Annotated in this window: 55 protein-coding genes and 4 tRNA genes (2 of these 59 running past the window's edge); 31 read left to right on the top strand and 28 right to left on the bottom strand. The window is 72.2% G+C overall.

Annotation, left to right across the window (positions count from 1 at the left end; translation table 11 throughout):
* A protein-coding gene (locus DEI86_RS09815) for an SDR family oxidoreductase (protein WP_375342175.1) crosses the window boundary here: on the bottom strand, positions 1–195 show its 5' portion. 33 nt of this gene lie to the left of the window's left edge; 195 of the gene's 228 nt are visible here — the first part of the coding sequence; the start codon lies at positions 193–195; its stop codon lies off the left edge, out of view.
* 672 nt (positions 196–867) lie between these two features.
* Positions 868–957 (bottom strand) — tRNA-Ser (locus DEI86_RS09810).
* Between the two features lie 143 nt (positions 958–1,100).
* On the opposite strand from DEI86_RS09810, the gene DEI86_RS09805 reads away from it, so the two are divergent.
* Positions 1,101–2,078: an SGNH/GDSL hydrolase family protein gene (locus DEI86_RS09805; RefSeq protein ID WP_111049409.1), complete on the top strand. Its 978-nt coding sequence runs from the start codon at positions 1,101–1,103 to the stop codon at positions 2,076–2,078.
* A 9-nt stretch (positions 2,079–2,087) separates the two neighbouring features.
* Positions 2,088–3,449: a DNA repair protein RadA gene (gene radA, locus DEI86_RS09800; protein ID WP_111049408.1), complete on the top strand. Its 1,362-nt coding sequence runs from the start codon at positions 2,088–2,090 to the stop codon at positions 3,447–3,449.
* Between the two features lie 106 nt (positions 3,450–3,555).
* On the opposite strand, the gene DEI86_RS09795 is transcribed toward radA, so the two are convergent.
* Entirely contained in the window at positions 3,556–4,167 is a 612-nt protein-coding gene (locus DEI86_RS09795) for a hypothetical protein (protein WP_146244898.1), read from the bottom strand.
* 135 nt (positions 4,168–4,302) lie between these two features.
* On the opposite strand from DEI86_RS09795, the gene DEI86_RS09790 reads away from it, so the two are divergent.
* Entirely contained in the window at positions 4,303–4,983 is a 681-nt protein-coding gene (locus DEI86_RS09790) for a response regulator transcription factor (RefSeq protein WP_111049406.1), read from the top strand.
* Positions 4,983–6,380 (top strand): sensor histidine kinase KdpD, encoded by a 1,398-nt coding sequence (locus DEI86_RS09785; protein ID WP_111049405.1) that lies wholly within the window; start codon positions 4,983–4,985, stop codon positions 6,378–6,380. Before DEI86_RS09790 ends, DEI86_RS09785 begins: the two co-directional genes overlap by 1 nt.
* A gap of 176 nt (positions 6,381–6,556) precedes the next feature.
* Here DEI86_RS09785 and DEI86_RS09780 read toward each other — a convergent pair whose 3' ends face one another.
* The 3 genes from DEI86_RS09780 to DEI86_RS09765 form a co-directional block, all read right to left on the bottom strand.
* Entirely contained in the window at positions 6,557–6,937 is a 381-nt protein-coding gene (locus DEI86_RS09780) for a dehydrogenase (protein WP_111049404.1), read from the bottom strand.
* Positions 6,937–7,704 carry a hypothetical protein gene (locus DEI86_RS16300; RefSeq protein WP_146244897.1) on the bottom strand — a complete coding sequence of 256 codons (768 nt, stop codon included), beginning with the start codon at positions 7,702–7,704 and terminating at the stop codon, positions 6,937–6,939. The genes DEI86_RS09780 and DEI86_RS16300 overlap by 1 nt, the downstream gene beginning before the upstream one ends.
* Before the next feature lie 63 nt (positions 7,705–7,767).
* Entirely contained in the window at positions 7,768–8,307 is a 540-nt protein-coding gene (locus DEI86_RS09765) for an amino-acid N-acetyltransferase (protein WP_111010307.1), read from the bottom strand.
* Between the two features lie 138 nt (positions 8,308–8,445).
* On the opposite strand from DEI86_RS09765, the gene DEI86_RS09760 reads away from it, so the two are divergent.
* The gene (locus tag DEI86_RS09760; protein WP_146244896.1) at positions 8,446–8,808 is read left to right on the top strand and encodes a hypothetical protein; all 363 of its coding nucleotides are present in this window, start codon (positions 8,446–8,448) and stop codon (positions 8,806–8,808) included.
* A gap of 105 nt (positions 8,809–8,913) precedes the next feature.
* Here DEI86_RS09760 and DEI86_RS09755 read toward each other — a convergent pair whose 3' ends face one another.
* Positions 8,914–11,412: an ATP-dependent Clp protease ATP-binding subunit gene (locus DEI86_RS09755; protein WP_111010393.1), complete on the bottom strand. Its 2,499-nt coding sequence runs from the start codon at positions 11,410–11,412 to the stop codon at positions 8,914–8,916.
* A 219-nt stretch (positions 11,413–11,631) separates the two neighbouring features.
* Here DEI86_RS09755 and DEI86_RS09750 point away from each other — a divergent pair, with 219 nt between their 5' ends.
* A complete protein-coding gene (locus DEI86_RS09750) occupies positions 11,632–12,579 on the top strand; it encodes an NAD(+)/NADH kinase (protein ID WP_111011999.1) in 948 nt (315 codons plus the stop codon).
* 195 nt (positions 12,580–12,774) lie between these two features.
* Here the strand turns inward: DEI86_RS09750 and DEI86_RS09745 are convergent, their stop codons facing one another.
* The 14 genes from DEI86_RS09745 to tilS form a co-directional block, all read right to left on the bottom strand.
* On the bottom strand, positions 12,775–13,821 hold the full coding sequence (locus tag DEI86_RS09745) for a sigma-70 family RNA polymerase sigma factor (RefSeq protein WP_111011998.1): 1,047 nt from the start codon (positions 13,819–13,821) through the stop codon (positions 12,775–12,777).
* Positions 13,822–14,264: 443 nt separating this feature from the next.
* A complete protein-coding gene (locus tag DEI86_RS16870; RefSeq protein WP_258369821.1) occupies positions 14,265–14,396 on the bottom strand; it encodes a hypothetical protein in 132 nt (43 codons plus the stop codon).
* Between the two features lie 81 nt (positions 14,397–14,477).
* Entirely contained in the window at positions 14,478–14,744 is a 267-nt protein-coding gene (locus DEI86_RS09740) for a hypothetical protein (RefSeq protein WP_146242812.1), read from the bottom strand.
* A 209-nt stretch (positions 14,745–14,953) separates the two neighbouring features.
* Complete coding sequence (gene lysS, locus DEI86_RS09735) at positions 14,954–16,513, bottom strand: lysine--tRNA ligase (RefSeq protein WP_111049400.1); 1,560 nt, start codon at positions 16,511–16,513, stop codon at positions 14,954–14,956.
* 111 nt (positions 16,514–16,624) lie between these two features.
* Positions 16,625–17,323 carry a Rossmann-like and DUF2520 domain-containing protein gene (locus DEI86_RS09730; RefSeq protein ID WP_111010313.1) on the bottom strand — a complete coding sequence of 233 codons (699 nt, stop codon included), beginning with the start codon at positions 17,321–17,323 and terminating at the stop codon, positions 16,625–16,627.
* Positions 17,320–19,032 carry a PH domain-containing protein gene (locus DEI86_RS09725; protein ID WP_111049399.1) on the bottom strand — a complete coding sequence of 571 codons (1,713 nt, stop codon included), beginning with the start codon at positions 19,030–19,032 and terminating at the stop codon, positions 17,320–17,322. Before DEI86_RS09725 ends, DEI86_RS09730 begins: the two co-directional genes overlap by 4 nt.
* Positions 19,029–19,535, bottom strand: coding sequence for a PH domain-containing protein (locus tag DEI86_RS09720; RefSeq protein WP_111049398.1), 507 nt, complete (start codon positions 19,533–19,535; stop codon positions 19,029–19,031). The genes DEI86_RS09725 and DEI86_RS09720 overlap by 4 nt, the downstream gene beginning before the upstream one ends.
* A 38-nt stretch (positions 19,536–19,573) precedes the next feature.
* Positions 19,574–20,050 carry a DUF3180 domain-containing protein gene (locus DEI86_RS09715; RefSeq protein ID WP_111010315.1) on the bottom strand — a complete coding sequence of 159 codons (477 nt, stop codon included), beginning with the start codon at positions 20,048–20,050 and terminating at the stop codon, positions 19,574–19,576.
* Positions 20,047–20,586 carry a 2-amino-4-hydroxy-6-hydroxymethyldihydropteridine diphosphokinase gene (folK, locus tag DEI86_RS16865; RefSeq protein ID WP_111010316.1) on the bottom strand — a complete coding sequence of 180 codons (540 nt, stop codon included), beginning with the start codon at positions 20,584–20,586 and terminating at the stop codon, positions 20,047–20,049. Before folK ends, DEI86_RS09715 begins: the two co-directional genes overlap by 4 nt.
* Entirely contained in the window at positions 20,583–20,960 is a 378-nt protein-coding gene (folB, locus tag DEI86_RS16860; protein WP_111010317.1) for a dihydroneopterin aldolase, read from the bottom strand. The genes folK and folB overlap by 4 nt, the downstream gene beginning before the upstream one ends.
* On the bottom strand, positions 20,957–21,931 hold the full coding sequence (folP, locus tag DEI86_RS09700) for a dihydropteroate synthase (protein WP_111049397.1): 975 nt from the start codon (positions 21,929–21,931) through the stop codon (positions 20,957–20,959). Before folP ends, folB begins: the two co-directional genes overlap by 4 nt.
* Positions 21,932–21,940: 9 nt before the next feature.
* Positions 21,941–23,938, bottom strand: coding sequence for an ATP-dependent zinc metalloprotease FtsH (gene ftsH, locus DEI86_RS09695; protein WP_111010319.1), 1,998 nt, complete (start codon positions 23,936–23,938; stop codon positions 21,941–21,943).
* Between the two features lie 126 nt (positions 23,939–24,064).
* Complete coding sequence (gene hpt, locus DEI86_RS09690) at positions 24,065–24,616, bottom strand: hypoxanthine phosphoribosyltransferase (RefSeq protein WP_111049396.1); 552 nt, start codon at positions 24,614–24,616, stop codon at positions 24,065–24,067.
* 34 nt (positions 24,617–24,650) lie between these two features.
* On the bottom strand, positions 24,651–25,775 hold the full coding sequence (tilS, locus tag DEI86_RS09685; RefSeq protein ID WP_111049433.1) for a tRNA lysidine(34) synthetase TilS: 1,125 nt from the start codon (positions 25,773–25,775) through the stop codon (positions 24,651–24,653).
* A gap of 63 nt (positions 25,776–25,838) precedes the next feature.
* On the opposite strand from tilS, the gene DEI86_RS09680 reads away from it, so the two are divergent.
* Positions 25,839–26,327 (top strand): inorganic diphosphatase, encoded by a 489-nt coding sequence (locus DEI86_RS09680; RefSeq protein ID WP_111010321.1) that lies wholly within the window; start codon positions 25,839–25,841, stop codon positions 26,325–26,327.
* 168 nt (positions 26,328–26,495) lie between these two features.
* Here DEI86_RS09680 and DEI86_RS09675 read toward each other — a convergent pair whose 3' ends face one another.
* Positions 26,496–28,007 (bottom strand): NlpC/P60 family protein, encoded by a 1,512-nt coding sequence (locus tag DEI86_RS09675; protein ID WP_111049395.1) that lies wholly within the window; start codon positions 28,005–28,007, stop codon positions 26,496–26,498.
* Positions 28,008–28,038: 31 nt separating this feature from the next.
* A complete protein-coding gene (locus DEI86_RS09670; protein WP_146244895.1) occupies positions 28,039–29,406 on the bottom strand; it encodes a M23 family metallopeptidase in 1,368 nt (455 codons plus the stop codon).
* 292 nt (positions 29,407–29,698) lie between these two features.
* Here DEI86_RS09670 and DEI86_RS09665 point away from each other — a divergent pair.
* From DEI86_RS09665 to DEI86_RS09650, 4 genes are all read left to right on the top strand, one after another.
* Positions 29,699–29,771, top strand: a tRNA-Glu gene (locus DEI86_RS09665).
* Positions 29,772–29,814: 43 nt separating this feature from the next.
* Positions 29,815–29,891, top strand: a tRNA-Asp gene (locus DEI86_RS09660).
* Between the two features lie 60 nt (positions 29,892–29,951).
* Positions 29,952–30,027 (top strand) — tRNA-Phe (locus DEI86_RS09655).
* Between the two features lie 230 nt (positions 30,028–30,257).
* Positions 30,258–31,535, top strand: coding sequence for an MFS transporter (locus tag DEI86_RS09650; protein WP_111049393.1), 1,278 nt, complete (start codon positions 30,258–30,260; stop codon positions 31,533–31,535).
* A gap of 28 nt (positions 31,536–31,563) precedes the next feature.
* On the opposite strand, the gene ddaH is transcribed toward DEI86_RS09650, so the two are convergent.
* On the bottom strand, positions 31,564–32,433 hold the full coding sequence (ddaH, locus tag DEI86_RS09645) for a dimethylargininase (protein WP_181439746.1): 870 nt from the start codon (positions 32,431–32,433) through the stop codon (positions 31,564–31,566).
* A 254-nt stretch (positions 32,434–32,687) separates the two neighbouring features.
* On the opposite strand from ddaH, the gene DEI86_RS09640 reads away from it, so the two are divergent.
* From DEI86_RS09640 to DEI86_RS09625, 4 genes are all read left to right on the top strand, one after another.
* Complete coding sequence (locus DEI86_RS09640) at positions 32,688–33,125, top strand: Lrp/AsnC family transcriptional regulator (RefSeq protein WP_111010397.1); 438 nt, start codon at positions 32,688–32,690, stop codon at positions 33,123–33,125.
* A 2-nt stretch (positions 33,126–33,127) separates the two neighbouring features.
* Positions 33,128–33,553: a hypothetical protein gene (locus tag DEI86_RS09635; protein ID WP_220038506.1), complete on the top strand. Its 426-nt coding sequence runs from the start codon at positions 33,128–33,130 to the stop codon at positions 33,551–33,553.
* A 64-nt stretch (positions 33,554–33,617) separates the two neighbouring features.
* Complete coding sequence (locus tag DEI86_RS09630; protein WP_111010325.1) at positions 33,618–34,478, top strand: nitroreductase family protein; 861 nt, start codon at positions 33,618–33,620, stop codon at positions 34,476–34,478.
* Entirely contained in the window at positions 34,475–35,272 is a 798-nt protein-coding gene (locus DEI86_RS09625) for a YqjF family protein (protein WP_111049392.1), read from the top strand. The genes DEI86_RS09630 and DEI86_RS09625 overlap by 4 nt, the downstream gene beginning before the upstream one ends.
* Before the next feature lie 62 nt (positions 35,273–35,334).
* Here DEI86_RS09625 and DEI86_RS09620 read toward each other — a convergent pair whose 3' ends face one another.
* Positions 35,335–38,886, bottom strand: coding sequence for a proline dehydrogenase family protein (locus DEI86_RS09620; RefSeq protein WP_111049391.1), 3,552 nt, complete (start codon positions 38,884–38,886; stop codon positions 35,335–35,337).
* A gap of 146 nt (positions 38,887–39,032) precedes the next feature.
* Positions 39,033–40,004 carry a DNA-3-methyladenine glycosylase family protein gene (locus DEI86_RS09615; protein ID WP_375334604.1) on the bottom strand — a complete coding sequence of 324 codons (972 nt, stop codon included), beginning with the start codon at positions 40,002–40,004 and terminating at the stop codon, positions 39,033–39,035.
* Positions 40,005–40,127: 123 nt separating this feature from the next.
* Between DEI86_RS09615 and DEI86_RS09610 the strand changes: the two genes are divergently transcribed.
* The 8 genes from DEI86_RS09610 to DEI86_RS09575 all read left to right on the top strand — a co-directional run bounded on the left by DEI86_RS09610 (position 40,128) and on the right by DEI86_RS09575 (position 46,579).
* A complete protein-coding gene (locus tag DEI86_RS09610; RefSeq protein WP_111049390.1) occupies positions 40,128–41,156 on the top strand; it encodes a 6-phosphofructokinase in 1,029 nt (342 codons plus the stop codon).
* 57 nt (positions 41,157–41,213) lie between these two features.
* Positions 41,214–41,465 (top strand): type II toxin-antitoxin system Phd/YefM family antitoxin, encoded by a 252-nt coding sequence (locus DEI86_RS09605; RefSeq protein ID WP_111049389.1) that lies wholly within the window; start codon positions 41,214–41,216, stop codon positions 41,463–41,465.
* Positions 41,462–41,722 (top strand): Txe/YoeB family addiction module toxin, encoded by a 261-nt coding sequence (locus tag DEI86_RS09600; RefSeq protein ID WP_111049388.1) that lies wholly within the window; start codon positions 41,462–41,464, stop codon positions 41,720–41,722. The genes DEI86_RS09605 and DEI86_RS09600 overlap by 4 nt, the downstream gene beginning before the upstream one ends.
* Before the next feature lie 38 nt (positions 41,723–41,760).
* Positions 41,761–42,744, top strand: a complete 984-nt coding sequence (locus DEI86_RS09595) for an aldo/keto reductase (RefSeq protein WP_111049431.1) — start codon at positions 41,761–41,763, stop codon at positions 42,742–42,744.
* Between the two features lie 30 nt (positions 42,745–42,774).
* Positions 42,775–43,764: an acryloyl-CoA reductase gene (locus DEI86_RS09590; RefSeq protein ID WP_111049387.1), complete on the top strand. Its 990-nt coding sequence runs from the start codon at positions 42,775–42,777 to the stop codon at positions 43,762–43,764.
* A gap of 110 nt (positions 43,765–43,874) precedes the next feature.
* Positions 43,875–44,597 carry a GntR family transcriptional regulator gene (locus DEI86_RS09585; protein WP_111049386.1) on the top strand — a complete coding sequence of 241 codons (723 nt, stop codon included), beginning with the start codon at positions 43,875–43,877 and terminating at the stop codon, positions 44,595–44,597.
* A gap of 5 nt (positions 44,598–44,602) precedes the next feature.
* Positions 44,603–45,406 (top strand): ABC transporter ATP-binding protein, encoded by an 804-nt coding sequence (locus DEI86_RS09580; protein WP_258376502.1) that lies wholly within the window; start codon positions 44,603–44,605, stop codon positions 45,404–45,406.
* 69 nt (positions 45,407–45,475) lie between these two features.
* The gene (locus tag DEI86_RS09575; protein ID WP_111049384.1) at positions 45,476–46,579 is read left to right on the top strand and encodes a M20 family metallopeptidase; all 1,104 of its coding nucleotides are present in this window, start codon (positions 45,476–45,478) and stop codon (positions 46,577–46,579) included.
* On the opposite strand, the gene DEI86_RS09570 is transcribed toward DEI86_RS09575, so the two are convergent.
* Positions 46,568–47,578, bottom strand: a complete 1,011-nt coding sequence (locus DEI86_RS09570) for a LacI family DNA-binding transcriptional regulator (RefSeq protein WP_111011984.1) — start codon at positions 47,576–47,578, stop codon at positions 46,568–46,570. The two genes, DEI86_RS09575 and DEI86_RS09570, sit on opposite strands and share 12 nt — an antisense overlap.
* 241 nt (positions 47,579–47,819) lie before the next feature.
* Here DEI86_RS09570 and DEI86_RS09565 point away from each other — a divergent pair, with 241 nt between their 5' ends.
* From DEI86_RS09565 to DEI86_RS09535, 8 genes are all read left to right on the top strand, one after another.
* Positions 47,820–48,875: a substrate-binding domain-containing protein gene (locus tag DEI86_RS09565; RefSeq protein ID WP_111049383.1), complete on the top strand. Its 1,056-nt coding sequence runs from the start codon at positions 47,820–47,822 to the stop codon at positions 48,873–48,875.
* Positions 48,876–48,877: 2 nt separating this feature from the next.
* On the top strand, positions 48,878–49,639 hold the full coding sequence (locus DEI86_RS09560; protein ID WP_111011982.1) for an ATP-binding cassette domain-containing protein: 762 nt from the start codon (positions 48,878–48,880) through the stop codon (positions 49,637–49,639).
* Positions 49,636–50,646: an ABC transporter permease gene (locus tag DEI86_RS09555; RefSeq protein WP_220037225.1), complete on the top strand. Its 1,011-nt coding sequence runs from the start codon at positions 49,636–49,638 to the stop codon at positions 50,644–50,646. Before DEI86_RS09560 ends, DEI86_RS09555 begins: the two co-directional genes overlap by 4 nt.
* Positions 50,643–51,725 carry a phosphotriesterase gene (locus DEI86_RS09550; protein ID WP_111049382.1) on the top strand — a complete coding sequence of 361 codons (1,083 nt, stop codon included), beginning with the start codon at positions 50,643–50,645 and terminating at the stop codon, positions 51,723–51,725. The genes DEI86_RS09555 and DEI86_RS09550 overlap by 4 nt, the downstream gene beginning before the upstream one ends.
* 11 nt (positions 51,726–51,736) lie before the next feature.
* The gene (locus DEI86_RS09545; protein ID WP_111011980.1) at positions 51,737–52,486 is read left to right on the top strand and encodes a glutamine amidotransferase; all 750 of its coding nucleotides are present in this window, start codon (positions 51,737–51,739) and stop codon (positions 52,484–52,486) included.
* Between the two features lie 98 nt (positions 52,487–52,584).
* On the top strand, positions 52,585–53,136 hold the full coding sequence (locus DEI86_RS16540; RefSeq protein WP_181435078.1) for a TenA family protein: 552 nt from the start codon (positions 52,585–52,587) through the stop codon (positions 53,134–53,136).
* Positions 53,129–54,307: a M28 family metallopeptidase gene (locus DEI86_RS09540; protein WP_181439745.1), complete on the top strand. Its 1,179-nt coding sequence runs from the start codon at positions 53,129–53,131 to the stop codon at positions 54,305–54,307. Before DEI86_RS16540 ends, DEI86_RS09540 begins: the two co-directional genes overlap by 8 nt.
* Positions 54,304–54,660, top strand: coding sequence for a hypothetical protein (locus tag DEI86_RS09535; RefSeq protein ID WP_111011978.1), 357 nt, complete (start codon positions 54,304–54,306; stop codon positions 54,658–54,660). The genes DEI86_RS09540 and DEI86_RS09535 overlap by 4 nt, the downstream gene beginning before the upstream one ends.
* A gap of 48 nt (positions 54,661–54,708) precedes the next feature.
* On the opposite strand, the gene DEI86_RS09530 is transcribed toward DEI86_RS09535, so the two are convergent.
* Positions 54,709–55,445, bottom strand: the 3' portion of a protein-coding gene (locus DEI86_RS09530; RefSeq protein WP_111010335.1) for a carbohydrate ABC transporter permease. Its footprint extends 88 nt past the window's final position; the window shows 737 of its 825 coding nt (coding positions 89–825); its start codon lies off the right edge, out of view; the stop codon is at positions 54,709–54,711.

Here is a 55,445-nt window from a genome sequence, read left to right as displayed (position 1 = left end):
GCTGGCGCCGGTGGTGAAGCTCGCGGCGTCCGAGGCGAGGTAGAGGGTTGCTCCGCTGACCTCGTCGGCTTCGCCGACGCGTTCCGTCGGGTGGGCCTCGCGGATGGACGCCATGACGTCGTCGTCGCTGGAGGCAGCAAAGTCCTCGATCATGGGTGTCTCGATCGTGCCGGGTGCAACGCTGTTGACGCGGATGCCCTGCTGCGCGTTCTCGAGGGCCGCGGTGCGGGTGAGGCCGAGCAGGCAGGTCGGCCGGACGAGTGCGCCACCTAAGCACCCCAGCAGGCGGGTCGGACCGGACGAGTGTGCCTCCTAATCACCCCAGCAGGCGGGCCGGACCGCACGAGTGCACCACCGCGGCGCAACACGCTCAGTGCGACGATCGGGCTCGTCCGCATGGCCGCTTCCGGCAGCGACGAGGCTCCTGAGTGAGGTCGTACCACCGCGCGGCACGTGCTCGCGCCGAGGCTCTAGATCTGACGGTCAGCGATTACCTCCAGAGCGTTCTCGCCCGTGACGTGGGCATGCCGATGTTCGACCCGCTGAGCATTCAGAGGGTCAGCAAGCCCGTTGCGACCGGAACTGACACTCCTCGGTCCTAGCCCAGGCTTCTTGCCGAGAAGGGCCCGAGGTGCTTTGACGACCAAAACGTGCTCGGTCTCGCGAAGGATGTCGGCAGCGCCTCCGGTTGGAACCGCTAGAGCGCCCGATGAGCCGACCTATGCACGGACGACACGAGCAAGGCGGGCGCGCGGAGCGGCGATCCGAGATGCCGTCAGTCGCAGTAGACCTCCGAAGCATGCACCACTAGTGCACCACGTCACCGCATGGGACAAAGAAAACCCCCGCGTGAACGGGGGTTTTCTGTGGCGGTACCGGTGGGATTTGAACCCACGGTGGAGTTGCCCCCACACATGTTTTCGAGACATGCTCCTTAGGCCGCTCGGACACGGTACCGCCGACGATCCTACCGCATGCCGGGAGGCCCGAGGAACGCAGGAGCGTCGGCTCGCCGTCCCCAGCGGCACCCGATGCACGGCTGTCCACCGCCCCCGGACGCGGTGACCTGGCGCTGAGGCCGACTGCGTATCGTCCCGGGTATGAAGACGCGCTCTCTCGTGGCACTCGTGTCCTCCGTCGGCGGTGGCCTCGCGGTCGCCGGTGCGGCTGCGCTCGGAGCCAGGGCGGGCGTCCGGGGGCAGCGCGCCGCGGCACAGCGAGTCGTCGACATGCTGCCGGTGCACGCGGACTGGTGGCGGGAGCGCATCCACCACGAGGGGCAGCTCACCTACGTGGCGATCGGCGACTCCGCGGCCCAGGGCGTCGGCGCGACGGTCCCGAGCCGGGGCTACGTGGGGTTGCTCGCGCGGCGGGTCCGGCGGCGGTCGCGGTCCACCCTGCGCGTCGTCAACCTCAGCGTCTCCGGCGCCACGACCTGGGGTGCCCGGCACGAGCAGCTCCCGGTCCTCGGCACGTACACGCCGGACATCTGCACGGTCGTCATCGGGGCGAACGACATCCTGGACTTCCATCCCGACAAGTTCGAGCGGAACCTCCGCCGCATCTACGCCGCGGTGCCCTCGCACGCGATCGTCGCCGACCTGCCGTGCATGTTCTTCCGAGAGCGCGAGCGCAAGGTCCAGGTCGCGAACGAGATCGTGCACCGCGTGGCCGCCGAGTTCGGCCTCACCGTCGCGCCCCTGCACGAGATCACGAAGCGCGTCGGCCTCCGCCGGACCTTCCGCAACACGTACGGCGACCTCTTCCACCCGAATGACAACGGCTACCGCATCTGGGCGAGCGCGCTCGAGCCGGCGATCGACGCCCGTGTCGACACCCTCATGGCGATCCGCCGCTACCTCTCCGCTCGCGAGGTCGAGGAGCTCGGCCCGCGTGCGGCGGCGGTCGCTGCGGCCCGGGCGGACCAGGACGCCGAGACCGCCGACGAGCACAGCCCGGACCTCCAGCACCTGCGGCAGCACCGATCGCACGGCAGCCACGTCGCCGGGAACCCGGACGCGCCGACCGAGCGCCACGACGCCGCGAGCCACCGCGGCGATGTCAGCGGCGCCGCCTAGCCTCGACGCATGGCCAGGGCCCAAACCGCGTACCGCTGCACCGAGTGCGGGTGGACCAGCATCAAGTGGGTCGGCCGCTGCGGTGAGTGCCAGTCCTGGGGCACCGTCGAAGACGCGACCGCCGTCCAGGCGAGCACCCGTGGCACCGCGGCGATCGCGGTCACCGGGGGCCGGGTCGCCAAGCCGATCACCCAGGCCCTGGGCGAGCGCGTCACGCACTGGCGCACGGGCATCGGCGAGTTCGACCGCGTGCTCGGCGGCGGCATCGTGCCCGGCGCCGCGATCCTGCTCAGCGGCGAGCCAGGGGTCGGCAAGTCGACGCTCCTGCTCGAGGTCGCCTCCCGTGCGGCCGCGGCCGGCAAGCGTGTCCTCTACGTCTCGGCCGAGGAATCCGTGGACCAGGTCCGGATGCGCGCCGAACGCACAGGGGCGATGCACGACGAGCTCTACCTGGCGAGCGAGGTCGACCTCGCCGTGATCCTGGGGCAGATCGACCAGGTGCAGCCCGACCTGGTGATCGCCGACTCCGTACAGACGATCTCGTCGAGTGCGGTCGACGGCATCGCAGGCGGAGTGTCACAGGTGCGCGAGGTCGCATCGACCCTCATCCGGGTCGCGAAGGACCGCGCGCTCCCCATCCTCATCGTCGGGCACGTCACCAAGGACGGCACGATCGCCGGTCCCCGGCTGCTCGAGCACCTGGTCGACGTCGTCTGCCACTTCGAGGGCGACCGCCAGACCGCACTCCGCTTCATCCGCGCGCTCAAGAACCGCTTCGGCCCGACCGACGAGGTCGGCTGCTTCGACATGACCGGCGACGGCATCCACGAGGTCCCGGACCCGAGCGGGCTGTTCATGTCCCGGGCCGGCGCCCCGGTCAGCGGCACCTGCATCACGATCGCCCTGGAGGGCCGGCGCGCGCTTCCGGTCGAGGTCCAGGCGCTCGTCGTCCCGAGTTCCGCGCCGCAGCCCCGGCGGGTGGTCAACGGCGTCGACTCGTCACGCGTCGCGATGCTCCTGGCGGTCCTCGAGCGCCGGGCCGGCATCAAGCTGTCGGACAGCGACGTCTACGTGTCGACCGTCGGCGGCATGCGGCTGACCGAACCGGGCGCAGACCTGGCGATCGCCCTGGCACTGGCGAGCGCGGCTCGGGACCGCCCGTACCCGCACACGCTCGCCGCCGCGGGCGAGATCAGCTTGGCGGGCGAGATCCGACCGACCACCGGCGAGAAGCAACGGGTGTCCGAGGCCCGGCGGCTCGGGTTCACGACGGTGCTCGGCGCCGACTCCGAGCACCTGCGTGAGGCGTTACGCGTCGCCTTCGCGATGACCAAGTCGGTGCGCGAGCGCGAGCTCGACGCGGCGTTCTGAGGCGGACGCAAGCCGCGCCTCCCGATCGCACAGGACTGGTGACGGGGACGCGGCGGACCCGGGTGCGGCCAGCAGGTCGCACTCGGGTCCGGGTCCGCGCCGCGGGTCAGACGATCGCGCCGATGGACGTCGCCTCCGTCGCCGCGAGGTACTTGTCGATGCTCGTCTTGACGGTCTGCGCGTAGTGCTGCATGGCGCTGCCGTACGTGCCCTTGAGGGCCTTCGCCTCGATGGCAGCGAGACCTGCCTGGCGCTCGGACGTCGAGTCGCCCTTCAGCGCCCGGCGGTCCTGCTCGAGCCCGGCCGGCTCCGACGCCCACGCCGTCTCGGCCTCCTTCGCGATGGTCTCGACGGCGCCGCCGTAGCCGCCGCCGATCGCCTTCGTCTCGATCGCGTGCACGGCCTCGCGGCGGTCGTGCCCCTTCTTGCCCTTCAGGGCCGTGATGTCGCTCCGCAGCGCGCTCGGCACCGAGCCGGTCTCGAGCCGGACGGCGTGGGCACGGAGCGTGCGCATCGGGAACGCGAGCGCGACCCGCGTCGTGGACGACGACGACGACGAGGACGGCGTGGACGACGAGGACGGCGTGGACGACGAGGCCGACGACGACGCGGTCGGCGTCGCAGCGTCCGCGGCGGTGGCGCCGACGCCGAACGTCAGCGCGACGACGGCGCCGGCGGTGGCTGCTCCGATGAGGAAGCGGGATGCGGTGATCTTCATGGTCTGCTCCTTCGCGGCCGACGGTTCCGCGGCCTGCCGATCATCCTGCGAGCGCTCCGACACGACGACGTTCGGACTGTGTACGGGTTGTGTAAGGCGTCCTCGATCGACGGAGGGACCGGGTTGGATGGTGTCATGAGCGACAGCCGCGGCCTGGTCGTCGTCGTGGAGGACGAGCCGACGATCGCCGACGTGGAGCGCATCTACCTCGCGGATGCCGGCTTCGGCGTCCACATCGCTCGCGACGGCCGCGCGGGCCTCGAGGCCATCCGGTCACTCCATCCGGTCGCGGCCCTCATCGACATCGGACTCCCGGGCATCGACGGGATCGAGGTGTGCGCGCAGCTCCGTGCGGTCGGCGACTGGACGCCCGTGGTGTTCGTCACGGCTCGGGACGCCGAGGTGGACCGCGTCCTCGGGTTGGAGCTCGGGGCGGACGACTACGTCACGAAGCCGTTCTCCGCGCGGGAGCTGGCAGCGCGGGTCAAGGGCCTCGTCCGCCGGAGTCAGCAGTCGCTGCAGTCCGAGCTGCTCGTCGTCGGGGAGCTCCGCCTCGACCAGCGCTCGCGGACCGTCCGACTGGCCGATCGCGCGGTCGACCTGACCGCCACGGAGTTCGACCTCCTCGCCTACCTGATGGGGAGCCCGGGCCAGGTGTTCTCGCGGTCGCAGCTCCTCGCGGCGGTGTGGGGCGTCGCCGATTACCGCGGGAGCCGCACCGTCGACGTGCACGTCGCACAGCTCCGGGCGAAGCTCGGCGACGCCGTCCCGCTGCGCACCGTCCGCGGCGTCGGCTACGCGTTCGGGCCGGCGTGATGGCGCGCCGGGCCAGCCTCGCCTCGCGCATCGTCCTCACGACGGTGACCGTCGCGCTCCTGGCGACGTTCGCGACGGTCGGGGTCGCGTACCAGCTCGTCCGCCAGGTCACGTTGCAGCAGTCGCGCGAGCAGCTGCGGGCCACGACCCTCGTCGTCGCGTCGACGCCCCCGCGGGAGCGCCGCACGCTCGTGCGCAACCTCGACCGCACCCATGCCCGGAGCATCCGCCTGCTCCTGGTGCACGCAGACGGGACGACGGTGCCGAAGCGGACCGGACCGGTCCCCGCGGCCGCGATCCGGCGGGTGCAGATCGAGGGCGTCCTGTCGGAGCGGGTGCACGCGTCCGGACACGTCTTCCTGCTGCAGGGCGAACGACTGTCGGCCGGGGACACCGTGATCGCGACGCAGGACGTCTCACTCGTCCGGTCCGCGACGCGGCGTCTGCTCGACCGTCTGCTCGTCGCCGCGCTGTCCGGGGTCGCCGTGGCGGTCGCCGTCGGGATCGTCGTGGCGCGGCTCGTGGTCCGTCCCCTCCGTCGAGCCGCCGCCGTCGCGCGACGACTCGCCGGTGGGGAGCGCGGGATGGCCGCGGGTGCGGCGACGTACGAGACCATCACGGAGGTCGCGGACATCGACGACGCCCTCGCCACCCTCGACGCCGCCCTCGCCACCTCGGAGGGGCGCCAGCACGAGTTCCTGTTGTCCGTGTCCCACGAGATCCGGACGCCGCTCACCGCGATCCGCGGGTACGCGGACGCGCTGGCGGACGGACTCGTCCCGGAACAGGGGGTCGCGGCCGTCGGGCGGACCCTGGTGACCGAGACCGCCCGGCTCGACGCCTTCACCCGCGATCTGCTCGAGCTCGCGCGGCTGGAGGCCGACGACTTCCCCCTCCGACCGGAACCGGTCGACGTCGCGGCGATCGCGACGCAGGCGCTGACCGCGTGGGACGCGCGCGCGGACGGCCTCGGCGTGCGACTCGCCCTGGAGGCCCACCATCCGTTGCCGACGTGCGTCTCGGATCCGATGCGGGTGCGGCAGCTGCTCGACGGGCTCCTCGAGAACGCCCTCCGTGCCGCCCCGGCCGGTTCGGCGGTGACCGTGCGGATCGCGCCCGGCGACGATCCGGCGCGGCCGTCGACCACGATCACCGTCGAGGACGGCGGGCCGGGCCTCTCGGACGCCGACCTGTCGGAGGCGTTCCAGCGGGGGCTCCTCGCCGATCGGTACCGCCGGCAGCGCGTGGTCGGCACCGGCCTCGGACTGTCGATCGCCCATCGGCTGGTCGGGCGGCTCGGCGGGTCGCTCCGCGCCGGGCACGCGCCGGGCGGAGGGGCCGCGTTCACGCTCACCCTCCCGGCGAGCGGCGGCAAGCGCGCGGACTCAAGCAACTGACCCGCGGCCGCGCTGAACCGGTGCGTGTTCACGCGACCGACCTGCGGCCGCGTGGAACCGGTGCGGACGCAAGTCACCGACCTGCGGCCGCGTGGAACCGGTGCGGACGCACGTCACCGATCTGCGGCCGCGTGGAACCGGTGCGAACCACGCGACCCGGCCCCGGCCCTCCCGGCCTACGCGCGCAGCGCCGCCAACAGGTCGGCGGGCTCGGCCTGCATCGTGTTCGGCCCCGCGATGTCGAAGAACACCTGCTCGAGCACGTCCAGGTGCGCGGCGATGAACTCCTCGAGCCGGGCGGCGTCGTACACCATGACCTGCCGGACCTTCTCGTCCGGCACCATCGCGGTGTAGGCATCGACGGACGAGAACAGCAGCAGGATGCGCTTGTCGGTGCCCTCGCGGCCGAACACCCGGACCTGCTGGTCCTTCGGCCGCACGGTGACGAGCTTCGGCACGATGACGATGTCGTGCCGCAGGGCGAACGCGACCGCGGCGACGTCCTGCGCGGCGAGCGCTGCCTCGAGCGGCTCGCTCCGGAACCGTTGCTCGGCCATCACTGGAGCACGAACTGGGCCGAGGTGGCGCTCGTGATGTTCCCCACGGCGACGCTGAGGTGGTAGCTGGCGCCGCCCGCGGTCACCGACGGCCGGCTCGAGTCGCAGGTCGACGTGGAGGACCGGGTTCGGTCCCACGTGATCGCCGGCGTCGTCAGGGTCTGGCCGCCCTTGATGGTGATGTCCTGGTCGGTGCCGCCGGTCTGGCAGTCCTTGCTCGACCAGTACGTCTCGGTGCCGCTCGTGATCGTGAGGACCTGCTGGCTCGAGCCGAGGTCCATGTGGCAGCTCGTCGACGCGGTGTTCGTGATGGACATCGAGATCTTCGGTTCCTCCGTGGGGCCGTACTGCGTCTTGTCGGTCAGGGCCTTGAGCGTGATCTGCGACTTGCGGCAGGTGGCGCCGTTCTTCGCCGACCCGGCTGCGGGTGCGGACGTCGCGCCGGCGGTGGCCCCGGCCTCGGGGGTGGCGATCGCGGTCGCGGCCGCGGTGGCTGCGGCGCTCGCTCGTGCCGATGCGTTCGCCGCGGCGTCGGCAGCGGCGGCGCGCGCAGCGGCACGCTCGGCGGCGCTCGACGACCGGTGCGCGGACGCGGTCCGGGAGGCGCTGGCCGAGGGAGCGGGAGCGGCCTCCGATCCGCCGCCGTGGCCGAAGACGATGAGGAGCACGACGACGATGACGAGGAGCAGCGCACCGCCGACGATGGCGCGCCGCCGCCAGTACACAGCGGCGGGCTGACCGCCGACGGGGTTGCGGAACGACGACATGCGGACAGGGTAGGTCCGCACGGCGGGGTTCCTGCGGAGCGACGCCGGACCGGCGCGAGCGGCTCAGAGGATCTTGAGCATCCGGGTGTTGCCGAGCGTGTTCGGCTTGACCCGGGCGAGGTCGAGGAACTCCGCGACGCCCTCGTCCGACGACCGCACGAGCTCCGCGTAGACCTCGGGCGACACGACGGACTCCCCGATCTCCAGGTAGCCGTGCTTCGTGAAGAACTCGACCTCGAACGTCAGGCAGAAGATCCGGCCGATGCCGAGCTGGCGGGCGTCGTGTTCGAGCCCGTCGAGGAGCCGGTGCCCGACGCGCTTGTGCAGCCAGGCGGGGTCGAGCGCGAGCGTGCGCACCTCGGCGATGTCGTCCCAGAACACCGCGAGCGCGCCACAGCCGATCGGCACCCCGTCGGGCCCCTCGGCGATCCGGAACTGCTGGATCGAGCCGTACAGGGTGACGTTGTCCTTGCCGAGCAGGATCCGCCGCGCCACGTAGGGCTCGATGAGCCGCTGGATGTGTGGCACGTCCGAGGCGAGCGCCGGACGGACGAGGATCCCGTGCTCGTCGCGCGCGAGTGCCGCCGGCTCCTGGTCGTCCATCCGCTCCACCCTAGCCGGGGTGCCGCGCACACGACGGCCGGGAGGCGCGGGACCGGTCCGCACCGTCCCTCCCGGCCGGTGGGCGGAAGCTGGATCCGACCTGACGGCGCACCAGGCACCCGGCGTAGCGTGCGCGCCATGACTGACTCCAACGACGCAGCACAGCACCCGGCGGTCCCCCTCGGCAGCGAGGGGCGCCACGCAGCGGAGCCCTCGGGCGACGCCGCAGCAATCGACCACGACCACACGCACGACTCGGGCGGGCACACGAACATCGGTGCCCTGGGCGACGACTCGGTGGGGCACATCTTCGACCAGACGAACGGCCTGGCGGACGGCCTCTCCGGCGACAGCGAGGAGAACGAGGACCTGCAGGGCAGCCGGAGCAGCACGGGTGACGGCCGCACCGCGTTCGACGACACCGAGGGTGGCGGCAACGTGACGGACGGCGGCGGCTACACGGCCGGCGACGCCCGCGACGGCGAGGTCACCCACCCCTAGCCCGGAGCGTCCCCTGCGGGACGAGCCCCGAAACGACGCGATCCCCTCCCCACCACCGTTTCCGGTGGTGCGGAGGGGATCGCGTCGTGTGTGGGGAGGAGGCCCTTACGCCTCGAGCTCCCCGGCCGGCTCGGCAGCCCCGGCGAGCACTTCCTCGCGCCCCGGCTGACGCCCGGTCTCGAACTGGAAGGCACCGTCGGCGAAGTCGACCTTGACGTGGTCGCCCGCCGTGAGCTCACCCTGCAGGATGTGCTCGGACAGCTGGTCCTCGACCTCGTGCTGCATCGCGCGACGCAGGGGCCGGGCACCGAGGGCGGGGTCGAACCCGACCTTGATGAGCTGCTCCTTGGCGGCGAGCGACAGCTCGACGGTCATGTCGCGGTCGAGCAGGCGGTCGGACAGGCGCTTGACGAACAGGTCGACGATCTGCAGCAGCTCGTCCTGCGACAGCTGCGGGAACACGATCGTGTCGTCGACGCGGTTCAGGAACTCGGGCTTGAAGTGCTTCTTCAGCTCCTCGTTGACCTTGGCGCGCATCCGGTCGTAGCCGACGGAGGAGTTGCCCTCGACCTGGAACCCGACGGGACCACCCGCGATGCCCTGCGAACCGAGGTTCGTCGTCATGATGATGACGGTGTTCTTGAAGTCGACCACGCGACCCTGACCATCGGTCAGGCGGCCTTCCTCGAGCACCTGCAGGAGCGAGTTGAAGATGTCCGGGTGGGCCTTCTCGATCTCGTCGAACAGGACCACGGAGAACGGCTTGCGGCGCACCTTCTCGGTGAGCTGGCCGCCCTCCTCGAACCCGACGAACCCGGGAGGGGCACCGAACAGCCGCGAGACCGTGTGCTTCTCACCGAACTCCGACATGTCGAGGGAGATCAGCGCGCCCTCGTCGTCGAACAGGAACTCGGCGAGCGCCTTGGCCAGCTCGGTCTTCCCGACGCCGGTGGGGCCGGCGAAGATGAACGAGCCGGAGGGCCGGTTCGGGTCCTTGAGGCCGGCGCGGGTCCGGCGGATCGTCTTCGACAGGGCGGAGATCGCCTCCTCCTGCCCGATCACGCGCTCGTGCAGGGCCTTCTCCATGAAGACGAGGCGCGAGGTCTCCTCTTCGGTGAGCTTGAACACCGGGATGCCCGTGGCCTGCGCCAGGACCTCGGCGATGATGCCCTCGTCGACGGTGCCGGACGCGGCGACGTCACCCGCACGCCACTGCTTCTCGAGGCGGAGCCGCTCGCCGAGCAGCTTCTTCTCCTCGTCGCGGAGCGATGCGGCCTTCTCGAAGTCCTGCTCCTCGATGGCGGCTTCCTTCTGCCCGCGGACCGTCGAGATCTTCTCGTCGAAGTCGCGGAGCTCCGGCGGCGCCGACAGGATCGACAGGCGGAGGCGTGCACCGGCCTCGTCGATCAGGTCGATGGCCTTGTCCGGCAGGAACCGGTCCTGCACGTAGCGGTCGGCCAGGTTCGCCGCGGCGACGATCGCGCCGTCGGTGATCGACACCTTGTGGAACGCCTCGTACTTGTCGCGGAGGCCCTTGAGGATGTTGATCGCGTGCGGGAGGGACGGCTCGTTCACCTGGACCGGCTGGAACCGGCGCTCGAGCGCGGCGTCCTTCTCGAAGTGCTTGCGGTACTCGTCGAGCGTGGTGGCTCCGATGGTCTGGAGCTCACCACGGGCGAGCAGCGGCTTGAGGATCGAGGCGGCGTCGATCGCGCCCTCGGCCGCACCGGCACCGACGAGCGTGTGGATCTCGTCGATGAAGACGATGATGTCGCCGCGGGTGCGGATCTCCTTCGTGACCTTCTTGAGGCGCTCCTCGAAGTCACCGCGGTAGCGGGACCCGGCGATGAGCGACCCGAGGTCGAGCGAGTAGAGCTGCTTGTCCTTGAGCGTCTCGGGCACCTCGCCCTTGACGATCGCCTGGGCGAGGCCCTCGACGACGGCGGTCTTGCCGACGCCCGGCTCGCCGATGAGGACGGGGTTGTTCTTGGAACGGCGGGAGAGGATCTGCATGACCCGCTCCATCTCCTTCTCGCGCCCGATCACCGGGTCGAGCTTGGCGTCACGCGCGGCCTGGGTGAGGTTGCGACCGAACTGGTCGAGCACCTGCGAACCCTGCTGTGCACCCTGCTGGTTCTCGCCGCCCACGGCGACGGCCTCCTTGCCCTGGTACCCGGACAGGAGCTGGATGACCTGCTGGCGGACCCGGTTGAGGTCGGCGCCGAGCTTCACGAGGACCTGGGCGGCGACGCCCTCGCCCTCGCGGATGAGCCCGAGCAGGATGTGCTCCGTGCCGATGTAGTTGTGGCCGAGCTGCAGCGCCTCGCGCAGGGACAGCTCGAGCACCTTCTTGGCGCGCGGGGTGAACGGGATGTGCCCCGTCGGCTGCTGCTGGCCCTGGCCGATGATGTCCTGGACCTGCTCGCGGACCGCGTCGAGGGAGATCCCGAGCGACTCGAGTGCCTTGGCGGCGACGCCCTCACCCTCGTGGATGAGACCGAGGAGGATGTGCTCGGTGCCGATGTAGTTGTGGTTGAGCATCTTCGCCTCTTCCTGGGCGAGGACGACAACACGACGGGCTCGGTCGGTGAATCTCTCGAACATGTGCTCTCCCTTGGCTCCGAGGGGGTGGAGCCGACAGATGTGCCGGTCCCTGGTGGGCCCGGCGACGTACATCGAGACTAACCAGCGCGCCTCCGCGGGGCTGCCCCTGTTCGCCGTGGGCGTGACCCACGTGCGCGGTCCGTCCGGACGGCCCGCGAGGCGGTGCTCGCCTTGCCTGCCCCTGGCCGCGGTCAGGTGGTCACCGCTACCCTCCGGACCATGGAGGCACCACTCGTCGGGATCGTGATGCACCCCTCGAAGGACGTCCGGGCGTCGGTCGAGACCCTGCAGCGCTGGCACGCGTCGGGGCGGGGCCAGCTCGTCGCGCGCCGGATCGACGCCGCGCGGCTCGGCCCGGGGATCGAGGTGCTCGACGACGTCGAGTTCTGCGAGCGGGTCGACCTCGTCGTGTCCCTCGGGGGCGACGGCACGATGCTCGGGTCGATGCGCCTCGTGGCCGCACGTCCGGTGCCGGTCCTCGGGGTGAACTACGGCAACGTCGGGTTCCTCGTCGAGATCGAACCCGAGGAGCTCGCCGCGGCGCTCGAACGGATGTCCGCCGGTGACTACTCGCTCGAGCCGCACCACGCGCTCGAGGCCGTGCTGACGTGGTCGGGTGCCCGCACGAACTACCTCGCGTTCAACGACCTGACGATCGTCCGGCGCCCCGGCGCCGGGCAGGTCTCGGCCGACCTGACGATCGGGGGCCTCACGTACGGGTACTACCGCGCCGACGCCGTCGTCGCCTCGACCCCCGCCGGCTCCACCGCCTACAACTACGCCGCCGGGGGCCCGGTGCTCTCCCCCGCCCTGTCCGGCTCGGTCGTGACGCCCGTCGCCCCGATGGCCGGGATCGACCGCTCGGTGGTCCTCGCGGCGAAGGAGCGCTACCGGTTCGACATCGCCGAGGGCACGCGCAGCGCCGCGCTCGAGGTCGACGGGCTCGTCGTCGGCGAGGTCGCCACCGGTGCGCAACTCGAGGTCCGGCTGCGCAAGAACGCCGGCACGGTGATCCGCCTCGACGCCGAGCGCCACGGGCGGACCGGCCGGGTCAAGCTGAGCCTGCTCGACCTCCCGGTGCGACCGGACCAGCTCATCGAGCTCATCCCCTCCGAGGTCCGGCAGCGGCTGCGGCAGCACGACCGGCCGGAGCCCGAGGAGGGCTGAGGCCGCGACTCCAGGCCGGGAGGCCCGGTGCAGGACCACCGGAGCGGCCCGCGCGACCGTCGGGACCGACGACGACGGCCCGCCCGAGTCGTGTGACTCGGGCGGGCCGTTCCCATCACCCCGCCGGATCGCCTTCCCACAGGACGACCCGACTCCCCGCACCGACCCCGTCCGGCTCGGCCGTGGTCCTGGACCTCAGTCGGTCAGGTAGAGCTGCATGTCCTGGCTGACCGCCTTGGCGAACAGGCGGAGCTTGGCGCGGGACTCGACGCGGCTGACCGCCTGGCGCGTGGTGTGGACGACCTTCGAGATCTCGTCGAGGGTCATCGGGTGGTCGTCGTCGAGGCCGTAGCGCATGCGGATGACGCGCGCCTCGTCCGTCGGCAGCTCGGCGACGATCGACCGGATGTCCCGGTGGAGCAGCGTGCTCTCGGTCATCTCGTTCGGGCTCGCGGCGTCCTCGTCCTCGATGAAGTCCCCGAGCTCGGAGTCGTCCGAGTCACCGACCACCGTGTGGATCGACACGGGCTCGTGCGAGCGGCCCTTGAGGTCGAGGAGTTCCTCGACGTCCATGCTCAGCTCCTCGGCGACCTCTTCGGGGCTCGGCGCCCGGCCGAGGTCGACGGTGAGGTCGCGCTCGGTGCGCGAGATCTTGTTGATGAGCTCCACGGTGTGCACCGGGATGCGGATGGTGCGGGCCTTGTCGGCGAGACCGCGCGAGATCGCCTGGCGGATCCACCAGGTCGCGTAGGTCGAGAACTTGTAGCCCTGCGTGAAGTCGAACTTCTCCACCGCACGGACCAGGCCGAGGTTGCCCTCCTGGATCACGTCCATGAACGGCAGACCGCGCTGCGAGTAGCGCTTGGCGATGCTCACGACGAGGCGGAGGTTCGAGGTGATCATCCGCTCCTTGGCGCGCTGGCCGTCACGGACGAGCCAGCGGAGTTCACGCTGCAGCTGCTTCGGCACGTCGGGCGTGTTCGCGAGCTTCTCCTCGGCGAACAGGCCGACCTCGATGCGGCGGGCGATGTCCGCTTCCTCCTCGGCGGAGAGCAGCGGCAGGCGGCCGATGTGGCGGAGGTAGTCGCCGACCTGGTCGACCGAGGCGCCGCGGACACCGGCGAGACGCTCGTCGGCCTCGATCGCGGTGTCGACGCTGTCGAGCTCGCGCGGTCCCGCCTCGACCTTCGTGGTGGTCTTGGAACGCCGGGTGGTGCTCGGAGCTTCGGTTGCGATGGTCATGGCTGACTCTCCTTCGCGGTGACGGTTGACGGGGGCCGAACCGGCTGGGCCGGGCCGGATCACGTCGGACGGTGTCGTTCGGCGCTGGTCCTGCTGCCCCTCCATCGGGGCGTGCAACGAGTAAAGCGGCCCGGAGGTGTACCCCACAAATCGTTTCCTGCTTTTCCCAGGGATCTCCGTGCTTCGTCATCGCGGACCCCCGGGTGGGGGTACGGGACCACTCCGCCGACCGGCCCTCCGATCCCGGAGATGCTGGGGGACGAGCCCGGAAATCCACGGATCCCCGCCCGCATTCGAACCGATTCCGGGCCTGTACCCCGCCCTGTCACCCGGCGGCCGACACGTTCCGGGGTACGCGTGCGGATGGGGCCCCCGCGGCACGTCCGTACCCCTTTTCGGCAACGATCCCGTAACACGCTCGTCACCCGGGGGTCGATCGGCGGTCACCAGCTCGGTTCGAGCCAGTCCGTGCGTCGCTGGGCCCCCTCCGCTTCGGCGTCGAGGTCGAACTCGTCGTACTCGCTCTCGATGTCCCCGACGAACGAGCGGGCGACGGCATGCAGCAGATCGGTCATGCCGGCGATGCTGACCAGCCCCGACGACGGCGGGGTGAACGGCTCGTGTCGCGGCGCTGACCGCCGGACGTCCGGGAGCGACTACTCCGCGGACTGCGGCGAGGCGGGGACGGCCGCGGGGCGGTTCGGCGCCTGCACGTCACGCGGCCCCGCGGTACCCGCGCCGGGTCCACCGGCGGCACGCTCCGCGGCGAAACGGGCGCGTTCCTCCCGTTCGAGCTTGGCGTAGGTCGCGCGCTCGGTGCGGTCGGCCCGGATGATCGCCCGCATGACGAACCAGAACACCAGGCCGACGACGACGGTCGGCGTCAGCGAGAAGATGATCCCGGTCACGACTCCATGAGGCACGCGACCATGGTACGTCCCGGTGCTCGGGGTGCCGTGCGGGGGACCTGAGCGCACGGCCAGCGAGCGGAGCGCGTCCGCCGTGTGGCACGCCGACGACGAGTGCGCATGCGCCCGCACGTTGCGTTGTCGTCCGTGTGCGCAGGAGTGCGTCGACTGCCGTGCTCGCAGGCTCGCCCGGGGCTGGCGTCGCGCAACGCTGGCGCGTTGCCCTAAGCCCCAGCGCCCTTGACGAGCGGGAACAGGATCGTCTCGCGGATCCCGAGGCCCGTGATCGCCATGAGCAGGCGGTCGATGCCCATCCCCATCCCGCCCGACGGCGGCATGCCGTGCTCGAGGGCGCGCAGGAACTCCTCGTCGACGCGCATGGCCTCGACGTCGCCGCCCGCGGCGAGCTTCGCCTGCTCGACGAACCGCTCGCGTTGCACGACCGGGTCGACGAGCTCGGAGTACGCCGTGGCGAGCTCGAACCCGCGGACGTAGAGGTCCCACTTCTCGACGACGCCCGGGCGCGACCGGTGCTCCCGCGTCAGCGGGGACGTGTCCACCGGGAAGTTCATGACGAACGTCGGGCGCTCGAGCGAGTCGATGACGAAGTGCTCCCAGAGCTCCTCGACGTACTTGCCGTGGGTGGCGTGCGCGACCTCGACGCCCTCGGTCTCGGCGAGCGCCTGCAGCTCGGCGAGCGGGGTGTCGGGCGTGATCTCGCGACCGGCCGCGGCGGAGAGCGAGCCGTACATGTCGACGCGGTCCCACTCGCCGCCGAGGTCGTACTCGGTGCCGTCCGCGAGCGTCACGACGAGCCCGCCGGTGACGGCGAGCGCGGCGTTCTGCACGAGCTCCTGCGTCAGGTCGGCCATCTGCTCGTAGTTCCCGTAGGCCTGGTACGCCTCGAGCATCGCGAACTCGGGCGAGTGCGTGGAGTCGGCGCCCTCGTTCCGGAAGTTCCGGTTGATCTCGAACACACGCTCGATGCCGCCGACGACCGCGCGCTTGAGGAACAGCTCGGGCGCGATCCGGAGGTACAGCTCGGTGTCGAACGCGTTCGAGTGCGTCACGAACGGGCGGGCCGACGCGCCACCGTGCTGGGTCTGCAGCATCGGCGTCTCGACCTCGAGGTAGTCGTGGGCGGCGAACGTCGCGCGGAGGGACTGCATCACGCCGGCACGTGCGCGCACGGTGGTGCGCGCCTGCTCGCGGACGATGAGGTCGAGGTAGCGGGCGCGGACCCGGGTCTCCTCGCTCAGCTCGGTGTGCAGGTTCGGCAGCGGCAGGATCGCCTTCGCCGCGATCGCCCAGTCGTCGACCATGACGCTCAGCTCGCCGCGGCGGGACGAGATCACGCGGCCGTGCACGAACACGTGGTCACCGAGGTCGACGAACTCCTTCCAGCGCGCGAGCGACTCGTCCCCGACCTCGGCGAGCGACACCATCGCCTGGATGCGGGAGCCGTCGCCGGACTGGAGGGTCGCGAAGCACAGCTTGCCGGTGTTCCGCGAGTGCACCACGCGGCCGGCGAGCCCGACGACGTCGTCGGTCTCCTCGCCGCTCGGCAGGTCGGCGTGCTCGGCGCGGACCGCGGGGATCGTCGTCGTGATCCCGAGCTCGACCGGGTAGGCCTCGATGCCCGCCGCCAGCAACCGCTCCCGCTTGTCGAGGCGCACCTGACGCTGCTCGCTCGTCTCGGCCGCGGCGGCTGCCTCGGCGTCGACGCGGGCGGTCTCGAGGGCGACGGCCTCGGGGTCGGTGGTGTCAGCGGGTTCGTCGGTCATCGCGCGCGCAGCTCCGGGGGTCGTGGGGGATGCGTCGATGCTACCGGCCCACCACGGCGCAGCCGGCCGGGAGGCGCTTGCCGGGAGGCGCTTGCCGGGGACCGCGCACCGCTACAGCGCCTGCTGCCCGTCCGCCTGCGCGAGCGCGTTCTCGACGGCGGACCGGACGAGCGCGCCGAGCACGCGTCCCGGGTGGTCGACGCCGATCGCCGCCAGCGTCCCGGCGGCCTGGTCGACGATCGCGCTCGAGAAGTCCACCGCGGCCCGGACCGCGTCGGCGTAGGCGGCGCGGTCGGCCTCACGGACGACGACCGGCTCGGCACCCATCTCGACCACGAGCGCCTGCGCGATCGGCAACACCGGCGCGGGCGAGGTCACCGCGCAGTAGGCATCCCGGAGGCGGGCGAGGTCGACGCTCGTGCCCGTGAACGCCATCGCGGGGTGGATCGCCAGCGGGATGACGCCCTGGGCGGTCGCGGGCGCGAGGACCCCGACCCCGTGGTCCGGGCTCGTGTGCACGACGAGCTGTCCCGCCTGCCAGATGCCGGCGTCGGCCAGACCCTGCACGAGCCCCGGCAGCTGGTCGTCCGGCACGGCGAGCAGGACGAGTTCGCTCCGCTCGACGAGTTCCGGGGTCCCGAGCACGGGCGCCCCGGGCAGGAGCGCCTCGGCCCGGTCGAGTCCCGCGTCGGACACCGCGGTGATGCCGACGACCGCGTGCCCCGCGTTCGCGAGCGCGGCGCCGAGCACCGGGCCCACCCGGCCCGCACCGACGACGCCGACCCCGAGTCGTCCGGCCCGCTCGCTCATCGTGGTCCTCCGTCCGGCCGTGGCACCTGCTCCCACCCCGCGGGTGCGGCGACCGACGCGGGGTCGCCGCCTCGGGCCTCCCGGTCGTCACGCCACCGGTGCGAGGTGTCGGCGGCGGCCGCGCGGACGGCCTCGGCCTCGGTGCCGGAGAACAGCCGCATCGCGTCGGGCACGGCGAGCGCGCCGATGCGCGCGACGACCGGACCGTGCACGGTGTGCACGTGGACCTCGGCGAGCCCGAGCGCGCGCTCGAGGGGGCCCTGTGCCACCCGGATGCTCTGCACGCGCGGCAGGGGCACGACGACGAGCGACCGCCAGACCGCGCCGAGGCGGAGCAGCACCGCCCCCGGGACGCTCCGGTAGCCGTTGCGACGCCAGGACAGCGGTCGGAGCCAGGCGCCGCGACCGGGGGACCGGGTAAACCCGCCGGCGTCGCCCGACCCCGTCAGGCTGCCCTGCACGACGTCGACCGCGGCGGCCGAGCCCTCCTGCAGGCTGGCGAAGGAGGCGGCGGGCCCGGCGACCGCGGTGCCGACGAGCTCCGGCAGGATGATCTCGAGCACCGCACGGACGTCCGCGGCGTCACCGACGGGCAGCACGACCGAGGACGTCTGCTGGTTCTGACGGGAGCCGCCGGCGTGCGAGGCGCGGTTGACGCGGACGTCCCACCAGCCGAACGGACGCCACAGCAGCGGCTGCGTGACCGCGACGGCGTGGATGCGCCCGGGCGGCAGGGTCTCGTTCGAGGTCGACACGAGGCCGTAGCCGATGCGGATCCCGTCCGGGGTCGCCGCGATCGAGTACTGCAGCGACTTCGTGAAGCGGCGGACCGTGACCCCGACGGCGCCGATCATCGCCGGGAACAACGTCACGAGCAGGAAGTACTGGCCCGTCACGGCGACGCTCACGATGATGCCGACCGCGGCGAGGGCGAGCACGACGGTCGTGTTCGACAGGAGCACGGAGCCGATGAGCCGCCCGGTGTGCACGCGCACGACGCGCGTGGCGCGCACCGCGGCGGGGTCGAGTTCCGGGGCCAGGAACTCCGTCATCCGCTCGTCGACGAACCGTCCCGGCGGCCGGGAGGCCCGGGACCCGCCCGGCACGTCGGCGCGGGCACCGCTCGCCAGCAGCAGGATGCGCTGCCGCAGGTCGTCGGCCGGCCGCGAGCCGAGGTACGCCAGCTGCACGTTCGCGTCGTTGCCCGCCTGCGAGATCTCGAGCCGGGCCGTGCCGACGAGCCGGGCCACGAACGGGCGGACGACGTTGACGGCCTGGATGCGGTCGAGGCGGGCCTTGCGGTGGTTCCGGAACAGCACGCCCGAGCGGACCTCGACGACCTCGCCGGTCACGCGGAAGGTGTGCATGCGCCAGGACAGCGTGAACAGGCCGATGAGCACGAGGATGAACACGAGCACCCCGAGGAGCGCGACGCCCACGTAGTCGTGGCGGACGACGTAGTCGATCGGGTCGCCCTGCTCGCCGCCCCGAGCACCACCCGGGATCACGAGGTCGAGCAGCCGCTCGCGGAGGGTGTTGACCACCCACCCGAGGATCACGAGCAACGCGATCCCTCCGCGGAGCAGCGGCGTCAGCGGGTGCAGGCGGTGCCACGTCCCGTCGGTCAGGTCGGCGGCCGCGGCGGCGTCGCCCTGCCGGTGGGGCTGCGGGAGCGGCGGCAGCGGCGCGCCGGACGGCCGGGAGGTCACAGCCCGACCCGTCGGCTCTCGGCCATCGCGACGAGTTCGTCGCGCAGGCGGTCCGCGTCGGCCTGGGGGAGCCCGGGCAGCCGGACGTTCGTGCTCGCCGCCGCCGTCACGAACCGGAGGTCGCTCAGACCGAGGGCACGACCGAGCGGCCCGCGGCTGATGTCGACGAGCTGCATGCGGCCGTACGGGACGGCGATGAACCGCTGGAACATGAGTCCGCGCCGCACCACGAGGTCGTCGTCGCGGAGGGCGTACCCGATCGACCGGATCCGCCGGGGCGTGAAGGCAGCGACGAGGGCGGTGACCACCGCGGCGGCGAGCCCGATGAGCGTCCACACGAGCGCGGTCGTCGGTGAGGACCCCCGGAACGCCACGCCGATGAGGAAGCACCCGGCGGTGATGACCACCCCGACGACGAGGACGGTGACGAGTTCGGTCCAGACCAGGCGCGGCGACACCCGGCTCCAGGGGATCCCCGGCAGGTCGAGACGTTCCCTCGGCATCGGTCCCCCTGTCGTCGGCGTCGCTGCTGCCGGGTCGGTCAGATCGCGGTCGTCCCACCCGGGTCGGAGTCGTCGTCGTCCCGGGGCGGCACCGTGCACATGTGCTCCGCGACGAGCGCACACACCATGAGCACCAGACCACCGAACACCGCGACGACGCTGGGCAGGATGGAGCCTAGCGCGGGGACGACGGCCCGCGTGAGGACGAACGCGAGCCCGCCGCCCGTGAACGCGCCGAACAGCACGCCGCAGATGCTCGAGGCCTTGGCGAGGACCACCACCCGCGTCGCGTAGAAGGCGTCGACGGGGCGGGTCGCGGTGCCACGGGCGTGCCGACGGACCGGGATCGCCATGAGCACGAGCGCGATGCCGATGAAGCCCAGGGTCAGCCCGAGCGCCGACGAGAGCACGATGACGGGCCGCTGCCGGGACGCCAGGGCGGCGTCGAGGGCGAACCCGGCGACACCGGCGACGATCGCGACGCTGATCAGGGTGGAGGCGCGGGTGTGTCTCACTGGGGTGCTCCCGGGAGCTCGGACGGACGGGACGCGAACAGTCGGGGTTCCTCGACGCGGACGGTGTCGTCGCCGACCGCGGCGAGCAGCGCGGCGACCGGACCGGCGCCGGGGAGGACCGCGTCGGGGTCGGCGTCGAGCCAGGGCGCGAGCACGAACGCCCGCTCGGCGGCCCGGGGATGCGGGAGCGTCAGGTCGGCGGCGTCGAGCACGACGTCGTCGACGGCCACGATGTCGAGGTCGAGCGTCCGGTCCCCCCACCGCTCGACGCGGACCCGGCCGTGGGCGTCCTCGATGTCGTGCAGCGCGGCGAGGAGTGCGTGCGGCTCGAGATCGGTGTCGACCACGACCACCCCGTTGCGGTACCGGGGCTTCGTCTCGTCGGGCCCGGAGAGGGTCATCGCGACGGACTCGACCTCGTGCGATGCGGCCACCGGGCGCACCCCCGGCACCGCGAGGATCGCCGCAGCGGCCTCGCGCAGGGTCGACCCCCGGTCGCCGAGGTTGGCGCCGAGGGCGATGACGGCGCGCCTCACGGGTCGACCCGCGCGGAGCGGTCCCGGCGGATGGTGATCGACACGTCCGCGAACGGCACCGTGATCGGCGCCTGGGGCTTGTGCACGGTGACCTCGGTGGCGAGTGCCGCCGGGTGCCCCAGGACGACGGCGGCGATGCGCTCCGCCAGGGTCTCGATGAGGTCGACGGGGTCGGACTCGACGGCCGCGACGACCTGCTCGGCGAGCACGCCGTAGTGCACCGTGCGGTCGAGGTCGTCGGGGCCCGCGGCGGCACGGGCGTCGACCTCGACGGCGACGTCGACGACGAAGTCCTGCCCGTCGGCGCGCTCGTGGTCGAAGACCCCGTGGTGACCGCGAGCCCGGACCCCCGTGAGGCGGATGACGTCGTTCACGATCGCGCGGCCCTCCAGGCGTCCCAGACGTCGAGCACCGCGCGGTTCGGGGCGGGGTCGTGGACCCGGACGCCCCAGGCCCCACGCTCGGCGGCGAGCAGCGTGATCGCCGCGGTCGGCAGGTCCCGGTCCCGGGGTGCGGCGTCCGGATCGCTCCCGACGCCGGCGAGGAAGCGCTTGCGTGACGCCGCGACGAGCACCGGGAGCCCGAGCGACGCGAAGCGCTCGTACCCGGCCAGGATCTCCCAGTTCTGCCGACCGTGCTTCGCGAACCCGAGCCCCGGGTCCACGACGACCTGGTCCGGGTGCACACCGAGCACGATGAGCTCCGCGACCCGGAGTTCGAGCTCGCGGCGGACGTCCTCGACGGCGTCCTCGTACACGGCGTTCCGGTGCATCACGTCGCTGTGGCCGCGCCAGTGCATGACGACGAAGCCCGCACCACTCACGGCGACGACCCGGGCCATGTCCGGGTCTGCCAGCCCGCCGGAGACGTCGTTGACGATCGACGCCCCGAGTTCGAGCGACCGCTCGGCCGTCGCCGCGTTCATCGTGTCGACGCTCACCGTGATGCCCTCGGCGACCAGGTCCTGCACGACCGGCAGCACGCGACGCTGTTCCTCGTCGACCGGCACCCGCGGCGCACCCGGCCGGGTGGACTCGCCGCCGACGTCGACGAGGTCGGCGCCGTCGGCCACGAGCCGGCGCGCGTGCGTCACGGCGGCGTCGCGTCGGTGGTGTTCGCCACCGTCGCTGAACGAGTCGGGCGTCACGTTGAGGATGCCCATGATCCGCGCCCGGCCCGGCGTCGATGGGGCCGCGCCCGCCGCACGCGCCGACCGGCGACGCGTCGCCGCCTCCTGCTGCAGGGCAGGGAGGTCGATGGCGACGGTCGCCGGTTCGGCTGCGGCGGCGCGGGCGCGGCTCGCCTCGGAGATCCGGCGCTCGCGCCGGCTGGGGAGGTCGGTCATCCCGCTGGCCTACGCCGGCGCGATACCGGGGTTCCCGCGCGGGGCCCGTGCCCGACGCGGCTTCGCCGGGGGCTCGGAGTCGATGCCGCCGTCGACGGCGCCCTCGTCCACCGGCGCCTTGACCGGCAGCGAGATCGCGGGCAGGTCGCTCACGGGGCGGCTGTCGCTCGAGAGCCACTGCGGGCGCTCGGGCAGCTTCCGGACGTCCTTGAAGATCTCGGCGAGCTCGTTCTGGTCGAGCGTCTCCTTCTCGAGGAGGGCGCCCGCCAGGTGGTCGAGGATGTCGCGGTTCGCGTTGATGACCTGGTAGGCCTCGTCGTGCGCGGACTCGAGCAGGGCACGGACCTCGGCGTCGACGGTCTCGGCGATGTTCTCCGAGTAGTCGCGCTGGGCGCCCATGTCACGGCCGAGGAACGGCTCGCCCGACCCCTGGCCGAGCTTGACCGAACCGACCGCCGTGCTCATGCCGTACTCGGTGACCATCTTGCGTGCGGTCGCCGTGGCCTTCTCGATGTCGTTCGACGCACCCGTGGTGGGGTCGTGGAACACGATCTCCTCGGCGACACGACCGCCCATGGCGTAGGCGAGCTGGTCGAGCAGCTCGTTGCGCGTGACGGAGTACTTGTCCTCGAGCGGGAGCACCATCGTGTACCCGAGGGCACGACCGCGCGGGAGGATCGTGATCTTCGTGACGGGGTCGGTGTGCCGCATGGCCGAGGCCGCGAGCGCGTGACCGCCCTCGTGGTACGCGGTGATGAGGCGCTCCTGGTCGCTCATGACGCGGGTCCGGCGCTGCGGACCGGCCATGACGCGGTCGACGGCCTCGTCCAGCGCGCGGTTGTCGATGAGCTGCGCGTTCGAGCGCGCGGTGAGCAGCGCGGCCTCGTTGAGGACGTTCGCCAGGTCGGCACCCGTGAACCCGGGGGTCTTGCGGGCGAGGACGTCGAGGTCGACGCTCGCGGCGAGGGGCTTGCCCTTGCCGTGCACCTGCAGGATCTGCTTGCGGCCGATGAGGCTCGGGGCGTCGACGCCGATCTGGCGGTCGAAGCGGCCCGGCCGGAGGAGCGCGGGGTCGAGCACGTCGGGACGGTTCGTCGCGGCGATGAGGATGACGTTCGTCTTGACGTCGAACCCGTCCATCTCGACGAGGAGCTGGTTCAGCGTCTGCTCGCGCTCGTCGTTGCCACCGCCGATGCCGGCACCGCGGTGGCGACCGACGGCGTCGATCTCGTCGACGAAGATGATCGCGGGAGCGTTCTGCTTGGCCTGGTCGAACAGGTCACGGACGCGGCTCGCACCGACACCGACGAACATCTCGACGAAGTCCGAACCGGAGATCGAGAAGAACGGCACCCCGGCCTCGCCGGCGACGGCGCGGGCGAGCAGGGTCTTGCCGGTCCCGGGAGGGCCGTACAGCAGCACGCCCTTCGGGATCCGCGCGCCGACCGCCTGGAACTTGGCCGGCTCCTTGAGGAACTCCTTGATCTCCTGGAGCTCCTCGATGGCCTCGTCCGCGCCGGCGACGTCGGCGAAGGTGACCTGCGGGTTCTCCTTGTTGTTCATCTTCGCGCGGGACTTGCCGAACTGCATGACGCGCGAGCCGCCGCCCTGGGCGCTCGACAGGAGGAACCAGAACACCAGACCGATGACGAGGAACGGCAGGAACGTCAGCAGGAGCGAGACGAACACGTTCGACTGCTGGACGGTGTCGTTGTAGCCCTTCGACAGGTTCGCCTTGTCGACCGCCGAGACGACGTCCGGCCCACGCGGGGTGGAGTAGTAGAACTGCTCCGTCTGGTTGCCGTCCTTGAGCACGAGGTCGACGCGCTGCTCGGTGGAGTTGATGGTGGCAGAGGCGACCTTGCCGTCACCGAGCTGCTCGAGGCCCTTCTGCGTCGTGATCTGCGACGTCCCGGACTGACTGATCACGGCCCAGCCGATCCAGATCCCGATGACCGCGATGATCACGTACAGGTACGGCCCACGGAAGATGCGCTTGAAGTCCATGTGATCCGGGCGACACGCCCGACACCTTTCTCTGCCGATGTTGCGTGGAAGTCAGCATACGGCCGGGACTCTGTGGGGCGAGTGGGTGTCCTCCGAGGGCGAACTCGACGTCCGGAGGGCCGTTCGTCAGGAGTAGACGTGCGGCGCCAGGACCCCGACACCACGCAGGTTGCGGTAACGCTCGTCGTAGTCGAGGCCGTACCCGATCACGAACGCGTCCGGGATGTCGAAGCCGACGTACTTGACGTCCACCTGCACCTTGGCCGCCTCGGGCTTGCGGAGCAACGCGACGATCTCGACGCTCGCGGCCCCGCGGCTCACGAGGTTCTGCCGGAGCCAGGACAGGGTGAGCCCGGAGTCGATGATGTCCTCGACGATGAGGACGTCGCGGCCGTGCAGGTCGGTGTCGAGGTCCTTGAGGATCCGCACGACGCCGGACGACTTGGTGCCGGACCCGTAGGACGACACCGCCATCCAGTCCATGGTGATCGGGAGCTTGAGCTCACGCGAGAAGTCCGCCATCACCATGACCGCGCCCTTGAGCACGCCGACGAGCAGCGGGTCGCGCCCGGTGTAGTCGGTCTCGACCGCGCGGGCGAGCTCGGCGATCCGGGCGTCGATCTGCTCGGCGGTGAACAGGACCTCGCTCAGGTCGGCCTGGACGTCGGTGAGTTCCACGGGGGCGTGCCCTCTCTGATCAGTGGTGCGCGGGTCAATGGTGCGCCGGGCCGGTGCCGCCCGGGTCTCCCAGGATACGGCCGGGCGACCCCGGCCCGGACTCGGACGCCGGCCGCCCGGACCCGGACACCGGCCCGGACGTCGTGCTCGCGAACAGCAGGCGGTCGCCCTCGCGCCGCACGCGGACACCGGGCAGGTCGATCGGCCCCTGTCCCGACCAGTCCGTCACGAGCCGGCACACCTCGAGCGTCTGGAGCCGCGAGAGCACGACGCCGAACTCACCCTCGACCGCGAGGCGCACGAGTCGCTGCCGCAGGGCCGGCGGGTTGGCCGCGAGTCCCGACACGGACACCGCGATGCCCGCCTCGGCGTGCTCCGCGAGTTCCTCGGCGAGCTCCTCGGCGAAGTGGTCGAGCGCGCTCGCGTCTTCGCGGATCTGGTCGGCGGTGCGAGCCAGGGCCTCGACCACGCCGTCGCCGAGCTCCTCGGCGAGCACCGGCAGCACGCGCGCGCGCACCCGGACCCGGGCGAACGCGGGATCGTTGTTCTGCGGGTCCGTCCACGGCTCCAGGCCGCTCTCGGCACAGGCCGCGACGGTCGTCGCCCGCCGGACGCCGAGCAGCGGGCGGGCGAGCAGCGGCCCGGGCGCCACCGGCGCCGGTGACCGCGCCGGCATGCCCGACAGGCTGTCCGGACCGCTGCCACGCAGGAGGCCGAGCAGGACCGTCTCGGCCTGGTCGTCCATCGTGTGCCCGACCAGGACCAGCGGCGACCGCTCCGCCGCGGCGACGGCCGCGATCGCCCGGTACCGGGCCTCCCGGGCGGCGGCCTCCGGCCCACCCGCGTCACCGACGCGGACGTGGTCGACGACGACGGGCGTGAGCCCGAGCGCCTCCGCCTGCCGGGAGGCCGCGCTCGCGACCGCCCCGCTGCCCGCCTGGAGGCCGTGGTCGACGACGACGGCGCCCGCGCGGAGGCCCTGCCTGGGCGCCTCGAACGCGGTCGCGGCCGCGAGTGCGAGCGAATCGGGGCCGCCGCTCAGCGCCACGAGGACGAGGTCACCGGAGGCGAGGACGCCCGCCGAACGGGCATCCGCGAGGGACGTCCGCACCGCGCGGCGCACGGCGGCGACGGCGGGTCCGAGCCGGGGCCGGTGCATGTCCACCCTGTAACGTTATCGGCGCTGTAGGACCGCAGAACCATCCACATCGAGGAGTGCCACATGGCCGCGTACGACGTCGTCATCGAGATCCCCAAGGGCAGCCGCAACAAGTACGAGGTCGACCACGAGACCGGTCGGGTGTACCTGGACCGCGTCCTGTTCACGTCGTTCGTCTACCCCACCGACTACGGCTTCTTCGAGAACACCCTCGGGCTCGACGGCGACCCCGTGGACGCCCTCGTCCTGCTCGAGTACCCCGCGTTCCCCGGCGTCGGCGTCAAGGTCCGCCCGGTCGGCGTGTTCAAGATGAGCGACGAGGCCGGCTCCGACGCCAAGGTGCTCTGCGTCCCGGCGAAGGACCCGCGCTGGCAGCACATCCAGGACATCGCCGACGTCGACGAGCAGACGAAGGCCGAGATCGCCCACTTCTTCGAGCGCTACAAGGACCTCGAGCCGGGCAAGTTCGTCAACGCCGAGGGCTGGGGTGACGCCGCCGAGGCCGAGGAGATCGTCGCGGCGGGCTTCGCCGCGTACCAGCCGGGCCACTGAGTCCGTCGCGCCCCGAGGCGCGGCGCTGGCCAGGCGGCCGGTTGGCAGAAGTGAAGGCGGCGGGTGCCCATGGGGCGCCCGCCGCCTTCGTCCGGTGACGACCCCACCCGAAGGGGTCGGCACCGTCATCGGCTCGGAACCCCACCCGAAGGGGTCCCGGCCGGGTCATCAGAGCGAGCCGGTGGGGCGCGCCACGTAGGGGACGATCTGGTACGTGTACACAGCGTAGTTCCGCACGCTGAGTCCCGGCTTGGGGGCCTCGACCATCCGACCGCCGCCGGCGTAGATCGTGTCGTGGTACATCCCCGCCGGGTTCGTGCCCGTCGTCGAGTAGAAGATGATGTCGCCCGGCTGCGCCTGGGACAGCGGCACGAGTCGGCCGAGCGCGGCGAAGTGCTCGTACTGCCAGTCGACCCGGTGCCCACCGACGGCCACGCCGACGCTGCTGTACGCGGCCATCACGAGCCCCGAGCAGTCGTAGGAGTTCGGACCGGCGGCACCGAACACGTACGGCTTGCCGATCTGGGCCGACGCGAACGCCAGCGCGGCGGAGCCCTTGGACGGTGAGGACGAGCCGGTGCTCGACGTCGGCGGCTTCGGCGTGCTCGTCGTCGGCTTCGTGGTGGGCGTGCTGACCGGCTTCGGGGCCGTGCTCGTCCCGGTCGTCGGCTTGCTCGAGGGCGTCGTCGTGGTGGGCTTCGACGCGGTCGTCCCGGTGGTCGGCTTCGACGCGGTCGTCCCGGTGGTCGGCTTCGACGCGGTCGTCCCGGTGGTCGGCTTCGACGCGGTCGTCCCGGTGCTCCCCGTCCCGGTGGCCTTCGTGCTGCCCGCGCTCCCCGTTCCGGCGGCCTTCGTGCTGCCCGCGCTCCCCGTTCCGGCGGCCTTCGTGGTGCCGGCGCTCCCACTGGTCGTCGAGGTCGCGATCACCTGCTCGGCTTGCTTCGCCTGCTGGTCGGCGAAGTACGCGGCCTCGGTGCTCGCCGTCGTTCCCTTGAGGTACGCCAGCTGGTCGAAGAGCGTCGACTGCTGGTCCTGCACGCTCTTGAGCCGTCCGGCGGCGCTCGCGGCCTGGTCGTTCGCGTCGGACAGCGACGTCTTGGCGGCCGTGGTGGCCTTGCCGAGCACGGTCTCGGCCGCGGAGGCCTGGTGCTGCAGGGCGTCGACCTGCCGCTGGTCGGCCTCGGCGTCGGCGAGGATGCCCGCCGAGCGAGCCGACAGGTGCGACATCGTGCCGACCTGGTACAGCAGGTCCTTCGCGTCGGCGCCGTCGACGAGCATCGCCGTCGACAGATCCCCGCCGCCCGTCCGCGAGAGCTCGACCACGAGGCCGGCGACCTGCTGGGCGGAGACCTTCGCCTTCGCCTCGGCCTGCTTCGACTGGCGCGTCAGGGTGTCGACCCGGGTCTGCGCCGCCTGCTGTCGCGATGCCGCCCGCTGGTACGCCTCACCGGCCTGCTGCTCGGCGACCGAGGCCCGCTCCACCTGGGTCTGCAGCGCGTCGAGCGACGAGGTCAACGTGTCGACCTGGTGCTGCGTCGCCGCCTGGGACTGCTTCGCCGCCTGCACGTCGGCCCACGAGGGAGCGGACGGACTGGCCGACGCCGGTGCGGCGACGGTGAACGTCAGTCCGAGCACCGCGAGGGTCGCGGCGCCTCCGATGAGGACGCGTGCTGGCTTCATGCGGGTCAGTGCCTCCTGGGCGCGCTCGTGGTCATACCGAGATCCCCCGCGCAGCCATGAAGGGGACCGGGTCGACGGCAGCGCCGCTCACCCGGGTCTCGAAGTGGAGGTGGCAGCCGGTCGACCAGCCGGTCGAGCCGACGAGCGCGATCTGCTGTCCCGCGACCACGGTCTGGCCCGCGTGGACCAGGAACCCGCCGTTGACGATGTGGCCGTACGCCGTCGAGATGCCGCCACCGTTGTCGATGATGACCTCGTTGCCGTAACCCCCGCCGTTCGCGGCGAAGGTGACGGTCCCGCTGTGGGCGGCGTAGATCGGCGCACCACAGCCCGGCGCGAGGTCGACCCCGGCGTGCAGGGCGTACGCACCGGTGTAGGGGTCGACGCGGTAGCCGTAGGGGCTCGTCTGGTACCCGGCGGACGGGCGGACCCAGCCCGACCCGTTCGGCGTCGTGGTGGTGGCGCCCGTGCTCGTCTGCGCGCCGGCGCCCCCGGTCCGGGCGGCAGCGGCGGCGCGAGCGGCAGCCGCCCGGGCAGCAGCAGCGGCTCGCGCGGCAGCGGCGGCTCGCGCGGCAGCCGCGGCCTTGGCGACGGCGACGCCCTTGTCGTAGTTCGCCTGCACGTTCTTGGCGTTCGTCGTCAGGAGGACGAGCTGCGCCTGCAACCGCGCCTGGTTGTCGTTCTGGTCGTCGAGAGCGCTCTGTGCGGCCGTCGCGGCGTCGTTCGCGTCGGCCAGTTTCTGCTGCGCGGCGTCACGGAGCGCTCCGAGCGCCTTTTTCGCCACCCCAGCCTGGTCGGTCAGCGCCTGCGCCGTGCCGCGGTCCTGGCTCGCCTGCTCGTAGATGCCGTCGGCCTGCTCGGACAGCTTCGACATCGCGCCGAGCTGGTAGAGCAGGTCCTTCGCTCCGGACGGGTGCGCCAGGAGGTTCGAGGTGACGTCGTTGTTCGACGAGCGTCCGAGCTGCGCGGCGAGCTGCCCGGCCTGGCGCTCCGACGCGGCCGCGGTCTTGCGGGCCTCGTCCGCCTGCGTCCGGAGCTTCTGCTCCTTGAGCGCGGCCTCGTCGTACTCGGTCTGCGCCGTCTGGTAGGCCTCGCCGGCCTTCTCCGCGGCGGCCTGCTTGGCCGACACCTGGGACTGGAGGGACGCGATGAGTCCCTTGATCTCGGTCACCTTCGCCTGCTGGGCGGCCTGGGACGCCTTGGCCGCCTGGACGTCGGACCAGCTCGGGTAGGACGTGGCGGACGCCGACGAGGGCGTCCCGGTCGCGGCGAGGACACCCCCCGTGAGCGCGACGACGACGGCGAGGACGAGGGCACGGGGTCGGCTCGCGGGGACGGCGAGGGCCCGAGCGGCGCGTCGGGGCGCGGATCGGCGGCTGATGGAAGAGGAAGAAGTCATCGGTCTCGATTTCGTAACAGCACGGCGAGGCGCACCCGAGTCACACTGTCAACAGTCGCAACAGTAACAACAGGGGTGTCGGACACTCCACCCCCCTGGCGAGGGGCATGGGGCACCGACGTCGGACCCACGGGGAACGACGGCACGGGGTTCTCTCTGCGGCGAGTGAACCCGGATGCCCCGGTCACGACGCCCGCGACACGCCGACCGGCGAGGCGGTATCCGCTCGGTTTGGCATTCGCGGCGAGCTTCCGTATGCTGGTTCTCCGGTAGCTGTGAAGCATCGCTTGACGGCCCCATCGTTTAGTGGCCTAGGACACCGCCCTTTCACGGCGGCAGCACGGGTTCGAATCCCGTTGGGGTCACTGCAGGCGGGGTGTCCGGCGCCGCCCACAACTCAACAAGCATGGCCCTGTAGCGCAGTTGGTTAGCGTGCCGCCCTGTCACGGCGGAGGTCGCGGGTTCAAGTCCCGTCAGGGTCGCCATGGCGTCCGGTCCTCGGACCGAGTCGTCCCGGGCACCACTCGATCCATCGAGTCGCCCACGGCTGGATAGCTCAGTTGGTAGAGCGTTCGACTGAAAATCGAAAGGTCCACGGATCGATGCCGTGTCCAGCCACCATCGCAAGGCCCTCGCGGGAGCGGGGGCCTTCGTCGTTCCCGACTGCCGCCGATCGGACTCCCGCCGAGCGTCGAACACGTCCTGTCCCGTTGAACAACGGCATCGCGGGGTGCAACAGGACGGCGGGTGTGCGAAGCCGCGCGGCGCGTGTGTGAAGCCGAACGGCGGGTGTGCGAAGCCGGGCGCGACGGGTGGCGGGGGCGGGACGGGCCTCCCGACATACTGAGCGGATGACAGAGCCGGGCCGGACGACGGGGACCACGGACACCGGCACGGTGTGGCGCAACGCACCGTTCCTCCGGCTGTGGAGCGGCGAGTCGGCGAGCGCGGTCGGCAGTGAGCTCGCCGTGCTGGCGATCCCGACCCTGGCGGTCACGGTGCTCGCCGCCTCGACGTTCGAGATCGGCGTCCTCACCGCGCTCGAGACGGTGGCGTTCCTCGTCATCGGGTTGCCTGCGGGTGCCTGGGTGGACCGGATGCGGAAGCGCCGGGTGATGCTCGCGGCGGACCTGACCCGCGCGTTGCTCCTGGCGACCATCCCCGTCGCGTGGCTGCTCGGCGCGCTGACGATCTGGCAGCTCATGGTCGTGGCGGCCCTGGTCGGCGCGGCGACGGTGTTCTTCGACGTGGCGTACCAGAGTTACCCGCCGATGATCCTGCCGTCGGCGCTCCTCGGCGACGCGAACGGCAAGCTCGAGGCGTCACAGCAGGTCGCGCGCGTCGGGGGTCCCGCGGCCTCGGGTGCCCTGCTCGCGGCGCTGCGGCCGGCGCTCGTCGTCGGGATCGACGCGCTGAGCTACCTCGCGTCGTTCGTCGCACTCCTCGGGATCCGGGACGACGAGCAGCCGCGGCCCGAGCACGAACGCCTGCCACTCGTGACCGAGATCCGCGAGGGCCTGGCGTTCGTGTTCCACCAGCCGCTCCTGGTCCGGGTCGTCCTGTGCACGGCCGGCTTGAACCTGTTCTCGGGGATCGGGGGGACGGTGCTGCCGCTCCTCGTCCTCCGCGACCTGCACCTCGGCACGCTCGTGTGGGGCGCCGCGACGAGCGTCGGCGCGGTCGGCGGACTCCTCGGCGCGCTGGCCGCCGGCAGGGTGGCCCGACGCGTCGGCGAGGGCACGGCGATCCCCGTCGCGGCCGTCGCGGCCGGGGTCGGGGCGCTGCTGCTCGCGACGCCGGGGCTGGTGCCGACGCTCGCGGTCCCGCTGCTCGTGCTGGCCGAGTTCCTCACGAGCGCCGGTGTCCTCGTCTACAACATCACGCAGGTCACCTACCGGCAGCGGATCTGTCCGCCGCGCCTCCTCGGCCGGATGAACGCGTCGATCCGGTTCGTGGTGTGGGGCGTGGTGCCCATCGGGGGCATCGCGGCGGGACTGCTCGGCACGTGGCTCGGTGTCGAGGCGACCATGTGGGTCGCCGGCGTCGGTGGCCTGCTCGCGGCGCTGCCCGTCCTGCTCTCGCCCCTGCTCGGCATGCGGGAGCTCCCGGCCGAGCCCGCCGCCGCGTAGTCACGACGGGCTCGGGGACAGGGACCGGTCAGGCGGTCTCGACGGGGTGCAGGTCGAGCGTGCAGCACTTGACGCCACCGCCGCCGAGCAGCAGCTCGGACAGGTCGACCCCGATCGGGTTGTACCCGCGCTGGCGGAGCTGCTCGGCGAAGGTCGTCGCGCGGGCCGCGATGACGACGTTGCGGCCGTCGCTGTAGGAGTTGAGCCCGAGGATCGCGGCGTCCTCCTCGGTGGCGATGATCGCGTCGGGGAACCGGCGGCGGAGCTCGGCGAGCGAGGCCTCGTCGAACGCGGACTCCAGGTAGGCGATGTTCGCGACGCCGTCCACCGGTTCGGGGTCGAGGACCGCGATCGCGGTGTCGAGGTGGTAGAACGCCGGGTTGACGAGCTTCAGGGTGACGACCTCGCGGCCGTACACGCGGGCGATCTCCTCGTGCGAGGTGCTGTCGCTGCGGAACCCGGTGCCGGCCAGGATGACGTCCCCGACGAGCAGGAAGTCGCCCTCGCCCTCGTTCGTCTCGACCGGCTCGGCGACGCGGAGGCCGTGCTCGCGGAACCAGTCCATGTACGCGGGACCCTCGGGCTGGCGCTCCGGGTACTGGAACTTCGCGCCGTAGGCGACGCCGTCGAGCACGAACCCGCCGTTGGCCGCGTAGACCATGTCGGGCAGCCCCTCGATCGGGTCGATGAAGTGGATGTCGAACCCGAGCCGCTCGTACGTGTCGACGAGGGTCTGCCACTGGGCGACCGCCTTCGCGGTGTCGGTCGGCTCCTCGGGGTGCATCCAGGGGTTGATGCGGTAGCTCACCGTGTAGTGCGTCGGCTTGCACATGAGGACGGTGCGCTTGGTCGCCGTGCGGGCGGGCGCTGTGGTGGTGGCGGGGGCCGGGTTCGACAAGGGGGTCTCCTGGGCGGCGGACCCGAGCCTGCCAGGGGACACCCGTTCGAGGAGCGCTGGGGTGAGGTGCAGGCTCACTCACCCGTGGACGAGGCGGACCAGGTCGACGCCCCGGCACAGTGTGCCACGCGGCGCTCCCCGCGGACAGACCCCGCCGTGGGGGTGTCGCGGCGGCGCTGATCGCATGTGCGTCCGCGCAGGATCCGTGCGCCCGCTCCGGGGCGGACGCAACGACCGCGCGTAGCATGACGGCGATGGATTCGCTCGACCACCGCATCCTCGACCAACTCCGCGAGAACGCCCGCGCCGGCTACGGCGACATCGGCGCGGTGGTCGGGCTCTCGGCGTCCGCGGTGAAGCGCCGCGTGGACCGCCTGGTGGCCGACGACGTCATCCAGGGGTTCACGATCAAGGTCGACCCCGCCGTCGAGGAACGCGGGACCGAAGCCTGGGTCGAGCTGTACTGCCGCGGCACCGTCTCGCCCGACGAACTCCGCGCCGTGCTCGAGAACGTGCCCGAGGTCGTCGACGCCGGAACGGTCACCGGGAGCGCCGACGCCGTCGTGCACATGCGGAGTCGGGACATCGCGTCGCTCGAGGAGGCCCTCGACCGCGTCCGCTCCGCCCCGCACGTCGACCACACCCGCAGTGCGATCGTGCTGTCGCGACTCGTCTCGCGCGAGTCGCTGTGAGCGTGGCACCGCGCACGACCCGGACGCCGGTCCGCCGCTCCGTCCCGCGCTCGCCCGGGAGGCCCGGCACCCGTCGCGCGGGCAGCGCCCCGGCCCGCGTCCTGGTCACCGCCGCCACCGTCGCCTACCTCGCGAACTGCGCGTGGGGCACCGCGGTCGCGACCGGCGTCATCCGGACGAAGCGGCTCCGGGTCGTGCACCACGCGCTGTTCGTCGTGACGGCGACCCTGACCGGCGCCGCCGTGACGACGCCCGTGTGGACCCGCTCGCGGGCCGCGGCGTTCCTCCTGCCCGCACTCGTGCCCCTCGCCGCCGCACCGCGCATCCCCGCCCGATCGCGTGCACACTGGAGAGTCGCGGTCGCGGCGGCACCGTCCTACCTCGGCGCCGTGCTCGGACTCCGCGCGGGACGGCCCGAGCGCTCCTGACCCGGGAGCCGGCCCACCCGCGTGCACCGGGCCTCCCGTCCGACCGCCGGGAAGGACAGCGGCAGTGGAGCTCATCGAGGCGATCAGACGGCGACGAACGACGAACGGGGCGTTCCTGCCCGATCCCGTCTCCGAGGAACACCAGCGTCTGCTGATCGAGCTCGCCGGGCGGGCGCCCTCGCAGCTCAACAGCCAGCCGTGGCGGTTCGTGCTCGTCGAGGAGCGACCGACGATCGAGCGGATCGCCGCGATCAGCGGCTCGTCGATGACGCGGACGATGGCCGAGGGCACGTTCTTCGAGCGGTACAAGCCGTACTTCCGGTTCTCGAAGGCCGAGATGGAGGCCCGGCGCGACGGCATGCTGTTCGACAAGCTGCCCGCACCGCTCCGGCCGTTCACGAAGCAGGTGTTCACGCCCCGTGGTCAGAAGCTCATGAACACCCTGCGGGTGCCGCAGACACTCGGCGAGGAGAACCGGAAGCTCGTCGCGGGCTCGCCGCTGCTCATGGGGGTGATGCTCGACCGGCACGAGTACCGGCACGAGGAGACGAACGCCTTCTACTCGGTGTTCAGCATGGGCGCGGCGATGGAGAACATCTGGCTCGCCACGACCCAGCTCGGCATGGGCATCCAGTTCGTGTCGTTCCCGATGGAGATCCCGAGCGCCTGGGCCGAGGTCGAGGACGTCCTCGGGGTGCCGGACGACCTCGAGCTCATGGCCGTGTACCGGCTCGGGTACCTGCCGCCCGAGCGCCGCCGCCCCGCGATCGACTGGGTGTCGAACGAGCGGAAGCGGCCGTCGCAGTACGTGTTCCGCGGGACGTGTCGCACGCCGCAGACGGGCTGGGACGACGCACCGCTCGTGACGCCGATCGAGGACGACCCGGCGGCCGACGCGACGACCTCGGGGAGGGACGCGTCGTGACGGGGGTCGCTCCCGTCCTGACGACCGCCCCGGCACTGCCCGGCCGCGCGTTCATCCGGCAGGGGTGGCACGACGTCGTGTTCCTGCACTGGCGGGTCGACGTGTCGGCCGTGGCCCCGCTCCTCCCGGCCGGCGTCCGACCGGACACCATGGGCGCGGACGGCGTCGATGACGGGGTGACCACCTGGGTCGGCCTCATCGGGTTCCGGTTCACGGACACCGCGTTCCCGCCGCTCGCGCCGATGCGGCGGCTCGGGACGTTCGTCGAGGTCAACGTGCGGGTCTACACGGTCGACGACCGGGGGCGGCACGGCGTCGTGTTCCTGTCGCTGGACGCGGGCCGGTTCCTGCCGGCGGTCGCGGCGCGGGCGATGCTCGGGCTGCCGTACCACTGGGCGCACGCGGCGACGCGGTGGGGCGCGGCCGGGACGCGCGGCCGGGGTGCCGCCGCTGGCCGACATGGCGAGAACGGCCGCGTGGCGTACGCGATGCGGCGCCACGGGTCCTCGGCGCGCTCGCGGTTCGCCGTGCACGTCGGTGCGCCCATCGCCGAACCGTCACCGCTCGAGCAGTTCCTGACCGCCCGGTGGGGCATGCACGTCCACCGCTTCGGGGCGACCCGGTTCTGGCCGAACGAGCACCCGGCCTGGCCCCTGCACCACGCGAGGGCCGAGTCGGTGCACGACGACCTGATGGGCGAGGTCGGGCTGCCGCGCTCGCTCGCCGACGTCCCGCCGGACTCCGTGCTGTGGTCGCCCGGTGTGACGACGTCGTTCGCCCGCGGGACGGCCTGAGCCGACGTCCGCCGGTCGCGACCGGCGCGACCGGCGCGGCCAGCGCGACCGGTGCGACCGCGTCAGACCCGCAGCTCCACGAACGCCCGGTCCGGCACCCCGAACCGGTGCGCCGTGATCGTCACGGTCTGCTCGCGGAGGAACGGCAGCATCTCGACGAGTCCGGCCTCGACCACGGGGCCCGCGTGCACCGCCACGTCGATCGAGGCACCGAGGGCCTCCTCGAGCGCCAACGAGTCGCCGCCGAGCAGGCGGATCCGGGCACCAGGACCGCCGAACGCGGTGTGCGGCACCGGCTCGTACGTCGGCGACAGGACCGCGGCGAGCTCGTCCTCGGGCGTGGGCTCGTCCGACGACCACTGCTCGCGGAACACCGCCCCGGCCGCCGCGCGCCCGAGCCACTCGTCGTCGGACTCGACGATCTGGTCGACGACGTCGAGCGGGGACCGCGGGCCGGCGAAGAGCTGCACGAGACTGCCGGGCATCGGCACCGCGGTGCTGACGAGCACGTGGGCGCGGGCGGCGGTCGCGGCGACGAGCACGCGGACGAGGTCACCGGCCGACGTGCCCTCGGACGCGCGGATGATGACCGACTGGGGCCGGTAGCGGAGCACGTTGCGTTCCATCCCGAGACCGGCGGTGTCCGCCGAGCGGGCGAACTCCGTGGAGCGCGCGACGACGTCGCTCCGTGCCCCGGACCGCACCCGGTCGAACTCCTCGAACGACAGGCCGCTCCGCGCGGCCTCGATCACGGCCGCGACCCGCGCGGGGACGCCGTGCAGTCGGATGCTCCCGTGCGGGGTGTGCGGCGTGGGCTCCCAGCGGCCGAGTGTCGCGACCGACAGCGGGGCGCCCGACTTGGTGCCGGTGCCGATCGCGGAGCGCTTCCAGCCGCCGGTGGGCTGTCGGCGGACCAGGGTGCCGGTCGTCGCACGGTTCACGAACAGGTCACCCGCCTGCACGCGGTCGAGCCAGCGGGCGACCTCGTCGGTGTCGAGGGAGTGGATGCCCGCGGCGAGACCGTAGTCGGTGCCGTTCTGGATCGCGATCGCGTCGTCGAGGGTCTCGGCCTCGACGATCCCGAGCACGGGTGCGGGCACGGGCGTCTGGTGGAACGTGCTGCCCGGTCGGACGCCGTCGCGGATGCCCGGGGACCAGAGCCGCCCGGAGTCGTCCAGGGGTTCCGGCTGCAGGAGCCACGACTCCCCCGGTCCGAGCTCGGTGAGTGCCTGCCGCACGCTCCCCCGGGGCTCGTCGACGAGCGGTCCCATCTGGGCGGCGGGGTCGTCCGGCCAGGCGACGCGGAGGCTCCGGGTCGCGTCGACGAGCAGCCGGCGGAACCGGTCGTCCTCACGCACGGCACCGACGAGGAGGACGAGCGACGCCGCGGCGCGGTCCTGTCCGGCGTGGGCGAAGGCACTCCGCACGACGTCGCGGACGGCGAGGTCGACGTCGGCGGACGGCGTGACGACGATCGCGTTCGTGCCGGTCGTCGCGGCGGTGAGCGGGAGGCCCGCCCTCCACCAGGCGAAGGACCGCGCGGTGTCCGCCGTGCCCGTGAGGAGCACGCGGTCGACCGCGGGGTGGGCGACGAGGTCGCGGCCGAGCCGGTCGACGTCGAGGTCGACGAGGACGAGCAGCGAGTGCGGCACACCGGCGTCCCACAGGACGTCGGCCACGAGCGCACCGGTCCGCCGAGCGGCCGGCGCCGGCTTGAGCACGACACCGCTGCCGGCCGCGATCGCCGCCAGGACGTCCCCTGCGACGACGGCGATCGGGGAGGTCCAGGTCGGCACGACGACGGTGAGGCGCGGCGGCACCGGGGTCGCGCCCGTGATGTCCGCGAGGTGCCGGGCGCGGTCGGCGGCGTGGTGTGCGGCGTCGACGGCTCGGCCGACCTCGGCGTCCGCCTCGGCGAGCGTCAGGCCCGTCTCGGCGACCGCGACCTCGACGAGGTCACCGCGCCGGACCTCGAGCTCGTGGGCGATGAGGTCGAGCAACTCGGCGCGGTCCTGCGGGTCCTGCCGTCCCCAGTTCACGCCCGCCTGCGCGGTGGCGGCGACGATGCGCTCGAGCCGGTTCCGGTCGGCGACGCCCGCGTTCCGGATCGTCTGCCGACCGAGCGACGATCCCGGCACGCGACGCAGCACCTCGCCGGCCCAGGCGCGGTTGGCGCCGATGGTCGGGTCGGTGCCCTGCGCGTTGTGGAAGTCGGCGACGTGCGGCGGGGGTCCGAGCGGGGCCGTGCGGTCCTGGGTGCGGAACGTCGACGGGACGGGGTCGTCCAGCGCCTCGACCGCGGCCAGGTACCGCTCGCGCCGCTGCTCGGACCCGGCGCTCGCGGTGTCGGTCGTCGTCGAGGCACCCGCGGCCTGCTCGGGGTCCGCCAGGTCGTACAACCGCCGGGCGAGGTACCCGACGGCGGCGTCGTACTCGTCGGGGTCGACGACCGGCGTGACGAGGAACACCGACCCGACGTCGGCCCGGACGGCCTGCAGGTGGGTGCCGTCCACGCCGAGGAGCATGCCGAGTTGGAGGGCATCGACGACACCACGGCGCTCGGCGAGCACGCGGGCGGTGGCGAGGTCGTACAGGTCGTGCCCGAGGACCTCGATCCGGACGGCGTCCGTCCGCGCGGGCGTCAGCGCGGCGTCGAGCAGGCGGAGGGTCGCCGCCTGGATCTCCTGTGTGGTGCCGAACGTGGCCAGCGAGCGGTCGTGGAGCGCGGCCTCCACCCGTTCGACGGGGTCGGCGGCGCCGGCGTCGATCCGGACGGTGATCGGTGATCCGCCCCGGGCGCGGCGGGCCTGCGACCAGGCAGTGAGGTCGTCGAGGGCCCGCCGGGTGTCCGGCACCGCGGCGGGCAGGGTGAGGCCCGCCGGGAGCTCGAGGAACTCGGGCCGGTCGAGCAGGGTCCGGAACACCGCGAGCGTCAGGTCGAGGTCGTCGTGGGTGTCCACCCGGAGCGTGACGCGGCTGCCACCCGCCACGGCCGCCCGGTACAGCGGCAGCAGGCGCTCGACTCCGCGGACGACGGTGTCGTCGAACGCCCAGAGCACGGGCTGCGGGAGCGCCACGGCGACCGAGGTGGTGACGCGGTCCACGTCGTCGCGGTCGAGCAGGTCGATGGTGCGCCGGAGCTGCCGGTCGGACTCGTCGTCACCGGACACCGGGCGTCCGAGCGGCAGGACGTCGAGCACCGTGCCCGGGACCGCCAGTTTGGCGAGGGCGGCGCCGAGGCGCGCCGGTGCGGCGTCGACCACGAGGTGTCCGGCCATGCGGCGCAGCACACGGCGTGCCGGTGGGACGACGGCCCACGGCATCATCTGCGCGAACCCACCGCCGACGGTGGCCGCGCCGCGGAGGTGCCAGGCGACGGGGTCCGGGACCTCACGCGCGAGTCGTTCGAGGTGCTGCGCGGCGACCTTCGGGTCCTGCGGTCGGCCGACGCGGTCGATGAACCCGAGCGTGACGTCGAGGCCGCGCTCGTCGCGGAGCACCCCCGCGAGCCGGACGGCCCCGGCGTCCGGCCGGAGCATCGCGGCCGCCGCGGTCCAACGGCGGACGAGGGCGACCGCGTCGTCGGTGCAGTCCTGGAGGCGCGGGTCCGGCATCCTCCGATGGTATTCGGGCGGTCCGACGGGACCTGGGGGCGCGCCTGGCGCGCGGTGGACGCGGGCCGAGTGTCGCCCGTCCCCCACCGGGAGGCCCAGGGCCGCGGCGGGAGGCCCACGGCCGCGGCGACCACGGGTGCGGCCGGTCAGTGGAAGCGGTGGTCCTGGATCGTCATGCGCGGACCGAACGACGGCTTCCGGAAGCCGCTGCCCGTGATGAGCCGCATGACCCGTTCCCGGTGTCCCCGCCACGGCTCGAGGAGCTCGAGCATGCCGTCGTCGTCGACCGGAGCGCCGGCGAGCGCCCATCCCACGACGGCCGGCAGGTGGTAGTCGCCGACGCTCGGTGAGTCCGGGTCGCCGTGGGAGCGCTGCGTGGTCTCGGCGGCGGTCCACACGCCGATGCCCGGGATCGACATGAGGCGTTCCGCCACGACGCTGCCGCCACGACCGAGGGACAGGGTCCGCTCGAGCGACGCGGCGACCCGCACGGCGCGCATCACCGTCGCCGAGCGGCCGGGCTCGATCCCCGCCCGGTGCCACTCCCAGCTCGGAACCCGCGCCCAGGTGTCGGCGTCGGGCGGGACCGCCATGCCCTCAGGGGCGGGGCCTGGCGCGGGGGTGCCGTACCGCCGGACGAGGGACCGCCAGGCGCGCCAGGCCTGACGGCTCGTGACCTTCTGCTCGAGGATCGCGGGCACGAGCATCGCGACGACGGTGTTCGTTCGGCAGAGGCGTAACCCCGGCTGACGGTGTCGCGCCGCGGCGAGGAAGGCGTTGCCGCTGACGTCGAACCCCGTCCAGTCGTCACCCCGACCGAGGAGTTCCGGCGCGTGCGCGATCGCCCACTCGGCGCCGTCGCCCCAGGTGGACACCCGGACCTCGTCGCCGACGGCGCGGACGGCGACGGTCACGGGACCGGCGGGCGTGCGGAGCGCGAGCCAGGTCGTGGCGTCGACCTGACGGAAGGCAGGGTCCCCCGTGCCGCGCATGAGCGGGCGCAGCGTGGCCCGGACGTCGACGTGGTGCCCGGGCCGGTAGACGGTGTCGTGTCGCTGCGCCGGGGGTGCGGCAGGTTCGACGATCACGCGGAGGATCGTACGTGGCGGCGGTGACATCGCCGAACCGGCCGGGGTGGGCCTCCCGGGAAGCGGGGGGATGCCGTCGTCGACCCGGTCCGCGATGATGGGGACCACCGCGCGGCCGGACGGGCCGGGCCCGACACCACGGAGTGCTCCCTCATGCGCATCGGCATCCTCACCAGCGGCGGCGACTGCCCGGGGCTCAACGCGGTCATCCGCGGCGCCGTCGTCAAGGGCATCGCGATCCACGGGCACGAGTTCGTGGGGTTCCGTGACGGCTGGCGCGGCGTGGTGCAGGCGGACGTCGTGCCGCTCGGTCGCAAGGAGATCCAGGGGATCGCCAAGCAGGGCGGGACGATCCTCGGCACGAGCCGGACGAACCCGTTCGAGGGCGAGAACGGGGGCGCGGCGGCGATCACGGCGAACCTCGACCGGCTCGGCATCGACGCGATCATCGCGATCGGCGGCGAGGGCACCCTCGCCGCCGCGCGCCGCCTCACGGACGCGGGCCTCAAGATCGTCGGGGTGCCGAAGACCGTCGACAACGACCTGAGCGCGACGGACTACACGTTCGGCTTCGACACCGCGGTGCAGATCGCGACCGACGCCATGGACCGGCTCCGGACGACGGGCGAGTCGCACAGCCGCTGCATGGTCGCCGAGGTGATGGGACGCCACGTCGGGTGGATCGCCCTGCACAGCGGCATGGCGGCCGGGGCGCACGCGATCCTCATCCCCGAGCAGAAGACGAGCATGGCGCAGATCGCGGACTGGGTGCGCTCGGCCCACGACCGCGGTCGGGCGCCGCTCGTCGTCGTCGCCGAGGGGTTCGTGCCGGACCAGGAGGACGACCCGCACTCGGAGCGTGGCCTCGACGCGTTCGGTCGCCCGCGTCTGGGCGGCATCGGCGAGCGCCTCGCACCGCTCATCGAGGGCATGACCGGCATCGAGACCCGCGCCACGACGCTCGGCCACATCCAGCGCGGCGGGACCCCGACGTCGTACGACCGGGTGCTGTCCACGCGGCTCGGGATGGCGGCGATCGACTCCGTGGTCGAGGGACGCTGGGGCCGCATGGTCGCGCTGCGCGGGACGGACATCGTGCACGTGTCGTTCGCCGACGCGATCGGCGAGCTCAAGACGGTGCCGCAGGAGCGCTACGACGAGGCGGCGATCCTGTTCGGCTGACCGCATGGCGCTGGCGTCGCAGCTGACGTACAATTCTGCGTACGTCAGGAGGTCACAATGCGCATCCTCAGCTACTCGGAGACGCGTTCCCACTTCGCCGAGACCCTCAACGCCGTCACGGACGACCGCGAGGAGGTCGTGGTCACGCGCGCGGGCCACGAATCGGTCGTGCTCGTGTCCCTCGACGACTACGAGTCCCTGAAGGAGATCGCCTACCTGCTGAGGAACCCCGCGAACGCCCGGCGGCTGCTCGCCTCGATCGAGCGCCTGGAGCGCGGGGAGGGCACGGAGCGGGACCTGGACGAGTGAAGTACGTCTGGGACGACGCTGCCTGGGCCGACTACGAGTGGTGGCAACAGCAGGACCGGAAGATCGTCAAGCGGATCAACGGGCTGCTCCGTGACATCGCGCGCAACGGCAACGAGGGCATCGGCAAACCGGAGCCGCTCAAGCACGGGTTCCGTGGGTACTGGTCCCGGCGCATCACGGACGAGCACCGTCTCGTGTACCGCGTCACGGACGACAGCGTCCTCATCGCGCAGTGCCGGTACCACCACGACGAGTGACGACGCCGGACCGCGCGCTGCGGACTACCGTCGTCCCCATGCAGAGTCGCACCTTGGGCAGGACTGGTCGGGACGTGTCCGTCATCGGACTCGGGACGTGGCAGCTCGGGGGTGACTGGGGTGACGTGCCGGAGTCCGACGCGATGGGACTCCTCGACGCCTCGGCCGAGGCCGGCGTCACGCTGTTCGACACCGCGGACGTGTACGGGGACGGCCGGAGCGAGCAGCTCATCGGTCGATGGCGGGCCGCGAACCCGGACGTGCCGCTGACCGTCGCCACGAAGATGGGTCGCCGCGCCGACCAGGTCCCCGCGAACTACGTCGCCGCCAACTTCCGCACGTGGGTGGACCGCTCGCGCCGGAACCTCGGCCAGGACACGCTCGACCTCGTGCAGCTCCACTGCCCGCCGACCGCCGTGTTCGAGGACGACGCGGTGTACGACGCGCTCGACGCCCTGGTCGCCGACGGCTCCATCGCCGCGTACGGGGTGAGCGTCGAGGAGACCGACCAGGCCCTCACCGCGATCGCCCGGCCGGGTGTCGCGAGCGTGCAGATCATCCTCAACGCGTTCCGCCTCAAGCCGCTCGACGCGGTCCTGCCCGCCGCCCGGGAGGCCGGGGTCGGCATCCTCGCCCGCGTCCCGCTCGCCTCGGGGCTGCTCTCGGGCAAGTACACGACCGAGACGACCTTCGCCTCGCAGGACCACCGGACGTACAACCGCCACGGCGAGGCGTTCGACCAGGGCGAGACGTTCAGCGGCGTCGACTTCGAGGACGGCGTGCACGCGGCGCAGGAGTTCGCCGCGGCCGTGCCCGAAGGCGTCTCCGTCCCGCAGGCCGCGCTCGCCTGGATCGTCGAACAGGACGGCGTCACGGCGGCGATCCCGGGCGCCCGGAACGTCGAGCAGGCCCGGTCGAACGCGGCGGCGGGGTCGCTGCCGGCGCTCGGGGCGGACCTCGACCGTCGGATCCACGAGGTGTACGACCGCTGGTTCCGGGCGTCCGTGCACGACCGGTGGTGACGCTCCCGTGACCGCGGGCCGGGCCTCCCGGTGAGCGAGCGCACACGCGCGGTCGTCGTCCGGACCGGTACCGGACCGGTCGTCGAGGACCACGAGGTGGGCGCCCCGGGTCCGGACGAGGTCCTGGTCGACGTCGCCTATTCGAGCGTCAACTACAAGGACGGCATGGCGCTGGCGGGTGACCCGGGCGTGCAGCGCGCCGACCCACTCGTGCCGGGCATCGACGTCGTCGGGACCGTCCGCGCGGTCGGCGACGGCACCGCCTCCGCCCCGGCCCCGGGCACCCTCGTGACGCTCAACGGCGCCGGGCTCGGCGAGACCCGCGACGGCGGGTACGCCGGTCTCGCGGTCGTCCCCGCCGCGGTGCTCCTGCCGGTCCCCGCGGGCATCACGGCGCAACGGGCCGCCGCGATCGGTACGGCCGGGTACACGGCCGCGCTCAGCGTGCTCGCGCTCGAGCGGTTCGTCGCGCCGGGCGCCGGTACGGTGCTCGTCACGGGAGCGTCGGGCGGGGTCGGGTCGATCGCGGTCGCGCTGCTGGCGGCGCGGGGACACCGGGTCGCCGCGTCGACGGGTCGGCCGCAGCACACCGAGGCCCTGCACCGGCTCGGAGCGGCCGAGGTGGTGGACCGCCACGACTTCGACACCCCGGGCCGCCCGGTGCAGCGCCCACGGTGGGCCGGTGCGGTCGACAGCGTCGGGGGTGCGACGCTCGTGAACGTGCTGGCGCAGACCGCGTGGGGCGGCGCCGTGACGGCGTGCGGGCTCGCGCAGGACGCGCGGATGGCCGGGTCGGTCCTCCCGTTCATCCTGCGCTCGGTCGCGCTGCTCGGCGTCGACTCGGTCGCGGCACCGCGCGACCTGCGCGAACGGGCGTGGGCGCTCCTCGCCACGGACCTCGATCCGGCGCTGCTCGACAGCGTGACGACGGCCGTGGGACTCGCCGCCGTGGTCGCCGTCGGCCGGGAGGTCCTGGCCGGACGGGTGCACGGGCGCACGGTCGTCGACGTGCGCGCCTGACACCGTCACCTCGCCCGCGGGTTCCCCCGCATTGCATGTCAAGTGATTGTGAAATCACCTCCTAGGATTCGGGTACGCGTCCCGACCCTCGTGCCCGAAAGGTCGCCCCCATGCCGGTCCCCCAGCCCTCCGCCGACGCCGCACCGCGCCGCCTGCTCCGCGACGTGGTGTTCGACAAGATGCTCGCGGCGATCCACGACGGAACGCTGCAGCCCGGCGAACGGCTCAACGACGACGAGCTCGTGCGCTGGCTCGGCGTCTCCCGCACGCCCATCCGCGAGGCCATCGCCAAGCTCGTCGACTACGGCCTGGTCGAGATGGAGGCGAACCGATACACGCGCATCGCCACCCCGACCGGTCGGCAGTACCACGAGGCGTTCTCGGTGCTGTTCGGGTTCGCCGAACTCGCCGCCCGCTGGGCGTTCCCCCGGTTCACCGACGAGGACACCGACGCGCTCGACGCCCTGCTCGCGGACGTCCGCACCCACGCCGCGGCGAGGGACCGGGCCGTGGACGACGACGTGCACGCCCTCATCGGGTTCCTCGTCGACCACGCGGACAACGCGCTGCTCACGAAGCTGAGCGCCTCGGTCCTCGCCCGGGCGCGCTTCGTGACCGTCGGCAGCGCCGAACCCGTGTTCGCCGCCGCGGCGGACGCGGTCGCCAGCCTCCGTGACGCGGCCACCGACCGGGACGGCGAGGCCGGTGCCGCCGCCGTCCGCGCCCTCGCCGACGGCATGGCCGACCACCTCGACGCCGTCCGGGCCGCCGACCTCGCGACCGCCGAGCCCGAGGAAGCCGCGCTCGTCATCACCTCCGGTCCCGGGATCTGACCCGGGTGAGCACCGGCACCACCTCCGACGGTCCCCTGGTCGACGCACGGGGCCTCCGCGTCACCCGCGGCGGCCGCGACCTCGTGCACGAGGTCGACCTCGTCGTGCGCGCCGGGGAGCACTGGGCGCTCCTCGGACCGAACGGCGCCGGCAAGTCGACGCTGCTCGCCGTGCTCGGCGCGACGAGCCACCCCAGCGCCGGCAGCGTCGACCTGCTCGGACGACGACTCGGCCGCACCGACGTGCGGGAGCTCCGCGAGCACATCGGCCACGTCGACCCGCGCCACCGGATGCTCACGCCGCTCTCGGTCCTCGACACCGTGCTGACCGGGCTCACGGGCACGACCGACCTCATGATGCGGTGGGAACCGACCCCCGAGCAGCGCGCACTCGCCCTCGAGCACATCGCCGACGTCGGGTTGCGCGACCGGTGGGACGCGTCCTGGGCCGTCCTGTCGCAGGGCGAGCGCGGTCGCACGCTCATCGCCCGGGCGCTCATGTCCGAGCCGCGCCTGCTCCTGCTCGACGAGCCCGCCACCGGCCTCGACGTCGCGGCCCGCGAGCACCTGCTCGAGACGGTCGACGCCCTCCGCCACCGGCATCCCGACCTCGCGAGCGTCATGGTGACGCACCACCTCGAGGACCTGCCGGCGTCGACGTCGCACGCGATGCTCCTCCGCGACGGCGGAGTGGTCGCCGCGGGCCGAGCGGACGACGTCATCACGTCCGAGGCCGTGTCCGCCTGCTTCGCGTTCCCGCTCGCGATCACGCGCACCGACGGACGCTGGCAGGCACGCCGCGCCGACTGAGCCGGGAGGCGCGGCACCGGCCCGACGGTCCGATCAGCACGACCGCGGTCGCCTGGGTACCCTTCGCGGATGGGTACTCCCGATGTCACGGAACTCCTCTCCGACCTGATCCGCGTCGACTCCGTCACCGGGTCGGCGGGCGAGGGGCTGGTGTTGGACCTGGTCCAGGCGTGGTTCGCGGGGCACGCCGGCAGCCGCGTGGTCCGCTCGCCGGCGACGACGGACGGACTCCTCGTGGTGCCCGCACGGCCGTCACCCCGCTCGAGCGGACCGCACCTGGCCTTCTCCTGCCACGCCGACGTGGTGCCCACCGGCGCGGAGGGCTCCTGGACAACGCCGCCGTTCCAACCGCGCATCGCGGAGGGGCGACTCCACGGTCGCGGGTCCTCCGACATGAAGGCCGGCCTCGCCGCGGCGATGGTGGCGGTGGCTCGACTGCACGAACAGGACCTCCCCGTCGTGCTCGCGTTGTCGGTCGGCGAGGAGTCGGGCTGCCTCGGAGCGCCCGTCCTCGTCGACATGCTGTCCGCGGCGGGGATCGACCTCGGTGCCGTCGTCATCCCCGAGTCCACGGCGAACCGGATCGTGCTCGGCCACCGCGGTGCGCTCTGGCTGCGGGTGGAGACGCGAGGGACCTCCGCCCACGGCAGCACGCCGAGCGCCGGGCGCAACGCCGTCCTCGCGATGCGCGACGTCCTGCTGCGCCTCGATGCCGTCCCGCTCACCGCACACCCACGACTCGGCGCGGAGACGCTCAACGTCGGGACGATCGCCGGGGGATCGGTGCCGAACATGGTGCCCGACGTGTGCGTCGTCCGGGTCGATCACCGGGTGACCGAGGCCGCCTCCGCTGCCCGGATCCTCGACTGGTGGCGTGGGCGACCCGACGTCGCGGACGTCACCGTCGAACTCGACCTCGCCCCGGTGTGGACGGACGAGACCGATCCGTGGGTGGCCAGCCTGCCCGGCCGTGTCGCCCGCGAGCCCGCCGCCTACTTCACCGACGCATCGGTCTTCGTGCGCTCGATGCCGGACGTCCCGATGGTGGTCTGGGGGCCAGGCGACCCGACGCGGGTGCACTCGGTGGACGAGTCCGTGTCACTCGACCTCCTGGCGGACGCCGTGCTTGCGTACGTCAGCGCGGGCGTGCGTTGGGCCGCGTCACCGGTGTGACCGCGTCGTCTCGCGGACGACCAACGTGGGCGCGAAGGACATCCGGGTGGCGGGACGGCGGGTGGCGAGGGACGTCGAGGCGACACCGAGGAGCCGGAACGCCTCGGTCGCCATCAGGTCCGTGGGCTGCGCGAGCGTGGTCAGGCCCGGGACCACGTACGCAGCGAAGGTGATGTCGTCGAAACCGGTCACCTGGACCTCGTCCGGGACGCGGACGCCGAGCTGCCGGCACGCCCGGAGGACGCCGATCGCGATGAGGTCGTCAGCGCAGACGATCGCCTCGGGCCGGTCGGCTCCGGCCAGCAGCTGACGCGCCGCGGCCTCACCGCTCTCGATCGTGTACTCGCCGAACTGGATCCACGACTCGCGGACGGTGATCCCGAGACGTGCCGCATGCCGCCGGAACCCCTCGAGGCGCAGGTGGGTCGAGGAGTTCGTGAGCGCACTCGTGACGAACGCCGCGGTCCGGACCCCCGTGCTCGCCAGCTCCTCGAGCACCAGCCGCATCGCCTCGTCGTCGTCGATGCCGATCCAGTCCGTGCCCTCCACGTCCACGCGCCGGTCCAGCTGCACCAGGGGCACGGACAGTGCCGCGGCGCGCAGGGCGGGCACGCTCGCGACCTGGTCGCAGGCGCTGACGATGATGCCGTCGACCTGACGGTGGACCAGGGACCGGAGCTGCTCCGCCTCGACCTCGGGGTTCTGCCGCGAGTCGCAGAGTGACAGCTGCTTGCCCTCCGCGTGGAGGGCACGTTCGACGCTGTCGACCAGGGTCGTGAAGAACGGGTTGAGGATGCTCGGCACAACCATGCCGACGGTGTCCGTCCGGTTCTTGCGGAGCGCCCGAGCGATGCTGTTGCCCACGTAGCCGAGCTCCGTCGCCGCTCGACGCACCCGGGCCTCGACGTCCCGGCCGACGGGGCGGGACGAGGACATCACGCGCGACACCGTGGCCTCGGACACCCCCGCGAGCGCGGCCACGTCGGCGAGCGTCACCATCTCGTCGTCCTCCTCCCAGCGCGGTGTGTGCCGCCCACGGGCATCGTACTCGTTCGATGCGGGCAATCGCTTGCCACGGCGAACGGAGGTTTTACCTCCCGGAAACAGAGGTCGTGCGCGGTCGAAACAATTGCCACGGCATCATGGGTGCACGTCCTTCGGCAACCGATTGCCGAACAGGACCGCCCCGCCGAACGCGCACCCCGACCACCCCCACCACCCCGCCCTCGAGAGGCCACCCATGAACTCCTCCCGCCGGATCGCCGTGTCCGCCGTCATCGGTCTCGCGGCCGTGACCGCCCTCGCCGGTTGCGACGCCACGTCCACGACCGCGTCGTCGGGCTCCACCAGCTCGTCGAAGGACGCGTCGTCCTCCACCCTGGCTGCCGGCGTCCCGGCGCCGACCGGGGTCCCCACCGCCTGCAAGCCCAAGTCGGGCGACACCTTCAAGATCGGCGTCGTCGACATCGACGAACAGACGTCCTTCTTCACGCAGATGAACACCGGCATCCAGGCGGTGGCCAAGAAGGCCGGCGCCAGCGTCCAGCTCGTCAGCGGCAACGACGACGCGGCGACGCAGGTGTCGGGCATCGAGAACCTGACGTCCTCGGGCGTCGACGCGATCATCGTCGACCCGTACGACGCCAACGCGCTCGTCCCCGCGCTCAAGGCCGCGAAGGCCAAGGGCATCGCGGTCGTCTCGACGGACGGGTCCGTGGCCGACGCGAGCGCCATCGACACCCAGGTCGGCACCGCGAACACCGTCGGTGGTCAGCAGCTCGGCAAGGCGTTCCTCACGCTGTCCGGTGGCAAGGGCGAGGTCGGCGTGGTCGCCGCCCTCAACAGCTCGATCCAGATCCAACGGCAGGACGGTTTCCAGGACACGGTCAAGGCCGGTGGCATGACCATCAAGGCCGTCGTCGACGGGCAGAACGTCAACGACAAGGCGCAGACCGCCGCCGAGAACCTGCTCACGGCCCACCCGGACCTCGAGTACATCTACGCCACCGGCAGCCCGGCCCTGGACGGTGCGATCGCCGCGGTCCGGTCGCAGGGCAAGACCGGGAGCACGCAGATCGTCGGCTGGGACCTCGACTCCACCTCGGCGGCCGGCATCAAGCAGGGTTTCGTCAAGGAGGTCGTGCAGCAGGACACCTACGGGTTCGGCTACGCCGCAGCCAAGGCCGCGATCGACCTCGCCTGCGGCGGGACGAAGGTACCGGCAACGATCAGCGTTCCGACGACGATCGTGACCAAGGCCAACCTCGCGAAGTACGACTACTTCCTGAAGGGCTGACGATGACCGACTCCCTCAACCATCAGACGCCGCTCGTCGAACTCCGCGGGATCACCAAGTCGTACGGCGCCGTCGACGTCCTCCGTGGCGTGGACCTCACCCTCGCCCCCGGTGAGGTCCTCGGCCTCGTCGGGGACAACGGGGCCGGCAAGTCGACGCTCATGAAGGTCTTGGCCGGATCCGTGCAGCACGACCGGGGCACGATCCGCATCAAGGGCAAGGAGGTGCGGTTCTCGAACCCCAGCGTCGCGCAGGACGAGAAGATCGGCATCGTCTACCAGGACCTGGCGCTGTGCGACACCCTGAACGTCGCTGCGAACCTGTTCCTCGGACGTGAGCCCCACGTCGGCCCGTTCATGCGGGTGAGCAGGATGCACGACGAGGCGAGCCGTGTGCTCCGGGAGTTCGGCGTCCGCGTCGCGTCCACGCACCAGCTCATCTCGCAGCTGTCGGGCGGTCAGCGGCAGTCCGTCGCGATCGCTCGCGCGGCGTCGATCGACCCCGAGATCCTCATTCTCGACGAACCCACGGCCGCGCTCGCCGTGACCGAGGTCGAGTCCGTGCTGCGACTGATCCGCGAGGTCGCGGCGCGGGGGGTGGGTGTGATCCTCATCACCCACCGCCTGCAGGACCTGTTCCGCGTGTGTGACCGCATCACCGTCATGTACGAGGGCCGCAGCGTCGAGGACGCGGACATCCGGGACCTGAACATCGAGTCCCTCGTCGCGATGATCACCCGAGACGAACGGAAGGACGCGGCGTGAGCGCGGCCCTGGCCCTCCCGACCGCCCAGGAACGCCGCCGAGCGGCCTTCCAGCGGATCAACAAGTCGACGATCGTCATGCTCGTCGTCACTGTCGTCGTGTTCGTCGCGTTCGCGGTGGCGAGCCCGGCGTTCCTCACGGTGCACAACCTCCAGAACGTGGCGGTGCAGGTCGCGCCCACCGCGATCGTCGCGGTCGCGATGACGTTCGTCATCACGACGGGCATGATCGACCTCTCCGTCGGGTCGACGCTCGCGCTGGTCTCGGTGATCGGAGCGCAGCTCCTCAAGGGCGGCATGCAGTCGACCCTCGTCATCGTGATCTGCCTGGCCGTCGGGGCGTTCTGCGGCGTGGTCAACGGCTGGTTCGCGAGCTACCAGAAGATGCCGTCGTTCATCGTGACGCTGGCCACGATGTCCGTCATCCGTGGCGTGGCACTCCTGCTCACACTCGGCTACAGCGTCGCCATCTCACCGACGCTGATCTTCGCCCGGATCGGACAGGGCAGCTTCCTCGGCTTCGGGTACCCCGCATGGATCGCACTCGTCGTCGTCGTGCTCGGACTCCTGGCACTGCAGCGCATGCGCTTCGGGCAGTACGTCACCGGTGTCGGATCGAACGAGGAGTCCGTCCGTCGAGCCGGCGTCAACACCAACGCGATCAAGCTCATGGCACTGACGCTGTCGGGCCTCGCCGCCGCGGTCGCGGGCATCATCACCGCCGGCCGACTCGGCTCCGGTGACGCCAACAGCGGCAGCGACTTCGCCCTCAGTGTCATCACGGCGGTCGTCATCGGCGGGACCAACATGCTCGGCGGCAAGGGCAGCATCCTGGGCACGGCCGTCGGCGCGATCCTGACCGGGGTCATCACCGACGGGCTCACGCTCCTCGGTCTCAGTCCCTACATCGTGCCGATCGTGACGGGCGGCCTGCTGATCGTCGTCATCCTCATCAACCTCCGCGGCGGCAACCTCGCCGACTTCATGCGGAAGCGGGTGCTGCGGTGACCTCGGAGCGTCCGGGCGGGACGGCGCCGGTCACGGTCCACACCGTCACCGGGGAGGTCGGCAGTGACGAGCTGGGGTTCACCCTCCCGCACGAGCACCTGCTCAACAGCATCGAGGCGGGCGGCATCACGCCGGACCCCGCGTTCCCGGAGCTGTTCGACCAGCCGGTCACGCCCGACCTCGCCTGGCTCCTCCGCGACCACCCCTACGCGTGTCGTGACAACTGCGCGCTGGACCACCCGGACGACGTCGCTCCCGAGCTCGACCACTTCGCGAGCCTGGGCGGCACGACGCTCGTCGAGGTGACATCGGAGGGACAGGGCCGGGACCGGTCCGGCCTCGCCGCCCTCTCCCGCCGCACGGGCGTGCAGATCATCGCGGGAGGCGGTTGGTACCTCGAACGGTTCCACCCGGAGCGCACCGCCACCGACCCGGTCGACGTCCTGGCCGAGTACCTGTTGTCCGACCACCGGGAGGACCGGGACCCATCCGAGCCGCGGTCCGGCGTCATCGGCGAGATCGGTGTCTCCCCGGCGTTCACCGAGCGCGAGGAACAGGGCCTCCGCGCCGCCTGCCGGGTGCAGCGCGAGACCGGGCTCCCGATGTACATCCACCTCCCGGGCTTCGTGCGCCACGGCGGACGCGTGCTCGACGTGGTCCTGACCGAGGAGGGCGTCCCGCCCGCCGCGGTGGTGCTGTGCCACGTGGACCCGTCGGGCGAGGACCCCGACTACCAGCGCTCGCTCGCCGACCGCGGCGTGTTCCTCGAGTTCGACATGATCGGTATGCCGTACCGGTTCACCCTGCCGGGCGAGGGGGACTCCCCCTCCGTCGCGCAGACCGCCCGGGCGATCGGCCGGCTCGTCACCGACGGCTTCGGCGAGCGCCTGCTGTTCAGCCACGACCTCTTCCTCAAGGGCATGCTCCGCAAGAACGGCGGGAACGGGCTCGCGTTCATCCCCGCGGTCTTCCTGCAGCGCCTCATCGACGACGGCCTCGACGCGCACACCGTGCTCGGGGTCAACACACGCAACGTGCGGGCACTCTTCGAGCTCGCCGCGGCGTCCACCTCCCACTGAAAGTCACCCCCATGTCCCGAATCCTCATCGCCGGCGAGAGCTGGATGTCCACCACGACCCACACCAAGGGCGTGGACGAGTTCACCGTGCACTCGTACACCGAAGGGGTCCGCCAGCTGAAGACCGCGCTCGAGTCGGGCGGCCACGACGTCGTGCACCTCCCCGCGCACCTGGTGCCCACCGACTTCCCCGGCGACGCCGAGTCCCTCGGCGCCTACGACGTCGTGATCCTGTCCGACATCGGCGCGAACTCGCTCCAGCTCGCGCCCGGGGTGTTCGAGCACGCGGTCCCGGGACAGGACCGCCTCGAGGCGCTCTCGTCCTGGGTGGAGGCCGGTGGCTCGATCCTCATGATCGGAGGCTACCTGTCGTTCTCGGGGTTCCAGGCCCGTGCCGCGTTCGCGGAGACCGTCCTGACCCGTGTCCTGCCCGTGGACCTGCTGACGACCGACGACCGCGTCGAGCAGCCAGCGGGGGTCGTGCCCACCGTTCTCGCTCCCGACCACGCGGCGCTCGGTGGCGCCGGATCCGAATGGCCGTCGCTGCTCGGCTACAACCGGGTGACCGCCAAGGCCGGCACGGAGACCCTCGCCCGCGTGGGCGACGACCCCCTCCTCGTCGTCGGCGAGGTCGGCGCGGGGCGCTCCGCGGCCTTCACGAGCGACTGCTCGCCGCACTGGGCACCACCCGCGTTCTGCGAGGAGTGGGCTGGCTACACGGCGCTGTTCAACGGTGTCGTCGGCTGGCTCGTCGCGCGATGACGTCGGGCGGATCGGCGGCAGAGCGCCGTTCCACGGCTCTCCTGACACGGAACGCGGGAGCGCTCGCCCGGTCCGCCGAGCGTCCGCTCATCCGCCGGATGGCCGACGGTACCGTGACCGATGCGGAGTACGCCCGCTACCTCGCGATCGAACAGCGGTTCGTCCGGACCGCCGCACGACTGCTCGGCTTCTGTGTCTGGCGAGAGCCCGACTGGGACGCCGCGGTCGTGCACGCCCGGTCGCTCGCGGGTCTCGTCGGGGAGCAGACGGACTACTTCGCGGCGCGGGTCACGGCCCCGGTGTCCCTCCCGGCAGGGGCCGACGCACTGGAGGTCGTGGTCACCGCCGCCCTCGACAGCGGCTACCCGGCGGTGCTCACGTGCCTGTGCGCGGCGGAGACGCTCTACAGCCGCTGGTGCCTCGAAGCCGTGCGCAGTCACGGCGGCACCCCGACCGGCCCCGCCGCCGAGTGGATCCTGCTGCACGCGACGCCGTCGTTCACCGCCCAGGCCACGTTCCTCCAGTCCCGGGTCGACGAGATCGACCCCACCGTCCCGGACGCGCACCTCGACCTCTGGTTCGGACGGATGCTCGCCGCCGAGGACACCTTCCACGATTCCGCCCTCATCAAGGAGGACACGCATGACTGATCCCCTCGTCGACGCCGCGCACCGCGACCTCGTCGACCTCACCGCGAACGGGATCCGCTTCCACGGCAGCCCCGGGATCGAGGCGGCATCCGTCTGGCTCGAGGATCGCCTGACCGCGGCCGGGCTCGCCGTCACCCGGCAGACGGTGACCCTCCCCGGGTGGGAACCCGGGGAGTCGAACACGCTGCGCGTCACCGCACCGATCGAGCGGGTCCTGCCGGTCTGGCCGATGCTCTGGAGCGGATCCTCGGACGGCCCGGTCACCGGGACGCTCCGGCCCCTCGGACCGCAGGGCATCTGGGGGGATTCCATCACCTGGCAGCGCTTCGTGGTGACCGATGACAGCGGGACGGTCGTGGCGTACGTGCATGCGCGGGACGTCGGGCCGGCGGCGCCGCAACCGTTGCCGCACGGGTCGGACCTGTCGGTACCGCACCTCGTCGTGGGTCGGATCGACGGCCTCCAACTCCGAGAGTGGTGCATCGACGGCGGGACCGTCACCGTCGAACTGACCGGGAGCGCCGGGCCGACGGACGAGGCCGCCGCCGCCCGCTCCGACAACCTCGTCGTCGACATCCCCGGGACCGGGACGGGCCACGTCCTCGTCTGCGCGCACTACGACAGCTTCTTCAACACCGTCGGCGCCTACGACAACGGCAGTGGCACGATCGCCCTGCTCCACCTCGCCGAGGGGTGGGCGCGCACCGCGCCGACCCCGTCGGTCCGCCTGGTCTGGTTCACCGCCGAGGAGTGGCACCTCGGGGGGTCACGCCACCACGTGGACACGGCGACCCCCGAGGAGCTCGCCGCCATCGACTTCGTCGTCAACATCGACGGGTTGGGACGCGGGTCGTACCTCGAGACCTTCGCGTCGCCGGAGGTCTTCGGGGTGGTCGCCCACGACGCGATCACCGCCCATGCCGCCGCCACCGGTCGGACCCTGCAGACGGAGAACCGGTTCCCGCCGACGACCGGCACCGACGACGCCTCCTTCTACCGGGCAGGCGTGCCGTCCCTGTTCCTGACCTTCAACGACCTGCACCGTCTCCACCAGCCCGAGGACCTGCCGAACGAGGGCATCGCCACGAACATCGTCTGGACGACAGCGCTCGTCCGCGAGCTCGTCACGCTGGCCGCTCCCGCCCGCGTCGGTGCACCGGGGATCCTGTGACCGGGAGCGCTCAGGAGCTCGCGCTCACGCTGTTCCGTCTCGCCCCCGGGCGCAGCGTCGAGGAGTACCGCGCGTTCAGCCTGCAGATCGTCCGCGACGGGATGCTCCGCATGCCAGCGGTCGAGGGGTTCCTCGACCTCGAGGTCACCGGCTCGCTCACCGGCGCAGACGGGTGGGACCTCGTGGAGATCATCCAGATCAGCTCCCGTGCCGACTTCATCCGTGACAACGACACGATCGGAGCCGGTCTCGCTGCCGAGTGGGAGGAGTGGGTCGCCGACTTCCGGGTCCTGTTCCTCACGGACCTCGATCGGTCCGTCACACGAGCGGGTCGGCTCGTCATCGCGCGGTAGCCCGCGCCCGACGAGCCGGGAGGCCCGGCGCCCGTCCGACGGTCCGCGCTACTTCGCGGTCACGCCGCCGAGCATGCCCGAGATGAACCGCCGCTGCAGGAAGAAGTAGAGCACGACGATCGGGAGGGCGACGATCACGCCCGCGGCCGACAGGAGCGAGTAGTCGGTCAGGTGCTCGCCTTGGAAGAACGCGAGACCGAGCGGCGCGGTCCGGTGGTCCTCGCTCGTGATGAGGACGAGCGGGAGCAGGAACTCGTTCCAGGTCCACATCGCCAGGAGCACGCCCATCGTCATGATCGGCGCGATGGACGCGGGGACGACGACCCGCCACAGCAGCCGGACGTCGCGCGCACCGTCGAGCCGCGCGGCCTCGATCACCTCGGTCGGGAACGTCCGGAACTGGTTCCGCATCCAGAAGATCCCGAACGCGAGCGACTGCGCGGTCTGGGGCAGGATGAGGCTCTCGTACGTGTCCGTCAGGCCCACACCCCGCAGGTCGAAGTACAGCGGGATGATGAACGCCTCGGCCGGCAGCATGAGCCCGGCGAGCATCACGAAGAACACGATCCCGGACCCGGCGAAGTCGAGGCGCGCGAACGCGAACCCGGCGAACACCGCGAGCACCGTCGTCAGCAGCACGACGGACACCGTCACGACGACGCTCGACAGCATGTACGACCCGAAGTGCCCCTGGCTCCACGCGTCCCCGAAGTTCCCGAGGTCGATCCGGGTCGGCAGCGTGAACGAGCCGGTGTTCTCGGTCGCCGGGGTGACGGCCGAGAACA

Origin of the sequence: Curtobacterium sp. MCBD17_028 (genome assembly GCF_003234875.1) — a bacterium.
In the GTDB taxonomy this organism is placed as follows: Bacteria; Actinomycetota; Actinomycetes; order Actinomycetales; family Microbacteriaceae; genus Curtobacterium.
The sequence above is the reverse complement of the archived record's forward strand: the minus strand, read 5'-3'. Positions and strand labels throughout refer to the sequence as shown.

What these genes read in the sequence shown, in the direction of transcription:
- DEI86_RS09760 (WP_146244896.1), top strand. Translation starts at nt 8,446, where the DNA reads ATGACTGACTCCAACGACGCAGCACAGCACCCGGCGGTCCCCCTCGGC.
- DEI86_RS16300 (WP_146244897.1), bottom strand. Translation starts at nt 7,704, where the DNA reads ATGTCGTCGTTCCGCAACCCCGTCGGCGGTCAGCCCGCCGCTGTGTAC.
- DEI86_RS09585 (WP_111049386.1), top strand. Translation starts at nt 43,875, where the DNA reads ATGCCGGTCCCCCAGCCCTCCGCCGACGCCGCACCGCGCCGCCTGCTC.
- DEI86_RS09605 (WP_111049389.1), top strand. Translation starts at nt 41,214, where the DNA reads ATGCGCATCCTCAGCTACTCGGAGACGCGTTCCCACTTCGCCGAGACC.
- DEI86_RS09650 (WP_111049393.1), top strand. Translation starts at nt 30,258, where the DNA reads ATGACAGAGCCGGGCCGGACGACGGGGACCACGGACACCGGCACGGTG.
- lysS (WP_111049400.1), bottom strand. Translation starts at nt 16,513, where the DNA reads ATGACCGACGAACCCGCTGACACCACCGACCCCGAGGCCGTCGCCCTC.
- DEI86_RS09720 (WP_111049398.1), bottom strand. Translation starts at nt 19,535, where the DNA reads ATGCCGAGGGAACGTCTCGACCTGCCGGGGATCCCCTGGAGCCGGGTG.
- DEI86_RS09540 (WP_181439745.1), top strand. Translation starts at nt 53,129, where the DNA reads ATGACTGATCCCCTCGTCGACGCCGCGCACCGCGACCTCGTCGACCTC.
- DEI86_RS09675 (WP_111049395.1), bottom strand. Translation starts at nt 28,007, where the DNA reads ATGAAGCCAGCACGCGTCCTCATCGGAGGCGCCGCGACCCTCGCGGTG.
- ftsH (WP_111010319.1), bottom strand. Translation starts at nt 23,938, where the DNA reads ATGGACTTCAAGCGCATCTTCCGTGGGCCGTACCTGTACGTGATCATC.
- DEI86_RS09750 (WP_111011999.1), top strand. Translation starts at nt 11,632, where the DNA reads ATGGAGGCACCACTCGTCGGGATCGTGATGCACCCCTCGAAGGACGTC.
- DEI86_RS16870 (WP_258369821.1), bottom strand. Translation starts at nt 14,396, where the DNA reads ATGACCGATCTGCTGCATGCCGTCGCCCGCTCGTTCGTCGGGGACATC.
- DEI86_RS09545 (WP_111011980.1), top strand. Translation starts at nt 51,737, where the DNA reads ATGTCCCGAATCCTCATCGCCGGCGAGAGCTGGATGTCCACCACGACC.
- folP (WP_111049397.1), bottom strand. Translation starts at nt 21,931, where the DNA reads ATGACCGACCTCCCCAGCCGGCGCGAGCGCCGGATCTCCGAGGCGAGC.
- DEI86_RS09620 (WP_111049391.1), bottom strand. Translation starts at nt 38,886, where the DNA reads ATGCCGGACCCGCGCCTCCAGGACTGCACCGACGACGCGGTCGCCCTC.
- DEI86_RS09795 (WP_146244898.1), bottom strand. Translation starts at nt 4,167, where the DNA reads ATGAAGATCACCGCATCCCGCTTCCTCATCGGAGCAGCCACCGCCGGC.
- DEI86_RS09670 (WP_146244895.1), bottom strand. Translation starts at nt 29,406, where the DNA reads ATGACTTCTTCCTCTTCCATCAGCCGCCGATCCGCGCCCCGACGCGCC.
- DEI86_RS09610 (WP_111049390.1), top strand. Translation starts at nt 40,128, where the DNA reads ATGCGCATCGGCATCCTCACCAGCGGCGGCGACTGCCCGGGGCTCAAC.
- DEI86_RS09595 (WP_111049431.1), top strand. Translation starts at nt 41,761, where the DNA reads ATGCAGAGTCGCACCTTGGGCAGGACTGGTCGGGACGTGTCCGTCATC.
- DEI86_RS09755 (WP_111010393.1), bottom strand. Translation starts at nt 11,412, where the DNA reads ATGTTCGAGAGATTCACCGACCGAGCCCGTCGTGTTGTCGTCCTCGCC.
- DEI86_RS09780 (WP_111049404.1), bottom strand. Translation starts at nt 6,937, where the DNA reads ATGGCCGAGCAACGGTTCCGGAGCGAGCCGCTCGAGGCAGCGCTCGCC.
- DEI86_RS09615 (WP_375334604.1), bottom strand. Translation starts at nt 40,004, where the DNA reads ATGTCACCGCCGCCACGTACGATCCTCCGCGTGATCGTCGAACCTGCC.
- DEI86_RS09785 (WP_111049405.1), top strand. Translation starts at nt 4,983, where the DNA reads ATGGCGCGCCGGGCCAGCCTCGCCTCGCGCATCGTCCTCACGACGGTG.
- DEI86_RS09745 (WP_111011998.1), bottom strand. Translation starts at nt 13,821, where the DNA reads ATGACCATCGCAACCGAAGCTCCGAGCACCACCCGGCGTTCCAAGACC.
- DEI86_RS09730 (WP_111010313.1), bottom strand. Translation starts at nt 17,323, where the DNA reads ATGAGCGAGCGGGCCGGACGACTCGGGGTCGGCGTCGTCGGTGCGGGC.
- DEI86_RS09790 (WP_111049406.1), top strand. Translation starts at nt 4,303, where the DNA reads ATGAGCGACAGCCGCGGCCTGGTCGTCGTCGTGGAGGACGAGCCGACG.
- DEI86_RS09570 (WP_111011984.1), bottom strand. Translation starts at nt 47,578, where the DNA reads ATGGTGACGCTCGCCGACGTGGCCGCGCTCGCGGGGGTGTCCGAGGCC.
- DEI86_RS09560 (WP_111011982.1), top strand. Translation starts at nt 48,878, where the DNA reads ATGACCGACTCCCTCAACCATCAGACGCCGCTCGTCGAACTCCGCGGG.
- DEI86_RS09640 (WP_111010397.1), top strand. Translation starts at nt 32,688, where the DNA reads ATGGATTCGCTCGACCACCGCATCCTCGACCAACTCCGCGAGAACGCC.
- DEI86_RS09575 (WP_111049384.1), top strand. Translation starts at nt 45,476, where the DNA reads ATGGGTACTCCCGATGTCACGGAACTCCTCTCCGACCTGATCCGCGTC.
- tilS (WP_111049433.1), bottom strand. Translation starts at nt 25,775, where the DNA reads ATGCACCGGCCCCGGCTCGGACCCGCCGTCGCCGCCGTGCGCCGCGCG.
- DEI86_RS09805 (WP_111049409.1), top strand. Translation starts at nt 1,101, where the DNA reads ATGAAGACGCGCTCTCTCGTGGCACTCGTGTCCTCCGTCGGCGGTGGC.
- radA (WP_111049408.1), top strand. Translation starts at nt 2,088, where the DNA reads ATGGCCAGGGCCCAAACCGCGTACCGCTGCACCGAGTGCGGGTGGACC.
- DEI86_RS09680 (WP_111010321.1), top strand. Translation starts at nt 25,839, where the DNA reads ATGGCCGCGTACGACGTCGTCATCGAGATCCCCAAGGGCAGCCGCAAC.
- DEI86_RS09765 (WP_111010307.1), bottom strand. Translation starts at nt 8,307, where the DNA reads ATGGACGACCAGGAGCCGGCGGCACTCGCGCGCGACGAGCACGGGATC.
- DEI86_RS09565 (WP_111049383.1), top strand. Translation starts at nt 47,820, where the DNA reads ATGAACTCCTCCCGCCGGATCGCCGTGTCCGCCGTCATCGGTCTCGCG.
- DEI86_RS16540 (WP_181435078.1), top strand. Translation starts at nt 52,585, where the DNA reads ATGGCCGACGGTACCGTGACCGATGCGGAGTACGCCCGCTACCTCGCG.